This window comes from Anaeromyxobacter sp. SG66 (assembly GCF_022690805.1).
Lineage (GTDB): Bacteria > Myxococcota > Myxococcia > Myxococcales > Anaeromyxobacteraceae > Anaeromyxobacter > Anaeromyxobacter soli.
Map to the genome: position 1 here is coordinate 613 of NZ_JALCZC010000026.1, position 51658 is coordinate 52270.

Here is a 51658-nt window from a genome sequence, read left to right on the forward strand (position 1 = left end):
TCTTTATCCCCACTCCCGCCCGGCGGGGGCCGGGGGGGTGTGCGGCCGCCCGCGAGCGGCGACGGCGCCTCTCATCTGCCTCTCCCCTCCCCGCTCGCGCCCTCCTCCCGTCACCTCGCGCCGCCTCTCGAGGGTCGCTCCGCGGAGCCCGTGCGACGGATGACCGCACTGGCCGTGTGACCGGGGTCAACTCTCGGTTCGTTCCCATTCACTAGGGTCGCGCCAATCCACGTGTAGTCCGTTTCACGACGCCGATTCTTCGCGCGGCGCGTGAGGGAGAGGTCGCCGTGCCCGAAACGACCCGACGCACTCGCGCCTCGCGCCTCGCCTTGCGCCAGCCCTCAGGCCGCGCGTGCGCGCCTCGCTCGCTCGCGCCGCTCGCCGCAGCCCTCTTGCTCCTCGCCACCGCGTGCGGCGAATCCGGCGCACCTGCCACGAAGCTCGCGACCCCTCGCGCCGAGTCTGCGGCGCTCGTCGCCGGATCGGGATCTCCCGCCCACGAGCTCTACGCCTCGAAGGGCTTCGCCTGCGAGGCCTGCCACCCGTGCGGCACGCGCTCGCCGAACGGCCACGACGTCGCCTGGATGGACCAGGCGAGCCCCGAGTTCCACGCCGCCTCCGCCAACCGCGATCTCGCGAGCTGCAAGTCGTGCCACGGCGCGAACCTGGACGGCGTCGGCGGCTCGGTCACCGTGTCCTGCGCCCAGTGCCACGGCGCCTCGTGGAAGACGACCTGCACGATGTGTCACGGCGGCACCGACGGGACGACCGGCGCGCCGCCGAAGGCCACCTGGGGCAACGCCTCCGACGCGGCCCGCATCGGGACGCACACCTCGCACGTGGCGGCGGCGCACGCGCTCGCAGGCCCGGTGGGCTGCGCGATCTGCCACCCCGTCCCCACCGACGCGCTGTCCGCAGGCCACGCCGACGCGCCGACGGCGACCGTGGCGTTCACCGGCCTCGCCGTGCAGGGCGTGCTCCTCACGCCCACGTGGGACCGTGCGCAGGCGACCTGCGCGAACACGTACTGCCACGGCGCGACGCTCGCCGGCGGCGCGAACCGCACCCCCATCTGGACGGTCGCGGACGGCTCGCAGCGCGCGTGCACGGCGTGCCACGGCGCGCCGCCGCCCCCGCCGCACGTGCAGAACCCCGCCTGCGGGGAGTGCCACAGCGGCTACGGCGCCGCGGCCGTGAACGCGGCCCTCCACGTGGACGGCAAGATCGACGCGACCGTGAGCTGCAACTCCTGCCACGGGTCGGCGGCCAACGCCGCGCCGCCGCGCGGCACCCGCGGTGAGACCCTCACCTCGCAGCGCGCGGTGGGGGCGCACCAGGCGCACCTCGCGGGCGGGCCGATCGCGAATCCGATCGCCTGCGAGCAGTGCCACGTCGTGCCGACCGCGATGAACCATTCGGATGGACCCGTGCAGCTCGCCTGGGGCCCGCTCGCGTCGGCGCGGGGCGCGGTGCCTGGCTTCGACCCGGTCGCCCTCACCTGCGCGAACTACTGCCACGGCCAGACGCTCGCCGCCGGCGGCGCCCACACCGCGCCGCTCTGGACGAAGGTGGACGGCACCCAGGTCACCTGCGGCAGCTGTCACGGTGCCCCGCCGCCGGCGCCGCACACGCAGAACCCCGCCTGCGAGCTCTGCCACGTCGGCTACACCGCGACGAGCGTGAACCTCGCCACGCACCTCGACGGCAAGCTCGACGTGAAGAGCATGACCTGCAGCTCGTGCCACGGCTCGGTGCAGAACCCCGCCCCTCCGTACGGCACGCGCGGCGAGACGCTCACCACCGACCTCGCCGTGGGCGCGCACCAGCAGCACCTCGCCGGCGGCGTCGTCTCGAACCCGATCGCCTGCGCCGAGTGCCACCTCGTCCCGACCGCGATGGATCACGCGGACGGCGGCGTCGGGCTCGCGTGGGGCACGCTCGCGGCGAAGAACGGCGCGGTCCCGGCGTGGGATCGGACCACCGCGACCTGCTCCTCCACCTACTGCCACGGCCAGTTCGCGGGCGGTAACGTGCTGAACGCGCCGTCCTGGACGACGGTGAACGGGACCCAGGCGGCCTGCGGCACCTGCCACGGCGCGCCGCCTCCCGCGCCCCACCCGCAGAACGCGGCCTGCGAGAGCTGCCACCCCGGCTACACCATCGACTCCGTCGCCCTCGCGACCCACGTGAACGGCACGGTCGAGGTGACGCTCGACTGCAAGTCCTGCCACGGCTCCGCCACGAACGCGGCGCCGCCCACCGGAACGCGCGGCGAGACGCTCGAGACGCAGCGGGCGGTCGGCGCGCACCAGAAGCACCTCGCGGGCGGCCCGCTGCGCGGCCCGATGGAGTGCGCGGAGTGCCACGTCGTGCCGGCCTCGATGGATCACGCGAACGGCACGGCCGACCTCACGTTCGGTCCGCTGGCGCGCACCGAGGGCGCGGCGCCTGTCTGGGATACCCAGGCCCTGACCTGCTCGTCGACCTGGTGCCACGGCGCGCTGCTGCGCGGCGGCGGCACGAACCAGGCGCCGATCTGGACGGGCGGCGCGGCCCAGACCGCCTGCGGCACCTGCCACCTCACGCCGCCGCCCCCACCGCACCCGCGCACGCAGATCTGCGACAACTGCCACCCGGGCTACACCATCACGAGCGTCGACCTCACGAAGCACATCAACGGCGTCGTGGAGGCCGAGAACCTCACCTGCTCCTCGTGCCACGGCGACAACTCGCGCGTGCTCGTCATGCAGGCGGACCCGCTCGCCATCGCGGCGCCGCCCTACGGCTCGCGCGGTGAGACGCTCTCCACCTCGCGCTCGGTCGGCCAGCACCAGGCGCACGTGAACCGCGGCAACGGGCTCTCCATCCCGAACAAGTGCCGCTACTGCCACGCCGTCCCGACCACGTTCGATCACGCGAACGGGGTCGCGCAGGTCACGTTCGGCAGCCTCGCCACGATGGACGGCGCGACGCCCAGCTTCGACGGCCAGACCTGCTCGAACACCTACTGCCACGGCTCGACGCTCGGCCGCGGCGGCACGGACCACAGCCCGAACTGGACGAACCCGGCGCCCGTGACCTGCACGACCTGCCACGGCGCGCCGCCGCCGGCGCCGCACCCGCAGGACTCCGACTGCATCCGCTGCCACCCGGGCTACACCTCGACGAGCGTCCGCAAGGCGACGCACGTGAACGGGGTCTCGGACTTCCCGAGCGGCTGCAACAGCTGCCACGACATCCCGCCGATGACCGGTGAGCACCTCGAGCACCTGCACGAGCGCATCGCCTGCGACCGGTGTCACGCGGGCTACACGACGACGAGCGAGAACCCGGTCCTCCACCGGAACGCGCGCCAGGACGTGACGCTCTCCGGCTGGGATCCCACCCGCCGTACGTGCAGCAACATCGGCTGCCACGGGAGCGAGTACTGGGGCCGCACCGGCCAGGCCGCGCGGCAGAGCTGCAACCAGTGCCACGGCGTGCCGCCGGCCTCCGGCGAGCACTTCGAGCACAGCGAGTACGCGTGCAGCCGCTGCCACGGGACCGGCTACTCGACGACGACCACGAACACGGCGACGCACATGAACAGCGTCGCGGACGTGCCGTTCGCGTTCTACGACCGGACCACGCACACCTGCTCGAACACCGGCTGCCACGGCTACCAGCGCTGGGGCACGCCTTCCCCGGTGACGCCGAACTGCGCGAACTGCCACGGCTTCCCGCCGGCGGCGCCGCACCCGCAGGACACGGCCTGCCAGAGCTGCCACCCGAGCATGCTGCCGTCGGGCGTCCTCACGGACACCCACAACAACGGCACGCTCGACATCTCCGGCCAGGGCTGCCAGAGCTGCCACGGCTTCCCCCCGACGGCCACGCGCAAGGGCGGCACGCACCCCGCGGACTCGAACTGCTACGGCTGCCACCCGACCACGGTCAATTCGAGCAACCAGGTGGTGCCGGACGGCACGCACAACGACGGCTACGTCCAGGTGGGCGGCGGCGGCGTGGGCACCTACGGCTGCCAGACCTGCCACGGCGATCAGGCCCGGCAAGCTCCCGCGGGCGCAGACGCGAACGTGAAGTCGGCGCCGCCGTTCGGGACGCGCGGTGAGACCGAGCCGACCACCCGCGCCGTGGGCGCGCACCTCGCCCACGTGAGCCCGGCCGCCGGCACGCTCGCCGGGCCCGCCGCCTGCTCGGAGTGCCACCCGGTGCCCACCGCGATGGATCACGCGAACGGCGCCGTCCTGATCACCTTCGGCGGGCGCGCGACGCTGAACGGCGCCGCGCCGGTGTTCGATCCGGTCGCGGTCTCCTGCGCCTCCACCTACTGCCACGGCGCGACGCTCGGGGCGGGCGGCACGAGCCACGCACCCACCTGGACGGGCGGCGCGGCCGAGGCCGCCTGCGGCACCTGCCACGGCGCGCCGCCGCCGCTGCCGCACACCCAGAACACGAGCTGCGGCGGCTGCCACGAGGGCTACACCGCGACGAGCGTGAACCTCGCGCAGCACGTGAACGGCACGGTCGAGATCAGCGCCATGGCCTGCAACTCCTGCCACGGCAACGGCTCGAACGCCGCGCCGCCGCAGGGCACGGCGGGCGAGACGGCGACGACGGCGCGCGCGGTCGGCGCGCACCAGCAGCACCTCGCCGGCGGGACGATCGCGAACCCGGTCGCCTGCGCCGAGTGCCACGTGGTGCCGACGGGCATGAACCACAAGGACGGCGCCGCGCAGCTCGCCTGGGGCCCGCTCGCGTCGGCCGGCGGCGCGGTGCCGGCGTTCGACCCGACGGCGCTCACCTGCACGAACTACTGCCACGGCTCGACGCTCGCGGCGGGCGGGACCAACAAGGCCCCGCTGTGGACGAAGGTGGACGGCACTCAGGCCGCCTGCGGCACCTGCCACGGGGCGCCGCCGCCGGCGCCGCACAGCTCGAACCCGAGCTGCGGCAACTGCCACACGGGCTACACCGCGACGACCGTGAACCTCGCGACGCACGTGAACGGGACGGTGGACGTGGTCCCGCTCTCCTGCACCTCGTGCCACGGGTCGGCGCAGAACGCCGCCCCGCCGGTCGGCACGAACGGCGAGACGCTCACGACGGCCCTCGCGGTGGGCGCGCACCAGCAGCACCTCACTGGAGGCGCCTACTCGAACCCGATCGCCTGCTCCGAGTGCCACGTGGTCCCGACGGCCATGAACCACGCCGACGCCACGGTGCAGCTCGCGTTCGGCGCGCTCGCCAGGAGCGGCGGCGCGGTCCCTGCCTGGGACCCCGTCACCGCCACCTGCTCCTCGAGCTACTGCCACGGTCAGTTCGTGGGCGGGAACCTGCTCAACGCGCCGTCCTGGACCACGGTGAACGGAACCGAGGCCGCCTGCGGCACCTGCCACGGCGCGCCGCCGCCGGCGCCGCACAGCGCGAACACCGCGTGCGGGAGCTGCCACGAGGGCTACACGCAGACGAGCGTCAACCTCGCGACCCACGTGAACGGGATCGTCGAGGCGGTGGCGTCGCCGCACGCGGCCGGCTGGGCTGACAAGGCCCAGCACGGCTACCAGGCGAACCTCACCGGCCTCGCGGGCTGCAAGAGCTGCCACGGCGACCTCGGCGCGAGCAGCTCGTGCGGCACCTGCCACACGAGCGCCGGCTTCGCGACGTGGGACACGAACTGCACGTTCTGCCACGGCAGCACGACCACGGGCCGCCAGAACCCGCCGGTGGACATCCAGGGCCGGACCGTCACGACGAACGTGAGCGTGGGCGTCCACGAGGCGCACGCGACGACGACCATCTCCGCGCCGCTCGGCTGCGTGCAGTGCCACCCGGCGCGCACCGCGAGCGTCCGGACCGACACCGCCCACGTGGACGGCAACGGGATCGCCGAGGTGGTCCTCGGCACGCTCGCCAAGACCGGCGGCGCGCCGGCGACGTACACGCGGACGAGCGCGACGAGCGCGACCTGTGCCTCGACCTACTGCCACGGCCGCTTCTCCGGCGGCGTGAACTCCGGCTCGGGTGCGACGGTGGGCTGGACGGCCACGACGCAGGTCGGGTGCACCTCGTGCCACGGCAACCCGCCGAGCACGGGGCGGCACTCCACGCACCAGAGCAGGAGCGTGCCCTGCACGAACTGCCACAACGCGGTGGTGAACTCCTCGAACGGGTTCGTGGACAAGACGCTCCACGTGAACGGCGCGGACAACGTGAAGCTCGGCGGGACGTACAGCGGCCGCTCCGTGACCGGAACCTGGAACGCCTCGACGCGCTCGTGCTCCAGCCTGAGCTGCCACGGGAGCGAGACATGGTGAGGGGCGACGTGATGACGAGCCGAGTCGAGAGAGGGCTTCCGGAGCGCCGCGAGGGGATCGCCATGGACCGCACCCGTGCTTGCCGTGAGTTGAGCTCGACGCGCGCGCGCGCCTGGGCGGTGGCGATGCTCGTCGCCCTCGCCGCGTGCGGTCAGGGCAGTTCGCCCGCGGCGCCCGACCCCGCGTCGGGCTCCACGGTGCGCCCGCTCGCGGCCCACGCGTCCGCGCTCTCGTCGGGCACGAACTGCCCCGAGACGGGCGTCCACGCGCGGCACCTCAACATGTTCGCGTGCTCGACCTGTCACCCGACGGGCGCGACCTTCGGGTTCGACGTGCCTTACACGTTCCCGGGAGGCACCACGACCGCGGGCGGCACGATTGCGCTGCACACGGCGACGACCGCCACGACCTGCACCGTCGCCTGCCACTTCCCGAAGGGCGGGCCGGCGAAGTCCGTGGCCTGGGACGCGCCCGGCCCCCTCGCCTGCGTGGAATGCCACGCGACGACGTCGCTCCCCTCCGGCCACCCCTCGGTGGCGGCAAACGCCACCCGTACCGACTGCGAGCGCTGCCACACGCTCGGCAACCACCTCGGCGGCACCGTCGCGCTCGTCGCGCACGACGCGGCGTGGATCGATCAGGCGAGCCCCGGCTTCCACGCGCTCCAGGCGAACGCCGGGCTCGGTGCGTGCCAGGACTGCCACGGCGCCGACCTGTCCGGCGGCGCCGCGCGCTCGGCGTGCGCGACGTGCCACGACGTCGGGCTGCCCGCCGGCGTCGCGAGCTGGAAGGTGAACTGCGTCATGTGCCACGGCGGCACGGAGACCGCGACGGGCGCGCCGCCGAAGGCCACCTGGGCCAACGCGGCCGACACCGTCCGGGTGGGCGCCCACACCATCCACGGCGCCGGGAGCGCCATCGCGCCCGCATACGACTGCGGCGTCTGCCACGTGAAGCCTTCCGACGCGCTCGCGGGCGGCCACGTGGACGGCGGGACCGCGGAGCTGACGTTCAGCGGCGTCGCCACGGCGCGGAACGCGGCGCCGTCCTGGGATCGCGCGACCGCGACCTGCTCCGGGGTCTACTGTCACGGAGGGACGATGGGGGGCGGCACGAAGACCGCGCCCGTGTGGACCCGCGTGGGCCTCGGTGAGGCCGCCTGCGGCACCTGCCACGGGCTGCCGCCGCCGTCACCTCACCCGACGGTCGGCGCCGACCTCACGCGCTGCGCCTCCTGCCATCCGGACACCATGGACGCGGGCGGCGTCGTCATCGCGCCTTCGGCCGGCGGCAAGCACCTCGACGGTCTCGTGCAGGCGTCGGGCGGCCACCCCGCGGGATGGATGGACACCGCGAGCGCGGGCTTCCACGCGTACTCGGCGAACGCGGGGATCGCCGGGTGCCAGGGCTGCCACGGCGCGAACCTCGACGGCGTGGGCGGCTCCGCCACGACGTCCTGCGCGACCTGCCACGGCGCGGGCTGGCGCACGAACTGCCTCATGTGCCACGGCGGCGTCGCGGATACGACCGGCGCGCCGCCCTCCGGCACCTGGGGGCACGAGACCGACGCGCTTCGCGTGGGGGCTCACACGGCGCACGTGAGCGCGAACCCCATGGCGGTCGCCTACGCGTGCACGGAGTGTCACGCGAAGCCCGTCGACGCGCTGGACGCAGGTCACATGGACGGGTCGACGGTGACGGTGACCTGGGGCGCGGTGGCGCGGACCGGCGGCGCCGCGCCGAGCTGGGACCGCACGGCCGGCACCTGCGCGGCGACCTACTGTCACGGCAACTACGCCGGCACCTTCACGTACTTCTTCTTCGACGGCTACTACAGCGTGGCCTACGCCGGGAAGCGAGCGGCACCGCGCTGGAGCGACGGGCCGGCGACGTGCGGGTCGTGCCACGGCAACCCACCGCAGACGGGCTCGTGGCACCTGGGTGCCCACGGGGGCGGCAGCAACTGCGACCTGTGTCACTCGGACGCCAACGCGACCGGCACGGCCATCACGAACCCGGCCTTGCACCTGAACGGCGCCGTGGACGTGAATCCGGCGTGGGACGCGTCCTGCTTCAACTGTCATTGAGGCGAGCGTCGCGTGCCGTCCTCCGGGGCGGCACGCGGCGTCAGGCGCCTCGACGGACCCGTCGCGCCGCCGGGTGGCGGCTGTGGGCTCGCCAGCCGCGCACGTGAGCTCGCCTCTCTCCCTGCGCGCCGCGGCCCCGTCCCGCGATCGCCGGACGTTCGCGAGGCGCTGCGTTTGAGTACGATCCGGCGCGGCGGCCGCTCTCTCGTCTCGGTCCGCACGTTCGTGTACCTTGCCGCGCCATGCCCAGGGGGCTGCTCGTCATCGCGCTCGCGGCGCTCCTATCGGTCGGCGCCGCCGCGGCGCTCGACGCGCCCACGGACGCCCAGCGGGTCGCGATGCTCGGCGCCGGACCCCGGCTCGTGCCCGAGCTCGCGGAGCAGGCGCTCCCGCCGGCGCCGCAGCAGGTCGCGCTGAAGACGCGCACCTTCGGGACGGTCACCGTGGACCACCCCGCGCACCTCGCGCGCAGGGCGCACTGCGTGAGCTGCCACGGCGAGGGACCGATCCAGAAGATCGAGTTCACCCCGAAGCTCGCCCATGAGCGCTGCCGGGGCTGCCACAAGGAGCAGCAGGCGGGGCCGCTCACGTGCCGGGGCTGCCACGCCCTACCCCCCGCCGCGGAGAAGCCCCTCGTGGCGCAACCCGCAGTGGACACGCCGGCGGTCGTGGGCGCACGCGCCAGCTCCGGGACGCCGGCCGGCGCCGCGGCAGGGATGGCCGCGAGCGCTGCACCGTCGAGCTCGACGACGGCGGCCTCGCGCGGTCCGGCGACCTCGCCGGCGACGATCCGCGTCGCCGCGACGTCGCCGGGACCGACGCGTACGGCGCCGCCCGCGCGGATCGCGGAGGTCGCGAGCGCCGAAACGACGAGCCCCGTCGACGTGCCTCTCCGGCGCGTGCTCGAGGTCGGCTTCGCCGGCGGGTCGGGGTTCGGACCCGCGGTGCGCCTCCTCTCGCGCCAGGAGCGCATGGTCCTGTCGCACAGCTTCGACCGGGTCGGCGGCGGCCAGGCGAGGAGCCTCGGGCTCCTCGGGATCGGGAAGGGCTTTCCCGTTCAGGAAGGCGTCGAGGTGGTCGCCCTCGGGCTCGGCGGGATCGACGTCGTGGAGAGCTCGACGGCGACGCTGCTGCCTGCCGCGGGGGCGCGCATCGGCGTGCTCTGGTCCGTGCGGCACCGGTTCATCGAGACGATCGACTTCTCGCTCACCGGCGTGGCCGACCTGGCGCGCAGCCACGCGCTCGGCCAGGAGGTCGGGGGTGCGACCTTCTTCGCGACGATCGCGGCGGGCGTGCCGCTCGGGCCGCGATAGGCTCGCTAGTCCGGAGGCGCGCGGCGCCGCGTTCACGCAGGACGTGTTCGTCGGGTCCACGGCGCGCTCGAACGGCGCCACCTCACCAGACGTGACGGTGAAGGTGGCGCTTCCCGTCCCATTCCGACCCAGCGTCAGGTCGAGGTCCCTTCGCCACGGAGCTCGCGCCGACTGGCTCCGGCACGAGGGCGGAATCAGGGCATTCGCGTCGAGCCGGAGTCACTCCCCGCGCGCAGCGCGACGGCGGCGCAGAGGAGGCCGGCGACCAGCCAGTAGTAGTTGCAGAACGCCTGCTTGCTGAAGAGCAAGAACGCCAGCCACGCCGCGGCGCCGGTGAGCACCGCCCGCTCCAGCGACACGCGTCTCGCCACGCCGAGCGCCAGCACCGCGACCGCGGCCGGGAGCGCGATCCATGGCGAGAGGACCGGACCTCCCATCCTCACCACGGCCGCGGGCCACGAGAGCGAGTCCGCGCGGAAAGGCTGCTGGAGCTGGAACGCGACGACCCCCCGGTAGAGCGCCGGCGCGTCCCACAAGGCGAACGGCAGGATGACGAGGGCCGCGCCGGCGACCGCGATGGCGGCGCTCTTCCACCGATGCGCCGGAGGCAAGGCGAGGAGGACCGGCGCGAGCAGGATGGGCGCATACTGCTTGCTGCTCAGCGCCAGCGCCCCCGCGATCCCCGTGACGATGGGGCCGAGCGGGCCCTCTCCCGAGGCGCCGTCGCGTCGGTACGTGGCGTCGACGACGACGAGCGCCAGCAGCGCCGAGGCCAGCACGATGGGCTCGGTCCACGACTGCTCGAGGACGAAGAAGGTCCTCGGCTGCAGGAGGACGAACACCGCCGCCAGCTCGGCGACACGCGAGCCCCTGCCGAGCCGGCGAATGGCCCAGGCCGAGAACAGCACGAGCGCGAGGTGCGTCCACCGCACGTCGGCGTGGAGCAGCGTCGTGGGAACCGCCACGAGCAGCGTCAGCGGGGGATAGGGATTCCCGAGCACGTACGCCTGGTCCGGGCTCAACACCTCCGGCGAATAGAAGGGGGTGAACGGTCCATAGATGTTCGGATATGCGACGGCGTACGGGTCCACTCCCCGCAACATCGCGAACGAGCCCATCTGCTGGAAGAACCAGACGTCGATCGGCGGACCGGGCGTGGTGCGGATCACGAAGCCGGCGAGCACGGCCGCGGCGGCGGCGAGCAGCGGGAACCGCAACCGCGCCACGAGCGCCGGTGCCCCCGTCCACAGATAGGTGAGCGCCGCCACCCCCGCGACCGCGAGCACCGGCCGGAAGAAGCCGAGCGTGTCGGGAGGGACGAAGATCCCGGGCTGGCGCAGCGCGTCGAACGCGATGCTCGCCAGGACGCCGCCGCAGAGGACGCGAGCGCGCCAGTCCCGCCCCGGAGCTCCGGCTCCGGTCGCTCGGTCGCGGCGGCGCTCCATGACCAGGGCAGCGACGCTCGCGATCGCGCTCCCCGTCACGAGGAGCAGCGCGAAGGGATCGAAGTTCCCGTCCGACACGCCGAGGGCGAAGCCGAGGGAGAGCGCCGCGACCGCGACGAGGACGGAGCCGGGGGCCGTCCTCGCGGGTTCGTGCTCGGCCTCGGGCGCTCCGTCCGAAATGGCGACGGAAGCCCTCACGCGGCGCCGCCGCGGGACGCCGCAGGGGCCGGCACCACGGCGAGCTTGCGACCCGTGTCCGATAGCCGCGCGGACCGGCGCAGCCCCATCTTCGCGAGGCGGAACTCGATGGCCGTGCCGAGCACGCCGAAGCCGTACTTCACGCTCCTCCGGAAGTTGATGGAGGAGGCTTCCTCGAAGTAGCGCGCCGGGCACGAGATCTCGCCGATGTCGAACCCGAACCAGAGCGCCTGCGCCAGGAACTGGTTGTCGAACACGAAGTCGTCGGAGTTCTCCTCCAGCGGCAGCGCCTCGAGGAGCTCGCGCGAGAACGCGCGATAGCCGGTGTGGTACTCGGCGAGCTTGTAGCCGAGCAGCACGTTCTCGAAGAACGTCAGGAAGCGGTTCGCCACGTACTTCCACAGGGGCATGCCGCCGCGCAGCGCACCGACGCCCAGGATGCGGGAGCCGAGGACGCAGTCGAAGTGCCCGCTGGCCACCATCGCCGCCATCGCCGGGACCAGCGCGGGCGAATACTGGTAGTCGGGGTGGAGCATCACCACGATCTCGGCGCCGCGCGCCAGCGCCTCCGCGTAGCACGTCTTCTGGTTGCCGCCGTACCCGCGGTTCTGCGCGTGCACCACGTGGTGGAGCCCGAGCTCGCGAGCGACGGCCACGGTCTCGTCCGGGCTCGCGTCGTCGACGAGGATGACGTCGTCCACCACCGTGCGATCGAGCTCGTCGACCGTGCGCCGCAACGTCTTCGCGGCGTTGTAGGCCGGCATCACGACGCACACGCGCTTCCCGGAGATCATGCCGCTCCCGTTGGCTCGAAGGGAGCGCATGATACCGCGCACCGCGGCGGGCACGCACGCTCGCCCGCTTCCGAGGAGCGCCGCACGGACCTCCGCGGCGAGACGCCGGCGCGGCCGCGCACCTCCAGTGCCGAGCGCGGAACGGCGCGCGCTTCCCGACGGTTGACAAAGACGGGCGCGGAGGCGTTCCTAGGCGTTTCGTTTCGGACAGAGGGACAGGAATGAAGACACGACTCTCCACGGGCGTCGCGGCGGCGTGCTTCTTCGCCTCCGGCGCCGCCGCGCTGCTGTACGAGGTTGTCTGGTTCCGGCTCCTCTCCCTCACGTTCGGCCACACGGTCTTCGCGGTGACGACCGTGCTCGCCGCCTACATGGGCGGCCTCGCCCTCGGCAGCCTGCTCCTCGGGAAGCGCGCGGACGGCTCGCGGCGGCCGCTGCTCGTCTACGGGCTCGCCGAGATCGTCATCGGCCTCTACTGCCTCACCACGCCGCTCCTGTTCGCCGGGGCGGACGCCGCCTACATCGCCGCGCACCGGGTCCTGGAGCCCGGCGCGGTCGGCGCGACGCTGCTCCAGTTCTCGCTCTCCGCCCTGCTGCTCGTGCCCGCCACCGCCGTCATGGGCGCCACGCTGCCCTTCCTGAGCCGGGCGGTGGTCGAGCGGTCCGGCACGACGGGATCTCGCGTCGGCCTCCTCTACGCCGTGAACACGATGGGCGCCGTGCTCGGGGTGGTCGCCACCGGGTTCGCCCTGCTCCCCACCTTCGGCCTGCGCGCGACGGTCTGGATCGGCGTGGCGCTCAACCTGGGCGTCGGGATCGCGGCCCTGCTGCTCGAGCGCACCGGCCGCGGTCGCGCTCCTGCGGAGGCGCCGCCCGAGGCGCCCTCGCAGGCCGAGGCGCCACCGGCCGCCGGAGACGAGCCCTCTTTCCCCCGCAGGGCCGCGCGGGTCGCGCTCGCCGCCATCGGGATCTCCGGCGCGGCGTCCATGGCCTACGAGGTCGCCTGGACGCGGGCCCTCTGCCTCGCCGTAGGGAGCTCCACTTACGCCTTCACGGCCATGCTCGCCACGTTCCTGGTCGGGCTCGCCGCCGGGGCGTTCGCCGCCTCGCAGGCGCTCCGCCGGTGGCGCCTCCGGCTCACCGCGTTCGGCGTCCTCGAGTGCGCGATCGCCGCGCTGGCCGTCGCGACGCTCCCGGTGCTCGGGATGCTGCCGCAGATCGTCCTCCAGATCCTCGGGCGGCTGGGGCTCTCACACGAGAGCGCCCTGCTCGCGCAGTTCGGCGCGAGCTTCCTCGTCATGATCGTGCCCTCCGCCGCGATCGGCGCGACGTTCCCGCTCGTGCTCGCGGGCCTGACGCGCGGGATCTCGAGCGTGGGAGACGACGTCGGGCGCGTCTACGGTGCGAACACCATCGGGACCATCGTCGGCTCGGTCGGCGCCGGGTTCGTGCTCGTGCCGCAGATCGGGATCCACGGCACGGTGGTGGCCGCCGCGGCCGCGAACCTGGCGGCGGGCCTCGGGGTCCTGCTCGCCCTGGACGCGCGGCCGAGGAGATCGCTGGCCGCGCTCGCGACCGCCTCGGCGTTCGCGATCGCGGTGTTCGCCGTGCCGCGCTGGGACCGGCTCCTCATGACGAGCGGCGTGTCGATCTACGCCGCCCGCCACCTGGGCAAGGACGCAGGGGCGCAGTCGCCTCGCGAGAAGTCCGCCTCCAAGGAGCTCCTGTTCTACGCCGAGGGGTTGACCACGACCGTCTCGGTCACGCGCACCGGCGAGCACCTGTTCCTCTCGGTGGACGGCAAGACCGACGCGAGCACGAACGGACTCGACATGAGGACCCAGCTCCTGCTGGGTCACCTCCCCGCGCTGCTCGCGCCCGACGCGAGCCGCGCGCTCGTGATCGGGCTCGGCAGCGGCATCACGGCCGGCGCGCTCGCGCAGTACCCGCTCCGCGCCATCGACGTCGCGGAGCTCGAGCCGGCGGTCGTCGACGCCGCGAGGCTGTTCGCGCGCGAGAACCACGACGTGCTCGGCGATGCGCGGCTCCGGGTGATCGCCGGAGACGGGCGACACATCCTCGCCGCCGCGGCGCAGCCCTACGACCTCATCGTCTCGGAGCCCTCGAACCCGTGGATCGCCGGGGTCGCGAACCTCTTCACCCGCGAGTTCTACCGCGTCGCACGGGAGCACCTCTCGGAAGACGGCGTCATGGTGCAGTGGCTCCAGTCGTACGCGATCTTCCCGAGCGAGATCCGCATGGTGGTCCGGACGTTCCGGGAGGTGTTCCCGGACGTCACCGTGTGGCGCGGCGGCGCAGGCGACTACCTGCTCGTGGGCGGGAAGAAGCCGCTCCGGGTCGACCTGGACGCGGCGGCGCGCCGGATCGCACAATCCCCGGGCGCGCGCGCCGATCTGGCGCGGTACTGGGGCGATCCCGAGGACGTGTTGCAGCAGTTCGTGCTCTCCGAGGACGACACGCGCCGCTTCGCGGAGGGCGCGTCCCTGAACACGGACGACCTCCCGCTGCTCGAGTTCGCCGCGCCGCGCGCGATGTACGCCTCGACCGACGAGGACAACGATCGGTCGCTCCGCTCGTTCCAGCGCGCGGCCCTTCCGCCCGTGGCAGGAGCGTCGGCGGCGGCGCGGCTCGACGGCCCGGAGGGACGGCTGCGCGCTGCACGCGCGGCCTGGCTGCGCGGCGATCCCGAAGCCGCCCGGGACCACCTCCAGCAGATGCAGGCCGTCGCGGAGCCCGGCATCCTCGTCGAGCGCGCGCGCCTGCTCATCGCGCTCGGCAACCCGGATGAAGCGGCCCGGCTCCTCGACGGGGTGCGGGCGCGAGACGAGCGGATCGAGGGCTATCGCTCCACCGCGCGCTACCTCGCCGATCACGCGCTCGGCCGGCGCATCGTGCACGAGGTCGGCCCGTGGCGCCTCGAGACCACCGGTCCTGCCTGGGCGTTTCACCGACTGGGTAATCTTCTGATGACGGTCGCGGTCTCGGAGCGCGCGCCGGAGCTGCTGCCCGTCGCCCTCGAGCAGTTCGAGGCCGCGAGCGCGCTCGAGCCAGGGACCGCCTCCTTCTACGTGGGCGCAGGGAAGGTGCTGCTGGCGATGGGGAGGCGCGGCGTCGCGGAGCCCGTCCTGCGGAGGGCAGCCGAGCTGGAGCCGAAGAGCGCCGACGCCCACTACTTCCTCGGCCTCCTGTACGAGGACGAGTCGCCGCCGGACGCCGCCCGGGAGTACGAGGCGGCGGCGCGGCTCGCACCCTCCTGGCAAGCGCCACGCGAGCGGCTGATGGCCCTGCGCGCCGACGGCGGCGCGCGTGACTCCGGACGCGCCTCTCCCTGAGGTGACCCGAGCGCGCGGCGCTCGCGGCTCCGGATGCCCTGGACCGTCAGGCTCCGGGGCGAAGCGCCAGGCGCCCGGAGGTCACCCGGCCGCCGGTCACTCGTCCACCCGGATCACGCCCCGCTTCAGCGCGAAGCGCACGAGCTCGGTCCGGTTGTGCACGGAGAGCTTCTCCATGACGTGCTCGCGGTGGCTCATGGCGGTCTTCACGCTGATGCCGAGCACGTCGGCGACCTCCTTGTTGCTGCGTCCCTCGGCGACGAGCTTCAGGACCTGCTTCTCGCGGTCGGTGAGCGCCTCGTAGGGATCGGCGGCGCCGCCGGTCGTCGCCTGCCCGGCGTCCGCCATGGCGGTGCGCGCCACCTCGGGATCGAGCACGAGGCCGCCGCGGTTCACGGCGCGGATCGCGTTCGCGAGCTCGGAGCCGGCCGACTTCTTGAGGACGTAGCCCGCGACGCCGGCCTTGAGGAGCCTGCGGACGTACTCGCGATCCTCGTACTGCGACAGGATGAGGATCCGCGTGCGCCGGCCGAGCTTGTGGATCTCGAGCGCGGCCTCGATGCCGCCCAGCCCGGGCATGGCGATGTCCATGAGGATGACGTCGGGATCGAGCCGCTCCACCGCGGCGATGGCCTCCGTCCCGTTCGCGCCCTCGCCCACCACCTCGATGTCCGGGTGGAGCTGCAGGAGCGCGCGGATGCCCTCGCGCAGGATGGCGTGGTCGTCCACGATGACGACGCGGATCTTGCTCATGCGACGACTCCTCCCCGCCCTTCCTTCGCTCCCGCGGGCCGCGGCGGCTCGGCCGGTGGCAGCGGGACGCGCACCTGCACCCGCGTCCCCTTCCCCGGCGCGGAGTCTATCCGGGCCGAGCCCCCGAGGATCTCCGCTCGCTCACGAATTCCGAGGAGCCCCCACGGGCGGCGCCCCTCGCGCCGCGCCGCCGCCTCGACGTCGAAGCCGCGCCCGTCGTCCTCGATCTCGATCTGGAGCTGGTCGCCCTCGACGCCCACCTGGACGAGCACCGCGGTCGCCTGGGCGTGGCGCGCGACGTTGCTCATCGTCTCCTGGCACATGCGGAAGAGCGCCGTCTCCAGCTCGGGCGGCAGGCGGCGGTCGAGCTCGCCGAACTCGCAGCGGACCGAGATCCCGCGCGTCTCGAGGCTCCGCTCCGCGTACCAGCGGATGGCGGAGAAGAGGCCCAGGTCGTCGAGCACGGAGGGCCGCAGGTCGAGGATGAGCCGGTGCACGTCCTCGAGCGTGCGCACCGCGACCGCCTTCACCTCGTCGAGCCGGGGCGTCTTTCCCGCGCGGATGGCGTCCTGCGCGGCCTCGAGCCCCATGGCCAGCACCGCGAGGCTCTGGGTCGTCTCGTCGTGCAGCTCCCGGGCGATCCGCTTCCGCTCGTCCTCCTGCGCGGTGATCACCTTGCTCAGGAGCTGGCCACGATCCGCGTCGCGCTCGCGGACCTGCCCGAGCGCGTCGTTCAGCGCGCGGGTGCGCTCCTCCACGCGCTGCTCGAGCTGCGCGTTCACCTCGGCCACCTGCGCGAGCGTCGCGCGCAGCGCCCCGCGCATCCGCTCCAGCGCCTGGCCGAGCCGGCCGACCTCGTCCGAGCCGAGATCCGGGATGGGCCAGCCGAGCTCGCCCCGGGCGATCCGCTCCGCCTCGAAGGTGAGCACGCCCACCGGGCGCGTGACGCTCTGCGCGGCCCCCCACGCGAACGTGCCCACGAGCGCGAGCTGGAGGAAGAGCCCGAAGCCCACGATGTACCACGGCACCGCGCCCTGGGTCGGCAGCGCCTCGGCCATGGGCTGCCGCACGACGACGGCCCACGGCGCGCTCCCGAGCGGCGCGAAGGTCATGAGCTCGTCGTTGGTGGCGGGCGTGCTCCCGTCCTCGTGGCACTCCCGGCAGCTCACGGACGTGGTCCGGCGCGCCTCGAGGAGCTTTCGGACCCCGCCCGTACACCCGGCCGCCCGCCCCGCCCGCCCGCGCTCGCTCGAGGCGATCACCTGGCCATCCGCGTCGAGGAGATCCGCGAAGCCGGTCCGGCCCCGGCGGAGGTGCTCGAGCATGCGGCCGAAGTCGCGCCGGTCGGGGCGGAACGTCCCGCCCATGACGCCGACGACCTCGCCCTTCCAGCTGCGCACCGGGACGAGCTCGTGGATCACCTGCCCGCGGGGCTCGAGGACGAGCCCGGACAGCCGCGGGCGGCCGCTCGCGAGCACCTCCTCCACCAGGGCCTGGGCGGCCAGCGGGACCTCGGTGACCGCACCGATCGGCTCCTCCGCGATCACGTTCTGCTCGCGGTCGAGCAGGAAGATCGTGTCGCGGTGGCGGAAGGATTCGTGGCCGGTGCGGACGAGGCGCCGCTCGTCGGAGAGGTCCGCGTCGCCGAACCCCGCCGAGAGCGCCGAGGCGAGCCGCTGCAGCGACTCGAGGTCGGCCGTGAGCCCCTCGTCGAAGTGGGCGGCCACCGCGGTCGCCGCGGCGTTGCGGCCCGACAGGATCCGCTCGTCGAAGCCTCGCATCCAGTAGAGGCCGGCGGCGGCCAGGAGCACGATCGGGAAGAAGATCCCGATCGCCATGAGCAGGTACACCCGCGTCCGCAGCGAGATCCCGCCGACCGCGTGGCTCGTCGTGCTCATCGCCCGCTCACCCCGTGCAGGCTCCGCGCGATCCGCACGAGCTCGTCGAGATCTCCCTGCGTCCGGAGCACCACCGCGCGGCCGTTCACCGACCACGACAGCTCCTGCCACGGCACGCCCTCGACGAGCACCGACGCGAGCGTCGCGGGGTGCCCGCCCACGGCGGTGGGGCGGGCGCCGAGCACCGTGCGATCCGAGAGGAGCGCGGGCGCGATGTCCACGCCGGCGTCCGTGGCGGCGACGAGCTCGAGGCCCGTCCCCCCGTCGCGCGCGGCGAAGGCGAGACGCACCGAGCCGTGGCGCCCGCCCGCCACGTGGATCGCCGTGGGCGGCCAGGCCAGGCGCTCGGGGTAGTAGCCGGGGAGGAGGATGCGCGCGCCGAGGCGGCGCTCCGCCTCCTGGATCGACGCGGCCCGGTGCGGCCCGGTGTCGCCTGCGAGCAGGCGCGGCAGCGCGCCGAGGCCGGCGATCGCCACCGCGGTCCCCGCCAGCACGTACGCGAGCGTCACCAGCATCCGGGCGATCTCCGCGCCCGCGCCGCTCGCCCGCACCGCGCCCATGGCCGTACGCTCGGTCATATCACGAAGAACAGCAGGGCCGCGAGGGCGCCGCCCGCGAGCGCCACGCGGACGCCAGCGTACGGGAGCCGGGCGGGCGCACCGTCGAGCAGCCTCCGGCACCGGACCTCGATGTCGTGCGAGCGGACCCGCGCGAGCGGCTCGGCGAGCGCCGCGGCGAAGGGCAGCGAGCGCGGCACCCCGCTCGCGCCGGCCGTCGCGCGGTGCAGCTTGAGGAGCCCGCTCGCGAGCGCCAGCCGGTCGCCGCACGCGGCGGCGCCGCGCTCGTCCGCGAGCCACTCCGCGTCGCGCGCCAGCGCACGAGAGACCACCTGGAACGCCGGATTCCAGAACATCACCGCGCGGAGCCCCATGAGGATCCAGCTCTTGAGCGGGTCGCGACCCGCCACGTGAGCGAGCTCGTGCGCGAGCGCGGCTGCGAGCTCGTCGCGATCGAGCCGGGAGAGCGTTCCGCCCGAGACGACGAGGGCCGGACGCCGAACGCCGGTGCAGAAGAGCACCGGCAGGTCGCGGCCGAGGAAGACGAGCGGCGGCTCCCTGACGCCGAGCGCCGCCGCGGCGCGCGGGAGCTCGGCGGCGAGGACGGCCGCGCTGGCGGGATCGGGCAGCTCGCCCGCCGGCGCGCGGCGGCCGCGGCCGCGCAGGACCGGCCAGAGGTCCATGAGGAACAGCCCCGCCCCCGCGGCCGCGAAGGCGGCGAGCCACCACCAGAACAGGCCGACGCCGAGGAGCCGAACCGTCTCCCAGCTCCGCGCGTCGAAGAGCGCGAGATCCTCCCGGAACCCCTCCTCCCCGCGGGAGGGGAAGAGCGCGACGAGCGCCGGAAACAGGACCAGCGGATAGCCCAGCGCCGTGAGGCGTAGGGCCATCCGCTGGCGAGGTTCGCGCACGCCCCAGCTCCGCACCAGCGCCTCGACGAACAGCGAGGCGACGAGGGTGTGGAAGATGGCTTGCGCCAGGATGTCAGCCCACGACGCGCTTTCCACCGTGCCCCGGCGGCGCATCCCCGTGCCCGGCGTGCCCGTGTGCGTCCGGCGGCAGCCCGCCCTCGAGGCGCGCGAGCTCGAGCGGGTGCTCGTGCACGTAGCGCTCCCGGCTCACCTTGCCGGTGAAGATCGACGCGTCGAACGGGAAGACGTCCGGGTTGAGGTGCGCGTTGAAGATGTGCCAGACGGTGATGACGAAGAAGGCCATGAGGCCCTCGTTCGAGTGGGCCACCTTCGCGGCCGGGATGATCTGGCCAGGGATGAGCGTCGCGGCCTTCACCGGGAAGAAGAGCATGAACCCGGTGACGACCATGATCACGTTTCCGGCGACGAGGCCCCAGTACTCGAACTTCTCCTTGTACGTGAAGCGATCGTACTGAGGGTGCTGATCCGTCATCCCCAGGTAGTAGCGCAGCTGCTGGATCGCGTCCTCGAAGTCCCGCTTGGTCGGGACCATCGAGAAGCCGATCTTGCGCGACAGGATCGCGGCGATGCCGCTCGCGAAGTGCACGATCGTGGAGAGGGCCAGCACGACCCCGAAGAAGCGGTGGATCCAGCGCGTGTTGTCGATGCCGCCGAACAGGTCGACGAACGTGTGCGCCCACCCCGTCGTGTAGAACTTCTGCGGCAGGCCGGTGAGGCACAGCGCCGCGAAGGTCGTCATCGTGACGAAGTGCTCGATCCGCTGCTTGAGGCTGAAACGGACGATGTAGTTGCTCATCGATTCACCACGACGCGCCAGAGGTGCAGCGCGATCTGGAGCACGAGCCCGCCCACCATGAACGGGATCATCAGCTTGTAGAAGAGCTGCACCGCCCAGACGATCGGCGCCTTCTCGGGCGTCGGCTCGTAGTGCGAGAGCCACGCCTTCGGGAAGCTCTCGCTCGCCCCCTCGTGGCACTTCGCGCAGGTCTTCTGGAGGTTCGCCGCCATCACGGAGGAGTTCGGGCTGTCGGACTTCTCGATGTCGTGCACGCCGTGGCAGTCGGTGCAGACGGCGGCGAGGCGCACGCCCGGGCCCTTCTTCTTGCCCTGCTGCAGGCTCGCGGCCATGCCGTGGAAGTCGGCGAGGTAGGTGTCGACGACCTTCGTCGAGAGGCCGTACCGCTTCATGAGCTTCTCGTCGGTGTGGCAGCGGCCGCAGATCTCCGGGGTCCGCGCCGCGAGCGCGCCGTCGCGCGGGTCAGTCGTGTCGTGCGCGCGGTGACAGTCGGTGCAGACTGGCACGTCGGAGCTCGAGCCGGCCAGGCGGCCGTGGACGCTCCGCGCGTAGACGGCGGCCTCCTTGCCGTGGCAGCCCGAGCACATCTGCGAGATGCGCGCTCGAGGCTGCCCGGGGCGGGAGATGTCATGGGCGCCGTGGCAGTCGACGCACAGGGCGGCCTTGTCGTTGCCCTTCGCCATCACCGCGAAGTGCACGCCGTCGAGCGTCTTCGTGTAGTTGGCGAAGTGGCAGCCCTTGCACTGCTCGTAATACGCGCGAGTGACCTCGCGGCGCGTCTTGAACTTGAGCTCGCCGGTCGCGTGGTCGCTCGTCTTGTCGGTGTGACATTCCGTGCACCGGAGCATCTCGCCGTGCACCGACTTGGCGAACGCTTCCTGGTTCACGTAGAGCGACAGCTTCTCGCCACTCGGCAGGTCGTACGTCTGGTCCGGGTCGCTGTGGCAGCCCAGACAGTCCTCGGACTCCGCCGGGATTCCGGCCCAGGCCGGGGATGCGGCGAAAGCGACGAGGAGCGGCAGCAGAAATCTCTTCATTGGCCCCACCCTGGAGGGAGTCGTCACAATCCGTTGCACGAAACGGACGAGCGATTCCTACCAGGGAATCCGGGGGGATGTCCAACGGGTTTCAGCGCTTAAACACGCGTAAACCCAGCGACATTCGCCAAACGCTTGCCGCGACGTCTCTCACGCAAAACTCGCCGGGATCGCACGCCTCCCCCGCTTTTTGCGCAATTCTCGCAAAACGCGATAAGGCGACGGGGGAGGCTTGACTGCAATCAACGCTGCATCACCCGAGAGCGCGGCCTGAACGGGGGCGTCGCACGGAGGTGACGCCAGCCGGCGGCGGCAAGCGCCTGCGCGGTAGAGGCAATCCCGCATACCGGCAGGAGAATCACGTAAAGTGCCCCCGCGGCGAGCGCCCCGAGCGCGACGAGCGGCATGACAAGAAGCCGCACGCCCTGACCGAAGAGACGTGCGGCACCGTGTCGCGCCATTTCCGGATCGTGAACCCTACCCGGGGAGTCCGCGAAAGAGATGCGGGCCGCGGTTGATTGCCGCACCATCGCGGAGCTCACACACTGAGGAAGGCCGTCGCGAGCGCGCGCCAGCCGGACTCGCCGATGAGCCACGGCGCAGGAGCGACGAGCTCGCCTCCGTCCGCCGCGGCGAACCCGAGCTGGTCCTCGAGGAAGCGGTTCCAGCGCACGGCCTCGCGTCGCATCCAGCTCTCCGCAGCCTCGCCGCGCGGCAGCGAGGCCCACGATCCATCCGCGGGGGAGATCCGGACGAGCCACCCGCGCCCGTAGCCGTCTCGCTTGACGAGCGCGGGGTCGCGCACCACCGCCGCGTTCACGCCCGCGACGACGCCCGGCATCGGCGCGCGGACGCGCACCTCGCGGCCTCCGCCCGAGAGCGTCGCGATGGTCTCGCCGCGCGCGACCTGCGTCCCTGCGCGCGGCACGTCCACCGAGGACACCGCCGGGAGCAGGCGCTGCGCGAGGCCGTCGATGCCGAGCTCGAGGGCCCCGCCGATGCGCGGCTGGAGCCAGGTGTGGCCGGGCGCGTAGACGAGGCCCGGGCGGAACAGCACGCCAGACACGCTGCGCAGCCCGAGCCGCCGCTCGCGCCGCCTCTCGATGGCGCGCATCGCGAGCGCCAGCACCACGGCAGGGACCGCGAAGAGCGCGATCATGGCGAGGAAGACCCCGAACCGCGCCACCATCCCGCCGAGGAACACGCCGACCGCCTGCAAGACCTCGAGCACCGCGGACATGACCCCTCCTCGCTTCCTCGCGGCGCACCGCGCCGCGACCACCCCCGCCCGCCCCTTCCGCTCGCGCGACCGGGGCGGACGGGCCCCCTCGACACACTGCGCGTGTCAGGTGGTGGAGTCGGCGGACCCGAAAGCCGGCAGACCGCCTGCTTCCCGTGGCACGCGCCGCAGGCTTCTCCCTTCTCCATCGCCGCGTGCGTCACCTTCGCGCCCGGGCGCTCCCCCGACCGGCCGAGGATGCTGAACCTCCCGGCGTGGCACTCCACGCAAGCCGGCCTCTTCGCGTCGAGGTGGCTGTCGTGGCGGAAGGTCACCACCCCCGGGCTGTCCGCGCCCTGCGGCAGCTGCAGCGGCTGCGGCAGCCGCGGCAGGCCTTCGGCGAGCGCGCCGCCCGCGATGAGCGCCCCGAGCACCGCGCCGATCCTCATGAGCTTCGTGGTCGTCATGGCCGTCTCCGTCGCTAGGTGAGGAAGTGCTCGCGGGCGAGCCGCTCCCACTCGTCGCCGGCGAGCGCGTGGGCGATGCCGTGGATGGGCGTGCCGCCGTCCTGCAGCACGTGGGCGATCTCGGGGCTCATCCGCAGGGCGAGCCGCTCGCCCGCGTCCTCGAGGAAGTGGCGCGCGGGGCCGTCCGTGAGGAGCTGGCGGAGGTTCGCGGCGAGGCGCGACGCCTTCACCTTGAACAGCCAGCCCGCGCCGTACGGGTCCTCGAGGCCGTCCTTGCCGTCCCGGATCGCCGTGTTCACCGCGACCACCGTGCCGTCGATCGGGGAGAGGAGCGGGACCGTCCGGTCCGATTCGCCCATCGCGAACGCGGCCTCACCCTGCGCGACCCGCTCGCCGATCGCGGGGAGGTCGAGGCGCGCCGGGCCGACGAGCTTGTGGGCGAAGTCGTCCACGCCCACCGCGATGAGCCCGTCGTCCTCGAGCCGCGCCCAGGTGTGCCCGGGGTGCAGGTGCAGGCCCGCGGGGAGCTGGAACCACCCCGCGGTGGGCCGTGCGGCGCGCACGGCTGCGGGGCGCGCGACGGGACGCGGCGCGGTGACGGGGACCACCGCCTCCTTGGCGCGGCCGCCCTGCACGTAGCGCCAGAACGGGATGAACATGAGCAGGTAGGCGACGGCGAGGCCGTACTCGAGGAGCTTGGCCGGGTAGATGCTCAGGAAGTCATGAGCCATGGCGTCCTCCCTCAGTGATGCCCTTCCGCGAAGCGCGGGTCTTCGCGGAGGATGGGCATGCGGTTCACGATCCACCGGAACGCCAGCACGCCGATGGTCACGAGGGTGATCGAGACGATCACCTCGCTCACCGACGGCACGTAGCGGACCGGCTGGTTCCAGTTGAATGCGACGATCGAGACGTTGAGGCGGTTCAGGATGATGGAGAGGACGCCCATCACGGCGGCGACCCGGACGAGCGTCACGTTGCCGTTCCGCGAGCCGTAGGCGAAGAGGAGCGCCGGGACGAGGACGAACCCGACGATCTCCACGAGGAACCACGCCCCGTAGCCGGTGGCGAAGTAGCCCCAGGCGTGCCCGTCGATGACCCCCTGCAGCTTGAGGAAGAAGTAGGCGAACATCACGAGCGCCCCCGCCTTCCCGAGCCCCAGCGTCAGCTTGTCGATGTCGACGTGCTGCCCGGCGACCTGGGCGTGGAACGCGCGGTGCGAGAGCATCGACTCGACGATGACCATCGAGATCCCCGCGATGATCGCGGAGATGAAGAAGAAGACGAAGATGTACGGCGTGTACCAGAGCGGGTGGAGCTTCGTCGGCGCGAGCAGGAAGAGCGAGCCGAGCGCGCTCTGGTGCATCGTCGAGAACATCACGGACAGGACCGTGAGCCCGATGAGCGCGTTGCGCATGACCGAGTGGAGCTTCTTCCAGCCCAGCCACTCGAACACGGGGACCGTGAACTCGAGGAGGAGCACGGTCGTGTAGCACATGACGCACCAGGCGACCTCGAACAGCGCCGAGGCGGTGCCGTAGTTGAAGATCGCCATGACGATGTTCCACGGCCGGCCGAGGTCGGCGAGCAGCCCGATGACGGCCATCACGTAGCCGAGGAAGGCCGTGAGGATCGCCGGCCGCTCGATGGGGTGGTACGCCTTCAGCCCGAAGAGCTGGACGGTCGCGCCGATGGTGAACCCACCCGCGGCGAGCGCGATCCCGGTCATCATGTCGAACCCGATCCAGAGGCCCCAGGGGGCGGTCTGGGAAAGGGCCGTCGTGGCGCCGAGACCGGCGATGAACCGGTAGACGAGGATCGGGACGCCGACGACCAGGATGGCCGCGGCGACCGCGTTCGCGGGCGTGCAGCAGGAGCGGACGTACTCGCGCACGCTCATGCCGAGCAGGATCTTCTCGCGGACGAACGACGGGTGCGCCGCGACGGCGGCACCGGCCTGCGCGCTAGCCATGGCGGTCCTCCTTTGCGTTCTCCTGCGCGTCGCCCTCGACCGTGTCGCGGCGGCGCGAGAAGGCGTAGAGCCCCATCAGCAGCGGGGGCCACAGGGTCATCACGAACGGCGGGGCGCCCAGCGCGCCGGACACGAGGCTCGGGATGTCCTTCTCCGGGACGTCGGTGCGGAGCGCGAGCTTCTCGAGGTCGACGTCGGTGATGTACAGCCAGCTCGTCCCGCCGGCCTCGTGCTCGCCGTAGACGTGCGGCACGTACTTGCCGGGGTTCGTGTAGATGCGGGTCTTCGCGAGCTCGATGAGCTCCGCTCGGTGACCGAAGGTGAGCGCGCCGGAGGGGCACACCTCGGTGCACGCGGGCTTCAGCCCCTTCGCCTGGCGGTCCGCGCAGAACCCGCACTTCCGGACGCGCGGCTTCCAGCTGTCGTACTCGTACTTCGGCACGTCGAACGGGCAGGCGATCATGCAGTAGCGGCAGCCCATGCACTTCGACGGGTCGTAGACCACCGGCCCGGCCGGCGTCTTGTCCATGGCCCGGACCGGGCACGCGGACGCGCACCCGGGCGCGAGGCAGTGCATGCACTGCTTCTTCGCGAAGCGGACGGTCCCGTCCTCCTTCTCGGCGCGGTTCACGACGGTGAAGACCTGGGGGGCGGTGTCGCGCCGCTGCTTCATCACGTCGTCGCTCGCCGGAGGCGCCGGGAGCGCGTTCTTCTCGGCACACGCGGCCTCGCAGGCGCGGCAGCCGACGCAGAGGGTCGTGTCCACGAGCACGCCTGGCGTGTCCGTCCCCTCCGCGTGCGGCAAGGCCGCCGACGCCGAAGCGGCGCCCGCGGCCCCTGCCGTCACTGCGGCGATCTTGAAGAACCCTCTGCGTCCGATCCTCATGGTGTCTCCGGGCAGCTCGAGGCGCCTAGCGGGCGGCGACGAGGTTCAGGGTTCCGAGCACCGCGACTCCGAAAAGCGCGAACACGAAGGCGAACATCATGGCGTGCTCCTTTCGATTCCTGCGGGGGTGGTGGCCTTCCCGCTTGGTCGCTAGAGCACGCGCCGGGCCATCGCCGCGGCGGGCACGGCCGGAGCGTCGGTTCAGGATTGTTTACGCAGGGTTACTGCGGGGGCGCCGCGTCCAACCCCTCGCCGCGGCTCCCCGCTCGAGCGGCGGCGGCCGTCGAGAATCTCGACGACCCGCAGCGGGGGCCGCTCGTATGGCGGGAACCTTCGCGCGCGATCACGCGCGGTTGCGAGCGATCGCGGGCGCGCTGGCGAGTTACTCCACGGCCGTGGAGGGATTCAACGGCGCTCGTGGACGCCGAGACCTTCGCTCCCGCAGGAGACGGCCCATGCCCCGCGCGCATGCGATCCCGGGTGGAGGCGACCGGACGCACGCGACCGTTCGTCGCGCGCGCGCTGCCACGTCAGGGGAGCGGGTTCATTCGCACCGCTCGCGCGAACGGGTCGCCAGGCTCCCGTTCGCCGCTGACGCAGACAGGGGCCCCGTCGACTCGACCGCAGATCCCGTGCGCGCGACGGAACGCCTCGACCTCTTGCGGACGGACCACGTAGATCGTCGCAGGATCCAGCCGCGCCCCGGAGACGGCGCCGTAGAGCTCCCGGCAGTAGGCCCCGGCGCGATCCGGATCGAGGCGCGCAGCGTACGCCCCGTTGAACGTGAGCCCGAGCCGGTACGCGACGTGCGCGAGGCCGAGCTGCGCGTCAGGCGGCCAGACGGGCGGTCCGCACGCGTCCTCCGCCACGGGCTCCCCGCCCGCGTTGAGATAGGGCGGGTACATCGCGAGGTGCTGGTACCCGCCGCGCGCGAGCTCCCATACCTCGGAACCCGGGGGACGCCACGGCTCGGTCCCGAGCTGCAGCGGGACGGGAGGATTCACGTCCGCAGCCTGCACCGCGAAGGCGACTGCCAGTGCGCCCACGAGCGCACGTGGTCGCGTCCGCAGCGCGTTCGCGACCGCAGCGATCGCAGCCAGGACGATGAGGTAATGGAGCGGCCAGACGAACCGGCCAGAGGACCTGAACGTGCTCCCCAGCTGGGGAACGAGCGCGTACAGCCCGACCGTCAGGATGCGCTCTCCCGCGAAGGTGATCGCGTCCGAGAGCGCGAAGACGAAGAGGAGCAGCGTGACCGCCCCGATCGGCGCCGACCGCGCGAGCGCGCCGGGCGAGGGCCGCGTCCCACGCAGCGCGAGGGTGAGGCCGATCCCGACGAGCACGAGGAGGAGCGCGCCCGCGCCGAGGTAGCCGAAGCCTTCGTACTGTCCGCCCTGGACCGGGAGGCTCCCGAGCACGCGTGACCAGCCCATCGGGTTCACGAGCGTGGCGAGATCGGCGGAGAAGAACCCGAACCCTGGCGCCTCGGAGCGCACGCCACTCCCGAAGAATCCGAAGAGGAAGAGCCCGGCGGCGGCCGCGACCGCGATGCCGGAAAGGCCGCCGAGGAGCAGCGCGGGCCCGCCGAGGCGCTCCACGGCCACGAGCCGCACGACGAGCGCGGCCGCCAACGCCGCGGTCATCACCACGAAGTACGGGTGCACGCCCGCGCAGAGGAAGACGAGCAGCAGGACGGCCACGATGCGTCCACGCACCCGCCGGGCCTCGACCGGCGCGAGCGCGAGCCAGAGCGCGACGAGGACGATCCAGTGGGCGGACAGGCTCGCGTGGCCGAGGCGATTGAGCAGCGGCGGCGACAGCGCGAACAGCGCGCCCCCGAGCGCCTGCGCAGCCGGGTGCGGCGTCGCGAGCTTCACGAGCTTCGCCCCGACGAAGCCCTGCAGCGCGAAGGCCAGGAGGAGCCACGCACCGACGTACTGGAAGTCCCGCGGGAGGAATGACGCCCAGGGCCTCAGGAGGATCGCGACGAGCGGGATCGAGTCGGTGAAGCCGAGGGTCGAGCCGACCGGGAACGGGTAGAAGGGGTTGGCCCCGAGCGGCAGGGAGATGGGCGCGGACCGGAAGAACAGCCAGCCCATGTAGCTCGCGCTCCAGTCGCCCGACATCAGCCAGCCGACGTGGGAGGGGTGGGCGACCGCGAGCCCGACCTTCGAGGCGAACCAGGCGATGCCGACCGCGGCTGCCGCGAGCGCTGGGCCGTGCGCGCGGGCGAGCGAAGCGAGCGGCGGCAGCGCGCGCTGTTCGGGTGCGCACGCGTCGATCGCGGGCCCGGCGATCTTCGCCTCCGATGGACCTCTCACGGCGGCGGGGAGAATCGCCGTTGACCGCCCGGGGTGTCAAACCCACCTGATGCCGAGACGCGGGGGGGCGGCCGAGCGCCGAAGGCTCGCGAGCGGGCGCCTACCCGCCCGCGCTGGGCTCGCTTCCGGGCGCGAGCTCCGCCTCCTCGCCGTCCCTGCGGAGCCCCCACTTCTTCATCTTGTTGTAGAGGGTCACGCGGTCGATCCCGAGGATGCGGGCCGACTGGCTCACGTTCCCGTTGGTGTGCGCCAGCATCGCCGCGACGTGCCGCCGCTCGACCTCCTCGAGCGAGGCGAGCGTCCCGTGCCGGGGCGGCGCGTCGAGCTTGGCGGGGAGCCCGAGATCGGAGAGCTGGACGACGGGCCCCGAGGCGACGACGGCGCCGCGCTCGAGCACGTTCCGGAGCTCGCGCACGTTGCCCGGCCAGTCGTGCGCCATGAGGGCGCTCATCGCCTCGGGCGTGAGCCCTTCGATCCGCCGCTTCATCTCCACCGAGAGCCGCTCGACGAAGTTCTCGACGAGGAGCGGGATGTCCTCCCGCCGCTCGCGCAGCGGCGGGATGAGGATGGGGATGACGTTCAGGCGGTAGAACAGGTCCTCGCGGAACTTGCCCTCGCGGGCCGCGCGGCGCAGGTCGCGATTCGTCGCCGCCACGATCCGGACGTCCACCTCGATGGGCTCGTTGCCGCCCACGCGATGGAAGCGGCGCTCCTCGAGCACGCGCAGCAGATCGAGCTGCAGCTTCGGACCGATGTCGCCCACCTCGTCGAGGAACAGGGTGCCGCCGTGCGCCGCCTCGAACTTCCCCTTTCGCCGCGAGATGGCTCCGGTGAACGCCCCCTTCTCGTGACCGAACAGCTCCGACTCGAGCAGGCTCTCGGTCAGCGCCGCGCAGGAGACCGCCACGAACGGACCCTCCGCCCGCGGGCTCTCGGCGTGGATGGCCCGGGCGAGCACCTCCTTGCCGCTGCCGGACTCGCCGAGGACGAGGATCGTCGAGTTCGAGCGCGCCGCGGTGCGGGCGAGCTCGAACACGGACTGCATGGCCGGGCTCTTCGAGAGCAGGTCGCGGAAGCGGTACTCCTGCCGGAGCGCCTGGCGCAGCACCGCGTTCTCCCGCACGAGCGACTGCTGGGAGACGATCTTCTGCATCATGAGCGACAGCTCCTCGGGATCGAACGGCTTCACGAGGTAGTCGTAGGCGCCCATCTTCATCGCGCTCACGGCGGTGTCGACCGTGGCGTAGGCCGTCATGATCACGACGGCGACGTCCGGCTGGAGCTTCTTCGCCTCCTCGAGCACCTGGAGGCCGTCCATCCCCGGCATCTTCAGATCGACGATCATGATGGACCAGCGCTCTCTCTTGAGCGCCTCGATCGCCGAGCGGCCCTCGGGCATCGTGCCGACGGTGTAGCCGTCCTTCTCGAGCCAGCCGCCGAGCGACTCCCGGACGATCTCCTCGTCGTCCACCACCAGGATGCGGGTCCTCTCGTTCGCCATGGCTTCACGCTCCTTCGGAGACGTCGTCCAGGTGGCTGCGGCACTCGGGGCAGAGGTCGACGCCCTTCGCGTCCACCTCGCGGACCGCGGGCGAGCGCGACATGACGCAGCGCTCGTGTCCGCAGTGGACGAGGCCGAAGGCGTGCCCGACCTCGTGCACCGCCTCCTTGGCGAGCCGCAGGGCGAGCAGCGCCCGCCCGCCGGGGCCGGGCTCGACGAGCCGCTTCAGCGACACCACCGCCGCGCCGCCGCCGAGCTGGGCCTCGCCGAAGACGTAGGTGAGGATGGGGATGAACAGGTCGCCGTCGGTGATGCCGAGCACCTTCCCGGAGCCCGGCCCGGCCTCGCCGAGCCAGCTCAGGATCGGCGTCGTCCGGTGCTGCTTGCGCTTCTCGTCGTAGGCGTGGCGCGGCCGCTCCGGGGACTCCCAGAGGAAGACGGGGCGGCCGAAGGCGGCGGCGAGGTGGACGCGGACGTGCTCCATCAGCTCGCGATCGACCTCTCCCTCACCGATCCACCAGACGAAGATCGAGAGCATTCAGGTTCCCGGAGCCCGCGGAGGACGCCGCCCCTCGCCGTCCACGCGCGCTCACCCCGCCCCTCCCGCCGGCACGACCGGCGCGGCCGCGTCCTCCGCGGGGCGCGGCGGGATCCGCAGCGCGATGCGAGTCCCCTTCCCCACCTCGCTCGTGAGCTCGACCTTGCCGCCGTGCCGCTCGACGATGCCGTAGACGACGGAGAGCCCGAGCCCAGTGCCGCGCTCCTTCGTCGTGAAGAACGGGTCGAAGATCTTGGAGAGGTGCTCGGGCGCGATGCCGGGGCCGGTGTCGGCGAACGAGAGCTCCACCCACCGGCCGCCCTCCACGAGCGCGCTCTCGATCTCGAGCCGGCCGCTGCGCCCCATCGCCTCGCACGCGTTCATGATGACGTTCACGCACGCCTGGCGGAGCTGGCCGAAGTCGGCGGCGACCACCGGCACCTCGGCGAGGCGCCTCTCGAGCGTGATGCCCTGGATGTGGATCTGGTTCGCGAGCAGCTGCAGGGCCTCCTCCACGACGTCGTTCACGTTCACGTCCTTCACGGCCAGCGGCCGCTCGCGCGCGAAGTCGAGCAGGTTGCGGACGATGGCGCTGCAGCGCTCGGTCTCGCGCTCGACGAGGAGGAGGTGCTTGATGAGCGCCCGGCGCGTCGACTCGTCCGGGACGCCCGCCTCGAGCGTCCGCACGATGAGCTTCGCGAAGGTGAGGATGCCGGCCAGCGGGTTGTTGATCTCGTGCGCGATCGAGGCGGAGAGCTTGCCGAGGGACGAGAGCTTCTCGTTCCGGACGAGCTGATCCTGCGCCGAGCGCAGCGCCGCCGTCCGCTCCTGCACCTGCCGCTCGAGGCTGTGCATGAGCGCGTCGAGGTCGCCTTTCGCCTTGCGCAGGGACCGCGTCATCTCGTTGAACGACGCGCCGAGGAGGCCGAGCTCCCCGCTCCACGTGACGGGGATCTCGAGCTCGAGCTGGTCGCGGGCGACCCGGCGGGTCGCCTGGACGAGTGCCGCGACGGGGCGCATCAGGTGCTGGCCCGTGAAGAACCAGACGAACAGGCCGAGGAGCGCGGCGGCGGCGGCCGCGGCCGCGAGCGTGCGCCAGCGGAACCCGGCGGTCTCCTCGTCGAGGCGCGACAGCGACACCCCGACGTCGAGGACGCCGAGCACCTTCCGCTCGGCCGGGTGCGCGTGGCAGGCGGCGGTGGAGCAGGACGCCTCGTTGTAGATGGGGGTGATGATCCCGAGGACGCGGTGGCCGTTCGGAGTGAAGACGCGGCTCCGCTCCTTGAGGTCCACCCGGTGGAGCGGCTCGTCGGCGGCGTGGCACCCGGAGCACGCCTCCGCGTTGCGATCGACGCTGCGGCCGATCTCCACCCGCTCCGTCGAGTAGGTGATCCGCCCCTCGGCGTCCATCATGCGCACCATCTCGATGCCGGGCTGGCGCCCGATGTCCTGCATGATGAGGTAGGCGTCGCCCCGGCGGTCCTGGAGCATGGCGCGGTGTAGCGCGTTGCGGATGGTGTGGCTGAGGAGATCGGACTCCGCGACGACCTGCGACAGCAGGTGACGCTGCACCGCCACCTCGGCGAAGAAGAACGCGGCGACGACGCCCAGGGCGACGACGGCGATCATCGTGAAGAACCGGGTCGAGAGCCGCTGCTGCCAGGGAATGTCGAAGCCGAGGTCGCCGACCGAGCGCGGCGCGATCGCGCGCGCGAGCCGCTCGAGGGCGCGGGCGTCGTCGGAGGGCGGCGCAGGGCGCTCCGCGGGCCCCCGCTCGCCTGTCGGCGGCGTGCTCTCGGCCGGGTGCCCTGCGGCCCTGGACATCCTCCCCCTCCCGGAAGACCTCCGTCGCGACGCTCGCCCACCGATACGCCCGCGCCTGGGACGATAGCCTTGTCCCACATCAACACCGTTGCTTTCCGGCGCGCAATCTTTGGGGGTGGATTGCGCTGTATTGTCGCACCTTTCGAACGTGCGGGCGGAGTCGTCGAGCCGCCTTCCTCCGGCGCGCGGCGAACCCTCGCGCGGGCGGCACGAGACTCGGGAGCGGCGAACGATGCGGCTGTCCGTGCGGCCTCCGGTCGCACCCTGGGCCGCCCTCCCCAGCGCTGCGTCAATTGCCCCAGCACAACGCCGCTGACGCCCCAGCCCGCGGCGGAACCCATGGAGATCGCAGGGTTCTCCCTCGCGCCCGGATGGCACGGGGGTCGCAATGGCCTGCGGCACCCAGGGGGTTCCACGGGAGGGGGCCGGGCTGGACGCGCGTGCGAGCGCTGGTCGCGCGCGTCCAGCCCCGCTTTTTTGCTAGTTTGACCGGTCCCGTGACCCACCCTCGCGCCATCCTCCTCGTCCAGTGCCCCGACCGCCCCGGGATCGTCGCCGCGATCTCGAGCTTCCTCTTCCGCCACGGGGCGAACATCACCGACTTCGATCAGCACACCGCCGAGGAGGACGGCGGCGTCTACTTCACGCGGCTCGAGTTCCAGACGGACCGGCTGGACCTCCCGCCGGAGGATCTCGAGCGGGCGTTCGCCCTCGACGTCGCGCGCCCGTTCGCGATGGACTGGCGCCTCACCCTCTCCTCCCGGCGAAAGCGCATCGCGGTCCTCGTCTCGAAGCACGACCACGCGCTGCTCGAGCTCCTCTGGACCTGGAAGCGCGGCGAGCTCGGCGGCGAGGTCTCGCTCGTCGTCTCGAACCACCCGGATCTGCGCCCCGCCGTCGAGGCGTTCGGCGTCCCGTTCGAGCACGTGCCGAACTCGCGCGACATCCGCGCCGAGGCGGAGGCTCGGCTGGGCGCACTCGTCGACGGGCGCGCCGACCTCGTCGTCCTCGCGCGCTACATGCAGATCGTCTCGCCCGAGCTCGTCTCGCGCTGGCCGAACCGCATGATCAACATCCACCACTCGTTCCTCCCGGCGTTCGTGGGCGCGGACCCGTACCGGCAGGCGCACGAGCGCGGAGTGAAGATCGTCGGCGCCACCGCGCACTACGTCACGGCCGAGCTCGACGCCGGCCCGATCATCGAGCAGGACGTCGGGCGCGTGACGCACCGGCACTCGGTCGACGATCTGAAGCGGCTCGGCCGCGACCTCGAGCGCCGCGTCCTCGCGCGCGCCGTGCGGTGGCACTGCGAGGACCGGATCATCGTCCACGGCAACAAGACGGTCGTCTTCGACTGAGCGACGCCGCGCGCGGGCCGCCGGGTGCGCGAGCGGGCAGGCGGCAGGGACCGCGCGCGCGCACCGGGCGGGAGGGCGGGCCGGCGAGGAAGAGCCGGAGCATCTTCAGCGCGAGGAGGTCCGAATGCCCGCCCGGACGCTCAACCTGATGCTCGCGCTCTGGCTGTTCTTCTCGGCCTTCGCGTTCCCCCGCACCACGCCCTCGTTCACGAACGCGTGGGCGGTCGGGCTCCTCGCCGCCATCTTCGCGGTCCTGGGGATGACGCGGGCGAAGGCGCGCTTCGCGAACACGGCGCTGTCCGCCTGGCTCGTCGTCGCCGCGCTGGTCCTGCCGCAGCGCTCGCCGGCCGCGCGCTGGAACGACCTCGCCGTGGCGGCCGCGATGCTGCTCCTGTCGCTCGTGCCGGGCACGCTGTACCGCCGCGTCAGCGCCGGGACTTGAGCGCCGCCCGCTCGACGCCGACGCCCCGTCACGTCCCGGACGACGCGCGCGCCGCGGCGGGCGCGCCGGCCCGACGCGTCTTCACGAGCGAGAAGATCACGGCCCCGCCGAGGAGCGCCACCACCACCGCGAGCGAGACGAGCGCGTGCACGTGGACCCAGCGCGACGCGAGCATCTTCGCCCCGATGAAGACGAGCACCGCCGCGAGCCCGGCGGACAGGTACTCGAAGCGGTTCAGGAGCTGCGCGACCGCGAAGTAGAGCGAGCGGAGCCCCATGATCGCGAAGATGTTGGACGTGAAGACGATGAAGGGGTCGAGCGTCACGCCGAAGATCGCGGGGATGGAGTCGAGCGCGAACACCACGTCGGAGATCTCGATGAGCGCGAGCGCGAGGAACAGCGGCGTCGCCACGAGCCGGCCGGCCTCGCGGAGGAAGAAGGCGTGCCCCTCCATGCGGTGCGTCGACGGGATGACCTTGCGGAGGACCTGGAAGGCCCAGCTCCGCTCCGGGTGGTGGTGCTCCTCGCCCTTGTGGAAGAACAGCCGCACGCCGGTGGCGAGCAGGAACGCGCCGAACACGTAGATGAGCCAGTGGAAGCGCGCGAGGAGCGCGCTCCCGCCCACGATCATGAGCGCGCGCAGGACGAGCGCGGTGAGGATGCCCCAGAACAGCACGCGGTGCTGGTAGGCCGCGGGGATCGCGAACGTCCCGAAGATGATGACGAAGACGAAGAGGTTGTCGACGGAGAGCGACTTCTCGATGAGGTAGCCGGTCAGGAACTCGATCGCCGGCCCGGACCCGAACCGCCACCAGACGAGGCCGTCGAAGGCGAGGGCGAGGCCGATCCACACCGCGGTCCAGCGGAGCGCCTCGCGCGTCGAGACGACGTGGTCCTTGCGGTTGAAGACGCCGAGATCGAGCGCGAGCATCACCAGCACGAACACGACGAACCCCGCCCACAGGCCGGGGGTGCCTACGCTCTCGATCATCCGCTGGTCTCCCGTGCCGCCGTCGCGCGGCCCCGCCTCTTCATAGACGGCTCAGCCCCGCTCAGGATGAGAAAGTTTCACGGTGTCCGTTAGACTTTCCCTCACCATGGAGTGGCTCAACTACCATCACCTCTTCTACTTCTGGACCGTGGCCCGCGCGGGCAGCATCGCCAAGGCGAGCCAGGAGCTGCGGCTCGCGCAGCCCACCATCTCGAACCAGCTGAAGACGCTCGAGGGGAGCCTGGGCGTGAAGCTGCTCGAGCGGCAGGGGCGGCGGCTCGTCCTCACGGACGTCGGCCGCACGGTCCTCCGCTACGCGGACGACATCTTCCGGACCGGGAGCGAGCTGCAGCGCGCGGTGAAGGGCCTTCCGACCGGCCAGCGGCTCCGGCTCGTCGCCGGCGTGGTGGACGTCATCCCGAAGCGCATGGCGGCGCTCCTGCTCCAGCCGGCGGTGGACGCGCACCCGGACCTGACGCTCGTCTGCCGGGAGGGGCCGCTGCCGCAGCTCCTCGCCGCGCTCGCCCTGCACGAGCTCGACGTCGTGATCGCCGACGTGCCCGCCTCCGAGGAGGTGAAGGTGAAGGCCTTCAACCACCGCCTGGGCGACTGCGGCACGTCGTTCTTCGCGGCGGCGCGCCACGCGGGCCTCCGCAAGGGCTTCCCGCGCTCGCTGCAGGGCGCGCCCGCGCTCCTGCCGTCGCCGGGGACGGCGCTCCGCCGTGCGCTGGACGGCTGGCTCGACGGGCTCGGCGTTCGTCCCGAGCTCGCGGGCGAGTTCGACGACAGCGCGCTCATGATGGCGTTCGGCGAGCGCGGGCTCGGCGTGTTCGCGGCGCCGCGGGTGCTCGAGGAGGAGATCCGCTCCGAGCACGGCGTGCAGGTCGTCGGCCGCGCGGACGAGGTGCGCGAGACCTTCTACGCCATCACCGTCGAGCGCCGCCTGCGCCACCCCGCCGTGGTGGCGATCGCCGAGGCCGCGCGCGACGCGCTGTTCGGGGCCGCGGCGTGAGCCGGCGGCGCTACCCCAGGCTTTTCCACAGTCTCGCGCCGACATTTTGAAATGGACTGGGGATGCCGCGGGCTGCATCAATGCCGCGCTGCCCGGAGGCATTGCCATGATGAACCAGCTCAAGACCGTCCTCTTGCTCGGCGCCCTCTCCGCGATCCTCGTCGGCGTCGGCGCGAGCCTCGGCCCGAACGCGTTCTGGCTGTTCACCGCGCTCGCGGTCGCCATGAACCTCGTCAGCTACTTCTTCTCCGACCGGATCGTCCTCAGGATGCACCGCGCCCGCGAGCTGCCCGAGGCCGAGGCGCCCCGGCTGCACGGGATCGTCGCGGAGCTCGCCGGGCGCGCGGGGATCCCGAAGCCGCGGGTGTTCTTCATGGACGACCCGCACGCGAACGCGTTCGCCACGGGCCGCGACCCGAAGCACGCCGTCGTGGCGGTGACGCGCGGGATCGTGGAGATCCTCGACGAGCGCGAGCTGCGCGGCGTGCTCGCGCACGAGCTCGCGCACGTGGCGAACCGCGACATCCTCGTGGCGAGCGTCGCCGCGGGGCTCGCGACCGCCGTCTCGCACGTCGCGAACGCGCTCGCGTTCGCCGGGATGTTCGGGGGCGGGAGCCAGGACGAGGAGGGCGGCTCCCCCGCGGGCGGGCTCGCGCTCGCGCTCCTCGCGCCCATCGGCGCGACGCTCGTCCAGCTCGGCATCTCGCGCTCGCGCGAGTACCTCGCCGACGAGACCGGGGCGCGCCTCGCCGGGGATCCGCTCGCCCTCGCCGGCGCGCTGGAGAAGCTCCACCGGGCGGCGGAGCAGCTCCCGAGCGCCGCCACCCCCGCCACGGCGAGCCTATTCATCGTGAACCCGTTCGGCGCGCTGACGGGCGGGCTCTCGCGCCTGTTCTCGACCCACCCGCCCGCCGAGGAGCGCATCCGGCGCCTGCGCGCGCTCGCGCAGACCGTCCGCGGGCCCGCCTTCGAGCCGGCCGGCGCCGCTCCCCGCTCGCGCCTCGTTCGCTGAGGCGACGGCTCGAGGTCTTCGCCGTGTCCCCTGCGCCCCGCGGGCGGCCTCGCCGCCATCGCTGTGGCGCCCGGCGGCGCCCGAGGCTCGGTCGTTCGCGAGCCGGAGAGGGACCGATCGGATTAAGAAGATGACATGACCGCACCCCAGGTGACCGTCTACACGAAGCGGAACTGCCCCTACTGCGTTCGCGCCAAGGCGCTCCTCTCGAGCAAGGGCGTCGCGTACAAGGAGGTGAGCGTGGAGGGCGATGACGCGCTGCGCGCCTGGCTCGTCGAGAAGAGCGGCCAGATGACGGTGCCGCAGGTCTTCGTGGGCGCACGCTCGCTGGGCGGGTTCTCGGACCTCGACGCGCTCGACCGCGAGGGCCGTCTCGACCCGCTCCTGCGCGGAGAGTCCTGAGGGCGGGCGCGGGTCGTCGAGCCCGTTGACGGGCGGGTTCATCTCCTCCACAACAGGGGCTGCCGATGCCCCCTCCTACGCCCTCCAGCAGCGCGGTCCGTGGGGCCGCCGTCGCCGCGTCCGCCCTCGCCCTGCTCGGCGCGTGCGGCACGGTCTCGCCCTCACTCTACGTCTCGAGCCGGACGGCGCCGCCGCGCGACGTCGCTCGCAAGGTGGGCGCGCCCGCGCCGGCCGCGCCTCCCCAGCCACAGCCGCAGGCGCCGGAGCCCGTCCCCGCGCCGCGCTCGCTCGCCGACCTCGTCGACCTCGCGCTCGCGCGCGAGCCGGCGACCCGGGCCACGTGGCACGACGCGCGCGCCGCGGCCGCCCAGGCCGGCTCGCAGCGCAGCCTGTACTGGCCCTCGCTCGAGGCGACGGCCTCGCTCCTGCGCCAGCGCTCGGGCGGCGGCCCCAACCGCGCGTCCTCGACGAGCACGACCGCGGGCGCGAGCGCGAGCCTCACCTGGCTGCTCCTCGATCTCGGCGCGCGGGGCGCGCTCGTCGACGCGGCCGACCGGCTCCTCGTGGCGGCGCGGCTCGCCGAGCACGCGGCGGTGGCCGATCTCGTGCTGCAGGTGCAGCAGACGTACTTCCAGTACCTCGGCGCGCGCGCCCTCGCCGAGGCGGAGAAGACCTCCGTCCGTCAGGCGGAGACGAGCCTCGCCGCCGCGGAGGCCCGGCGCCAGGCGGGGCTCGCCACCATCGCCGACGTGCTGCAGGCGCGGACGGCGCTCTCGCAGGTGCAGCTCGTGCTGCAGCAGGCGGAGGGCCAGGCGCTCGCCCTCCGCGGCGCGCTCGCCACGCTGGCGGGTCTCTCCCCCACCGCCGAGCTCGAGGTCGGCGCGCTGCCCGCGGAGGTGGATACGGCGCGGGCGCGGCCCACGGTGGACGAGCTCCTCGCGCTGGCGGCGGCCCGCAACCCGGACGTCGCCCGGGCGCGCGCCCTGGCCGACGCGGCCGATGCCCGCGCCCGGGCGGCCTCCCGCGCCGCCTGGCCGACGCTCTCGTTCCAGGCGAGCGCCGGGCGCACCCACTACCTCGCGCCCGAGGGGCTCGACCCGACCACCTCGTGGTCCGCGGGCCTCGTCCTCCGCGTCCCGATGTTCGAGGGGCTCGGCCCCGCCTACGACGCGCTCGCCGCGCGCGCCACGGCCGACGCCGCGCGGGCGCGCGCCGACGCCGCCGGGCAGCGGGTCGCGCTCGACGTCTGGACGAGCTACCAGGGCCTCAGCAGCGCGGGGCGCCGGCTCGAGACCTCCCGCGACCTCCTCGCCTCCGCCCGCGCGTCCTCCGACGTGGCGCGTGGCCGGTACCAGGAGGGCGTCGGCTCGATCCTGGACCTCCTGAACGCCCAGTCCGCCCTCGAGACCGCCCAGGCCGAGAACGTGCGCGCGCGCTCCGACTATCTCGTCGCGCTCGCCCAGCTCACGCGCGCGAGCGGCCGCCTCGATCTCCCCGCCGCGGCGCCCGCGGCCCCCGCGCCGTCCGACCCGCAGGTCGCGCCGCCCGCGCTCGAAGGAACACCATGACCCCTCGCACCGCCTCCACCGCCGCGGCCCTCGTCCTCGCCGGCGCCCTCGCCGGCTGCTCGCGCGGCGACGCCCGCAGCGTGGCCGGGCCACGCCCCGTCCCCGTCCGCGCGGAGCGCGCGGTGGAGAAGGACGTGCCCGTCGAGGTGCGCGCCGTCGGCCGCATCGTCGCGAACCAGTCCGTCGCGGTGCGCGCGCAGGTGTCCGGGCCGATCGTGGCGGTGCACTTCACCGAGGGCCAGCAGGTGAAGAAGGGCGACCTGCTCCTCGAGCTCGACCGCCGCCCCTACGCCGCCGCGCTCGCCGGCGCGCGGGCGAGGCTCGAGCAGGATCGGGCCCGGGCGGAGAACGCGCGCGCCGACGCGAAGCGCTACGCCGAGCTCGTGGAGAAGGAGTACGTGACGCGCCAGCAGCACGACGCGGCCCGCGCGAACGCCGCCGCGCTCGACGCGACGGTGGTCGCAGACCAGGCCGCGGTGGACCGCGCCGCGCTCGACCTCTCCTACTGCACGCTCCGCGCGCCCGCCGCGGGGCGGACCGGGCGGCTGCTCGTGCACCCCGGGAACCTCGTCTCCTCCGGCGCGCAGGAGCCGCTCGTGACCATCGAGCAGGTGAAGCCGGTCTTCGCGGCGTTCTCCATCCCGGAGCGCCACCTCGCGGCGCTGCGTGGCCGCGTGACCGGCCTGCCGGTGCGCGTGCGCCCGGCCGGCGGCGACGCCGACGTCGAGGCGACGCTCGCCTTCATGGACAACGCGGTGGACGCCGCCACCGGCACGATCCTGCTCAAGGCGCGCGTCGAGAACGAGGACGAGGCGCTCTTGCCCGGCCAGGTGGTGGACGTGTTCCTCCGCATCGCAGAGCGGAGCCGCGCCATCGTGGTGCCGGCGTCCGCGGTCGCGTCCGGCCAGCAGGGCGACTACGCCTACGTCGTGAGCGCCGAGCGCAAGGCGGTGCTGCGCCCGGTCGTCGTCCAGCAGGCGGGCGACGCGGAGACGGTGATCGGCGAGGGGATCGCGGCGGGCGAGCTCGTCGTCACCGAGGGGCAGCTCAAGCTGCGGCCGGACGCGCCGGTCGAGCTCCTCGGCGAGCGGCCCGCGCCCGGGACCGGCGACGGCGGCGCGAAGGGCGCGGCGCGATGAACCTCTCCGCCCCGTTCATCCGGCGGCCCGTCATGACGACGCTCGTCATGGCGAGCTTCACGCTGTTCGGCGTGTTCGCCTACCGGAGCCTGCCCGTCTCCGACCTCCCCGTGGTGGACTTCCCCACCATCTCGGTGAACGCCTCGCTCCCCGGGGCGAGCCCCGAGACGATGGCCGCGTCCGTCGCGACGCCGCTCGAGCGCCAGTTCTCGAACATCGCCGGCATCAAGTCGATGAACTCGTCGTCGAGCCAGAGCTCGACCTCGATCACGCTCGAGTTCGACCTCGACCGGGACATCGACTCGGCGGCGCTCGACGTGCAGGCGGCGATCTCGGCGAGCCTCGGCCAGCTCCCGTCGAACATGCCGAACCCGCCCACGTTCCGGAAGGTGAACCCGGCGGACCAGCCCATCCTCTACCTCTCGCTCACCTCCCCCACCCTGCCGCTCTCGGCGGTGAACCGCTACGCGCAGGACCTCGTCGCGCAGCGGGTCGCGACCGTCCCCGGGGTGGCCGAGGTGGCGATCTTCGGCGCGCAGAAGTACGCGGTGCGGATCCAGCTCGATCCCCGCGCGCTCCAGGCTCGCGGGCTCGGCCTCGAGGAGGTCACCGCGGCCGTCCGCAACGCGAACGCGAACCTGCCCACCGGCGTGGTCGAGGGCCGGGACCGCGCCTACACCGTCGAGGCGACCGGCGGGCTCCTCACCGCCGCCGACTTCCGCCAGGTGGTGGTCGCCTTCCGGGACGGGGCGCCGGTGCGCCTCGCCGACCTCGGCGAGGTGAAGGACGGCGTCGAGAACGACCGCGTCGCGGCGTGGTTCGTCCAGGGCGGCAAGGACCAGCGGAGCGTCACCGTCGCGGTGCGCAGGCAGCCGGGCACGAACACCGTGCGGATCGCGCGGGAGGTGCAGGAGCTGCTCCCGACGATCAACCAGCAGCTCCCGGCGGCCGTCGAGCTCAAGGTCATCTACGATCGCTCCGAGTCGATCCGCCACTCGGTCGGGGACGTGCAGTTCACGCTCCTCCTCACGCTCGTCCTCGTCGTCCTCGTCATCTTCCTGTTCCTCAGGAACCTGCCCGCGACGGTCATCCCGAGCCTCGCCCTCCCCGTCTCGCTCGTCGGCACCTTCGGGATCATGGCGGCGATGGGCTACTCGCTCGACAACCTCTCGCTCATGGCGCTCACGCTCGCGGTGGGGTTCGTCGTGGACGACGCCATCGTCATGCTCGAGAACATCGTGCGCCACATGGAGCGCGGCGAGGCCGCGCGGGAGGCGGCGTTCCGCGGGTCGAAGGAGATCGCGTTCACGATCCTCTCGATGACGATCTCGCTCGCGGCGGTGTTCCTCCCGATCCTCTTCATGGGCGGGCTCGTCGGACGGCTCTTCAAGGAGTTCGCGGTCACGATCGGCGCGGCGATCCTGGTGTCCGGCTTCGTGTCGCTCACGCTGACGCCGCTCCTGTGCGCGCGCTTCCTGAAGCCGCACGCCGCCGAGCGGCACGGCCGCCTCTACCGGAGCACCGAGCGCGCGTTCGACGCGATGCTGCGCTTCTACGACCGCGGGCTCACCTGGTCGCTCGCGCACCCGCGGTCGGTCCTCGCCTTCTCCGCGGCCGTGCTCGTCCTGATGATCCCGCTCTGGCAGGCGGTCCCGAAGGGCTTCCTCCCGAGCGAGGACACGGGGCGGCTCCTCATCAACACCGAGCCCGCCGAGGGGACGAGCTGGGACGCGATGGTGCGCGCGCACCGGCAGGTGGCGGAGATCGCGACCCGCCACCCGGCCGTCGAGCACGCGAACTCGACGGTCCGCAGCGTCTCGAGCGGCTTCGTGTTCCTCAAGCTCAAGGACGGCACGCGCGCGCACGTCGACCAGGTGATCCGCGACCTCCGCGGGGAGCTCGGCGCGGTGCCGTCGCTCCGGGCGTTCCCGATGAACCCGCCCCCCATCTCGCTCGCCGGCGGCGGCGGCCGCGCCCTCTACTCGGTGACCCTCCAGGACGCCGACACCGACGCGCTCTACAGGGCGGCGCCGGCCCTCGAGGCCCGCATGCGCGCGCTCCCGGCGCTCGCCGACGTGAACTCCGACCTGCGGCTCGCGTCGCCGCGCGTGACGGTCGCGATAGACCGCGACCGCGCCGCGGCGCTCCAGATCGCGCCGCTCGCGATCGAGGACGCGCTCTACACCGCCTTCGGCTCGCGCCGGGTCTCGGTCATCAACGCGCCCGAGGACCAGTACGACGTGCTGATGGAGCTCGACCCGGGCTTCCGCCTCGATCCCGGGGCCCTCTCCCTCGTCTACGTCCGCTCCGCGTCCGGCAAGCTCGTCCCGCTCGACGCCGTCGCGCGGCTGGGCCGCGCGGTGGGCCCGCTGTCGGTGAACCACGCCGGGCAGCTCCCGGCGGTGAACCTCAGCTTCAACCTCGCCCCCGGCCGCTCCCTCGGCGAGGCGATGCAGGGGATCGAGGGCGCCGCCGCGGAGGTGCTCCCCGCGACGGTCGCCACGCGGTTCCAGGGCACGGCGCAGGCCTTCCAGGAGTCGATGCGGGGCCTCGGGCTCCTGCTCGTGATGGCGGTGCTCGTCATCTACGTGGTGCTCGGGATCCTCTACGAGAGCTTCGTGCACCCCATCACGATCCTCACCGCCCTCCCCTTCGCCGGCTTCGGCGCGCTCGTCACCCTGCTCCTGTTCCGCACCGATCTCTCCATCTACGCCTTCGTCGGCATCATCATGCTCGTCGGCCTGGTGAAGAAGAACGGCATCATGATGGTCGACTTCGCGATCGAGGCGCAGCGCACGGGGAAGTCGCCGCGCGACGCCATCCACGAGGCGTCGCTCGTGCGGTTCCGGCCGATCATGATGACCTCGATGGCCGCGCTCATGGGCACCCTGCCCATCGCGTTCGGGCTGGGCGCAGGCGCGGAGTCGCGCCAGCCGCTCGGCCTCGCCGTCGTCGGCGGCCTCGTCTTCTCGCAGTTCCTCACGCTCTACGTGACGCCGGTGTTCTACGTCTGGATGGAGCGGCTCCGGGCCGGCCTCGGCCGGCGCCGCGCCTCGACCCCGGGCGGCGTCGCGCCCGACCGCTCCGCCGCAGCCCCGCAGCCCTGACGCGCGCCCGCCCGGAGGACGCGCTCCGCGAGCCCGGATCCAGGGCGCCGCCGGGTCTGGCTCCGCGCCGCGCGCCCGCTCCCTCGCCCCCGCCGCGGGCCCTCGCGCGGGCCGCCATCGGACCCGCGCCCTACGTTGAAGTCCAAAGGGAGGGAACGATGAACAAGGACCAGATCAAGGGCAAGATCGAGGAGATCAAGGGCGACGTGAAGCAGCGCATCGGCGGCGCCACGAAGGACCGCTCGACGCAGGGCGAGGGCTGGCTGGAGGAGAAGAAGGGCCAGATCCGCCAGGGCGTCGGCGACCTCAAGGAGAAGGTCAAGCGCGAGGACGAGCGCGACCCGACCCGTGACCTCGACCGCGACGTCTGACGCGGACGAGCAAGCCCGTAGAGAAGACGGCGCCCCGGCGGCCATGAGCCGCCGGGGCGCTTTCCTGCGCGAGAGCCTTCGTCAGCGGCCCGCGCTCACCAGCCGCACTTCTGGCCCGCGTTCTGCGCGCGCAGCCACGCGCGCAGCGGCGCGAAGTACTCGAGCAGCGCGGACGCGTCGGCCTTCCTCGAGCCGGTCAGGGCGGCCATCGCCTCCGGCCACGGCTTCGACGCGCCGAGCTCCATCATCGCCTGGAGCCGCTTCCCCGCGTCCTTCGAGCCGTAGATCGAGCACTGGTGCAGGGGACCCTTCCACCCGGCCGCCTCGCAGAGCGCCTTGTGGAACTGGAACTGGTACACGTGGGCGAGGAAGTAGCGCGTGTACGGCACGTTCGCCGGGACGTGGTACTTCGCGCCCGGGTCGAAGTCGTCCTCGGTCCGCGCCACGGGGGCGTCGACGCCCTGGAACTTGCGGCGCAGCTCCCACCACGCGGCGTTGTAGCGGTCCGGCGCGACCTTCCCGCTGAACACGTCCCAGCGCCACTGGTCGATGAGGCGGCCGAACGGCAGGAACGAGACCTTCTCCAGGGCCTTCTTCATCTGGAAGTTGATGACGCCGTGGTCGTCCTTCGCGACCGCCGGGACGAGGCCCACCTGCTTCAGGTAGCCGGGCGTCACCGAGAGCGCGATCGCGTCGCCGAGCGCCTCGTGGAACCCGTCGTTGGCGCTGTCCTGGTAGAGCACCGGCAGGTGCACGTACGCGCGCTGGTAGTAGTTGTGCCCGAGCTCGTGGTGGATCGTGACGAGATCCTCCTCCGTGGGCCGGATGCACATCTTGACGCGCAGGTCGGCGTCGTAGGTCACGTCCCACGCGCTCGCGTGGCACACCACCTCGCGGTCCTTCGGCTTCACGAGCTGCGAGCGCTGCCAGAACGTGGCCGGGAGCGGGTCGAGCCCGAGCGAGCTGAAGAACGCCTCGCCGAGCTTCACCATCCGGGTCGGATCGTACCTCTGGCGCTTCAGCGCCGCGTCCACGTCGAGGCTCCCCGCGCCCTTGTACGGCTCGACGAGCGGGTAGAGGTTCGACCAGTCCTGCGCCCACATGTTCCCGAGCAGGTGCGCCGGGATGGGCTTGCCGTCGGGGACCCTCTCCTTCCCGTAGAGCTTCTGGAGCCGGGCGCGGACGAAGCAGTGCAGGTCGTCGTAGAGGGGCTTCACCTCCGCCCAGAGCCGGTCGACGTCCGCCTCGAACTCCGCGGGCGGCATGTCGTAGTCGGCGCGCCACAGGTCGCCGAGATCGCGGAAGCCGATCTCCTTCGAGCCCTCGTTGCCGAGCGCGACGAGGCGCGTGTAGAGCGGCCGCATCTCGCGGGAGATCGTGTGCCAGCCGGTCCAGGCGTCGAGCAGCTCGGGGTAGCTGTGGCTCTTCGCGAGGACCTCCTCGAGCTCCTGCAGGTCGCGGCAGCGCGGCGCCGGCTTGCCGGGCGCGGGCGTACCGCACCACTTGCCCTTGCCGTAGATGCCCTCGAGCTTGGCGGCGATCTCGGCGAGCTCCCGGCGGCGCGCCGGATCGCTGGGCGCGGGCAGCGGGGAGGCGACCTTGAGCAGGTGCAGCATCCGCGCGGTGTCCGCGTCCACGTCGAGGCCGTCGAACCGGACCGACGCCGCGATCGCGCCGGACAGGTAGGCCATCACGTCCTCGTTGAGGGCCGCGGCGTTTCGCTCGGTGTCGTCGGTGATGTAGGTGGCCTTGATCCAGTCGGCCGTCGAGGAGCGGATCCAGAGCCGCTTCAGCTCGGAGTTGACGCCGTCGACGAAGGCCCTCGCCTCGGCGGCGGTGGGCTTCCCGGGCGCCGCGGGCGCGACGACCACGGCGCGCGTGTCGGTCGCGGCAGGGGCAGCCGCCTGCGCGGGGGCGCCGGCGAGGAGACACGCTGAGAAGAGTGGGACGAGCGGGAGGAGTCTCATGGGGCGCGGATCCTACGGGCGAGCCGCCCCCCGCGCCAGCGCGCGCACGTCACCCCGGGTCAGCCGAGCCGGGGCGCGCTGCCGCGCGCCCCTTACGGACCCAGGCGGGGTGCGCGCCGCTTCAGTGTGGCTGGCCGCCGCCGCGCCGGTCGTTCGCGAACATCCCTGCGAACGAGCGAGGCTCCTCGTGCAGCTTGAACAGAGGGCACTTCTCGCAGGACCAGCTGTCCCAGTCGAGCCTCACCGCGACGTCGAGGCAAGCGTCGTAGTGCAGGCAGTAGAGATTCCGGTGACCGGCCACGGTCGTCTCGGAGCGGATGAGCTGGGTGAGCGGGGTCGGGTTCGGATTGGTTTCCACCTGGGTGCTCCTGGTCTCGTTCGGAACAGGCATGCGGCCGGTCGATTCCCGGGCCGGGGCCCGTGCGGAAAAAGTCGTTGGAAAGCGCGCAACTTGGGGGCTACCCCACGAGGACGGAAGCCCCGATCGGGACGAACCGATGCGCGAATCGATGGTGCCTCCGGTATAACGGCGCTTTCCACGCTGTGCCGCTGACGGGCTCACTCCAACCGGTATTCGCTGTAAGTGTACGCATCGGGGGTCCGCGGGCCCTGCGACGAAGCGCCACGGAGGCCCGATGGTTGACGCACAGTGCATCGGTTGCGCGATCTCGCGCGGCCTTCATCGGGTTCCCGGCGGCCTCCTGCGGCGCGAGGGAGGCTTCGTCCTGCACGCCCTCGCGGACCCGTCGCCGCTCCGAGGCTGGCTCGTCCTGACGAGCGAGCGGCACGCCCGCGCCTGGTACGACCTGCCCGAGGACGAGCTCGCCGCGCTGGGGCCGCTCGTCGCGCGCGTCATGGCCGCACAGCGCGAGGCCCTCGGCGCGGAGCACGTCTACGCCTTCGCCATCGGTGACGTGCTCCGGCACTTCCACCTGCACCTCGTTCCGCGCTTCTCGGACACGCCGGAACGGCTGCTGGGGCGCCGCTGCTTCGAGGGGCGGCCGGAGGACATGCGTCCCGAGCCAGACCTCGCGGCGGCGGCCGTCGCCGTGGCCGCCGCGCTCCCCCGCCGGCCCGCGGCGCGCTGAGCCGCTCGGCCGCCTGGCGGGCGCTAGCCCCCGCCGAGGAGGGGCGCGAGGCCGTCACGAAACGAGGGATAGGCGAGCGAGACGCCGAGCGCGGCGCGCGTGCGCTGCGAGTGGATGCGGCGGCTCGGGCCGCCGGCCGGGGCCGCCGAGACGGACGGCGCGATCCCGAGCCGGCCGCAGATCCACGCCACGACCTCGCGGCGCCGGGTGGGCTCGGCGTCGCTGCCGTGGTAGACGGCCCCGGGAGCGGCGCGCTCCAGCGCCGCGAGGACGAACGAGATCGCGTCCTCGCGGTGGCAGAAGTTCATCCACGCGTCGTCACCCGGCCCGAGCGCGAGCCGCCCCGTGCGCACCCGGTCGACGATTCCAGCCCGGCCCGGGCCGTAGAGTCCGGAGAGGCGGACCACCGCCGTCCGCAGCGCACCGGCGGACGCGCCGCGCACGAGCGCCTCCGCTTCCACGAGCACCTCCGCGCTCGCGCTCGCGGGCGCGGGCGGCGACCCCTCGTCGACGTCCGACCCGTCGCGCTGGCCGAACACGCCCGTGGAGCCGGTGTAGACGAAGGCGCGCGCGCCTCCCCGCGCGGCGGCGGCGAGGAGGGCGCGGTTCGCCTCGACGTACGCCGCCCGGTACGCCTCCACGCCGTCCGCGCCGGCGGCCTGGCAGGCGACGATCGCGTCCACCTCCGGGAGCCGCGCCGCGGCACCGCCGGCGGCGAGGTCGACCGCGAGCGGCTCCACCCCGAGCGCGCGCAGCGCCTCTGCGCGGGCAGGGTCGCGGCGGATCCCGGTCACGCGATCGCCTCGCTCGACGAGGCGGCGCGCGAGCGCCGTCCCGAGCCAGCCGCAGCCTGCGACGAGGACGTGCATGCGTCACCTCGCGGAGAGGGTTCGCGCCGATTATGACCGGAGGGCGGCGCGCGTGCAGCCGCTCCTCTCGTGGCGCGCGGGGAGGCGCATGGATCGACCGGCCCTCGTCGTCCTCGCCGGCCTGCAGGGGGCGGGCAAGTCGAGCTTCTTCCGCGCCCGCTTCTCGGCGACCCACGCTCACGTGTCGAAGGACCTCTTCCAGAACGCCCGCGACAAGCGCCGCAGGCAGCGCGAGCTCGTGCACGCCGCGGCGGCGGCGGGGGTGCCCGTCGTCGTGGACGACACGAACCCGCGCCGCGAGGATCGCGCCGCCCTGGTTGAGCTCGCGCGCGCGCTCGGCCTGCGGCCGGTGCTGTACTGGTTCCCGCCGGACGTGCGCGCCTCGCTCGCGCGGAACGCGGGGCGCAGCGGGAAGGCGCAGGTGCCGAAGGTCGCGATCTTCGCCACCGCCAGGCGGCTCGAGGCGCCGGAGCCGGCGGAGGGGTTCGCGGCGGCGTACGAGGTGCGCGCCGCGCCGGAGGGCGCGTTCGTCGTCACCGCGCGGCCTGAGCTCGCAAGCCTGCCGTGACCCGTTCGGGTCTCGGCGGCCTGACGAAGGGCTATAGTGCGCGGATGCAGAACCGGAGAAGCGCTTCGGGCGTGGACGGGAACGACCCGCGCCGGTCATTTGCGAAGAGCGTCGCTGAACCCGCGGGGATGACGAAGCGGCGCCGGCGCGCAGTGTTCGCGGGGATCGCCGTCGTGCTGGGCGTTGCCGTCGCATTTCGATTGTACGGCCTGGGCCGCCTGCCCGGCATCAATGGCGACGAGGCGTGGTACGGCGTACAGCTGGCGCGGTTGCTGGACGGCGCTCCCTTCGAGTGGCGAACTCCACACGGAAACATCCCCGGGCCGCTGCACTCGGGTCTTCTCCTGCTCCTCCTGCTCTTTTCGCCGCGATCGCTCACCGTGCTCAGGCTGCCGAGCGTCATCTCGTCGCTCGCGCAGATCGGCCTCACGTACGCGATCGCGAAGAAGCACTTCGACCGGCCGACGGGAGTGATTGCGCTGCTCCTCACCGCGTCGCTTCCAATCAACATCGCTTATGCGCGGTTCGGATGGGACCCGAGTCACTCCGGTCTGGCCGCGATCGTTGCAGCTCATTTCGCGCTGTCGGGGAACGTATGGGCGAGCGCACTCGCGTTCGTGTTCGCGCTCCTCGTTCACCCGACGAATGTGTTCGTCGCACCGTTCCTAGTTGCCGTTCTCTTCGGAGTGGAGCACGCACGCATCGGCTGGCGCGGGGCCCTCGTTCGCACTGGACTTCACGCTGCGCTCCTGGGCGCCGGTCTCGCCGTCCTGGGGCTCGCGGCGGCGCCCGGAGACGCGCGCGCGATCACGGGCGACGCGCTGACGCGTGCAGTGGATCCATCGGCATGGGTGGCCTCAGCGGTTCTCTACTCGAGGCTGTTATCGGGCGACAGCGTCTACCAGTATGTCGTTGGCTCCGGCTTTGGTGCGGCCACGACGCTCACCGATCTCCTGGTGGGGACCATCCTCCTTGCTCTCTTGGTGATGGGCGGCCTTGCGCTCCGTGCGCGGCCATTCGGTCGTGAAGCCGGGGTCGTGGTGGGCTGGCTGGGGTCGGTCGCGAGTTTCTTCATCCTCGTCGGCTCGGACGCAATGCGCCCGCACCTCGAGCGATACGCCGTCTGCCTGCTCGTTCCCACGACTCTCGCGATGACCGTGTTGCTGCGGCATGCTCTCGGACGCGCGAACGGCGCCGTCCCTGCCATCGCCGCAGGGATCATGGCGACGCTCGCGCTCGCGGGATTCGGGACGCGCTATCTGCACCAGCTTCAGACGCGGGGGTCGAGCTCACACGAGACGTTCTGGACGGGTCCAGTCGAGCCGAAGGAAGAGGCCTTTCGTCGCATCGCCGCCGACGCGGAACACAATGGCGGCGCGTGCATCGTGGCGGACAGCTGGTGGGTCTACTGGCCGCTCGCGTTCCTCGCGCAGGGCACGAACCTGCTGGTCACCGAGCCGAACGCATTGCCCGCGACGGCGCCACCCGGCGGGGTGTATTTGGTCGGATTCCCCGACGGCCCTTTCGAACGCGCAGCATCGCGAACCCCGGCGCTTCTGCCGCGCTGGGACATCCACGGCGCGGAAGGCAGAACCGTCTTGCGCGTCTGGTGGATGCCTGCGCAATTGCAGTGAACCGAATCGCGTCGGCCGAGCGCGGAACTTCGGTCATGCCGTGCTCCTCTCGCGCGTCCACGCCCCCCGTGCACGTTCCGCTCGTCAGCCGCTCTTCAGGGCCGCCGCGACGATCGCCCTCGCCTCCTCGAGGATGCGCGCGAGGTGCGCCTCGTCCCGGAAGCTCTCCGCGTAGATCTTGTAGACGTCCTCGGTGCCGGACGGGCGCGCCGCGAACCAGCCGTTCTCGGCGACCACCTTGAGCCCGCCGATCTCCGCCCCGTTCCCGGGCGCGCGCGTGAGCCGCGCCACGATGGGCTCGCCGGCGAGCGTCCGCGCCTTCACCGACTCCGGGGCGAGCTTCTTCAGGATCGCCTTCTCCGCGGGGGTCGCGGCGGCGTCCACGCGCGCGTAGACCGGCGCGCCGAGATCCGCCGCGAGGGCCTGGTAGAGCTCTCCGGGGTCCCTGCCGGTGCGGGCGCTCATCTCCACCGCGAGGAGGTCCATCACGATCCCGTCCTTGTCCGTCGTCCAGGTCGTGCCGTCGCGGCGGAGGAACGACGCCCCCGCGCTCTCCTCGCCGCCGAAGCCGATGGAGCCGTCGAGGAGCCCCGGCACGAACCACTTGAACCCGACGGGCACCTCCACGAGGCGCCGCCGGAGCCGCGCCGCGACGCGGTCGATGAGCGCGGACGAGACGAGGGTCTTCCCGATCCCGGCGGCGGGGCTCCAGGCCGGGCGGTTCCGGAAGAGGTAGTCGATCGCGACCGCGAGGTAGTGGTTCGGGTTCATGAGCCCGGACGCGGGCGTGACGATGCCGTGCCGGTCGGAGTCGGCGTCGTTCCCGAAGGCGAGGTCGAACCGGTCCTTCATGGCGACCAGGTTCGCCATCGCGAACGGCGACGAGCAGTCCATCCGGATCTTGCCGTCGTGGTCGAGCGGCATGAAGCCGAAGGTCGGATCCACCACCGGGTTCACCACCGTGAGGTCGAGGCCGTACTCCGCCGCGATCACGCTCCAGTAGTGCGCGTTCGAGCCGCCCAGCGGGTCGACGCCGACGTGCAGGGGCAGGCCGCGGGCGCCGTCGAGGTCGAGCGCCGCGCGGAGCTCCTCGACGTAGGGCCGCACGTAGTCGCGCACGTGCACGCTCGCGGCGCGGCGCGCGGCCTCGTAGCCGAGCCGCTTCACCCCGGCGTTCCCGGCCTCGAGGAGCGCGTTCGCGCGCGCCTCGATGGCCGCGGTGACCGCCGTGTCGGCCGGCCCGCCGTCGGGTGGGTTGTACTTGATGCCGCCGTCCTCGGGCGGGTTGTGGGAGGGGGTGATCACGATCCCGTCGGCGAGCCCCTCCGTCCGCCCGCGGTTGTGGCCGAGGATCGCGTGCGAGATGACCGGCGTCGGGACGGGAGCGCCGCCCTCGGAGATCACCACCTCCACGCCGTTCGCGGCGAGCACCTCCAGCGCCGTGCGCTCCGCGGGCTCGGAGAGCGCGTGCGTGTCGCGCCCGAGGAAGAGCGGCCCGGTCACGCCCGCGCGGGCGCGGTGCTCGCACACGGCCTGCGCCACGGCGAGGATGTGGGCCTCGTTGAAGCTCCTGCGCAGGGACGAGCCGCGGTGGCCGGAGGTTCCGAAGGCGACGCGCTCGGCGGGATTGGCGGGGTCGGGCCGCTCCGAGACGTAGCGGCGCAGGAGGTCCGCGACGTCGACGAGCAGGTCCTTCGGGGCGGGCTTGCCGGCGAGGGGATGGGGCATGGCGGAAATCTCGCACTCCCGCCGGTCTTGTCACCGTCACGGACGGGCCCGACAATGGACCGATGCGCCTCCCGGCGGCGGTCGCCGCCCTGCTCCTCTCGCTCTCGTCGCCGCCCGCGCGCGCGCCGGGGCCGCCGCCTGCGCCGCCCGCTCCCCGCGCCGGCGACGCGGCGCAGGGGGGCTTCCGGGTGCTC

Annotated in this window: 38 protein-coding genes; 16 read left to right on the plus strand and 22 right to left on the minus strand. The window is 72.8% G+C overall.

The window, feature by feature from the left end:
• Positions 1-287: 287 nt before the first annotated feature.
• From MNZ39_RS09825 to MNZ39_RS09835, 3 genes are all read left to right on the plus strand, one after another.
• Positions 288-6317, plus strand: a complete 6030-nt coding sequence (locus tag MNZ39_RS09825; protein ID WP_242337868.1) for a CxxxxCH/CxxCH domain-containing protein — start codon at positions 288-290, stop codon at positions 6315-6317.
• A 62-nt stretch (positions 6318-6379) separates the two neighbouring features.
• A complete protein-coding gene (locus tag MNZ39_RS09830) occupies positions 6380-8404 on the plus strand; it encodes a CxxxxCH/CxxCH domain-containing protein (protein WP_242337870.1) in 2025 nt (674 codons plus the stop codon).
• A gap of 242 nt (positions 8405-8646) precedes the next feature.
• On the plus strand, positions 8647-9717 hold the full coding sequence (locus tag MNZ39_RS09835; RefSeq protein ID WP_242337872.1) for a cytochrome c3 family protein: 1071 nt from the start codon (positions 8647-8649) through the stop codon (positions 9715-9717).
• 194 nt (positions 9718-9911) lie between these two features.
• Here the strand turns inward: MNZ39_RS09835 and MNZ39_RS09840 are convergent, their stop codons facing one another.
• Together MNZ39_RS09840 and MNZ39_RS09845 are read right to left on the minus strand one after the other, a co-directional pair.
• Complete coding sequence (locus MNZ39_RS09840) at positions 9912-11360, minus strand: hypothetical protein (RefSeq protein ID WP_242337874.1); 1449 nt, start codon at positions 11358-11360, stop codon at positions 9912-9914.
• Positions 11357-12154 carry a glycosyltransferase family 2 protein gene (locus tag MNZ39_RS09845; RefSeq protein WP_242337876.1) on the minus strand — a complete coding sequence of 266 codons (798 nt, stop codon included), beginning with the start codon at positions 12152-12154 and terminating at the stop codon, positions 11357-11359. The genes MNZ39_RS09840 and MNZ39_RS09845 overlap by 4 nt, the downstream gene beginning before the upstream one ends.
• A gap of 221 nt (positions 12155-12375) precedes the next feature.
• Between MNZ39_RS09845 and MNZ39_RS09850 the strand changes: the two genes are divergently transcribed.
• Positions 12376-15507, plus strand: a complete 3132-nt coding sequence (locus MNZ39_RS09850) for a fused MFS/spermidine synthase (RefSeq protein WP_242337878.1) — start codon at positions 12376-12378, stop codon at positions 15505-15507.
• A gap of 96 nt (positions 15508-15603) precedes the next feature.
• On the opposite strand, the gene MNZ39_RS09855 is transcribed toward MNZ39_RS09850, so the two are convergent.
• The 15 genes from MNZ39_RS09855 to MNZ39_RS09925 all read right to left on the minus strand — a co-directional run bounded on the left by MNZ39_RS09855 (position 15604) and on the right by MNZ39_RS09925 (position 32208).
• The gene (locus MNZ39_RS09855; protein ID WP_242337880.1) at positions 15604-16260 is read right to left on the minus strand and encodes a response regulator transcription factor; all 657 of its coding nucleotides are present in this window, start codon (positions 16258-16260) and stop codon (positions 15604-15606) included.
• Positions 16257-18158: an ATP-binding protein gene (locus tag MNZ39_RS09860; RefSeq protein ID WP_242337882.1), complete on the minus strand. Its 1902-nt coding sequence runs from the start codon at positions 18156-18158 to the stop codon at positions 16257-16259. The genes MNZ39_RS09855 and MNZ39_RS09860 overlap by 4 nt, the downstream gene beginning before the upstream one ends.
• A complete protein-coding gene (locus MNZ39_RS09865) occupies positions 18155-18736 on the minus strand; it encodes a hypothetical protein (protein ID WP_242337884.1) in 582 nt (193 codons plus the stop codon). The genes MNZ39_RS09860 and MNZ39_RS09865 overlap by 4 nt, the downstream gene beginning before the upstream one ends.
• Positions 18733-19722: a M56 family metallopeptidase gene (locus MNZ39_RS09870; RefSeq protein WP_242337886.1), complete on the minus strand. Its 990-nt coding sequence runs from the start codon at positions 19720-19722 to the stop codon at positions 18733-18735. The genes MNZ39_RS09865 and MNZ39_RS09870 overlap by 4 nt, the downstream gene beginning before the upstream one ends.
• Positions 19700-20443 (minus strand): formate dehydrogenase subunit gamma, encoded by a 744-nt coding sequence (locus MNZ39_RS09875; RefSeq protein ID WP_242337888.1) that lies wholly within the window; start codon positions 20441-20443, stop codon positions 19700-19702. Before MNZ39_RS09875 ends, MNZ39_RS09870 begins: the two co-directional genes overlap by 23 nt.
• The gene (locus MNZ39_RS09880; RefSeq protein WP_242337890.1) at positions 20440-21480 is read right to left on the minus strand and encodes a cytochrome c3 family protein; all 1041 of its coding nucleotides are present in this window, start codon (positions 21478-21480) and stop codon (positions 20440-20442) included. The genes MNZ39_RS09875 and MNZ39_RS09880 overlap by 4 nt, the downstream gene beginning before the upstream one ends.
• 538 nt (positions 21481-22018) lie before the next feature.
• Positions 22019-22720, minus strand: a complete 702-nt coding sequence (locus MNZ39_RS09885; RefSeq protein ID WP_242337892.1) for a glycine cleavage system protein H — start codon at positions 22718-22720, stop codon at positions 22019-22021.
• The gene (locus tag MNZ39_RS09890; RefSeq protein ID WP_308197189.1) at positions 22636-23166 is read right to left on the minus strand and encodes a c(7)-type cytochrome triheme domain-containing protein; all 531 of its coding nucleotides are present in this window, start codon (positions 23164-23166) and stop codon (positions 22636-22638) included. The genes MNZ39_RS09885 and MNZ39_RS09890 overlap by 85 nt, the downstream gene beginning before the upstream one ends.
• 14 nt (positions 23167-23180) lie before the next feature.
• Positions 23181-23897, minus strand: coding sequence for a glycine cleavage system protein H (locus tag MNZ39_RS09895; protein ID WP_242337893.1), 717 nt, complete (start codon positions 23895-23897; stop codon positions 23181-23183).
• 11 nt (positions 23898-23908) lie between these two features.
• Entirely contained in the window at positions 23909-25138 is a 1230-nt protein-coding gene (gene nrfD / locus MNZ39_RS09900; RefSeq protein ID WP_242337895.1) for an NrfD/PsrC family molybdoenzyme membrane anchor subunit, read from the minus strand.
• Positions 25131-26024, minus strand: coding sequence for a 4Fe-4S dicluster domain-containing protein (locus tag MNZ39_RS09905; protein WP_242337897.1), 894 nt, complete (start codon positions 26022-26024; stop codon positions 25131-25133). The genes nrfD and MNZ39_RS09905 overlap by 8 nt, the downstream gene beginning before the upstream one ends.
• 530 nt (positions 26025-26554) lie before the next feature.
• Positions 26555-28345 (minus strand): DUF6311 domain-containing protein, encoded by a 1791-nt coding sequence (locus MNZ39_RS09910; RefSeq protein WP_242337899.1) that lies wholly within the window; start codon positions 28343-28345, stop codon positions 26555-26557.
• A gap of 100 nt (positions 28346-28445) precedes the next feature.
• Entirely contained in the window at positions 28446-29846 is a 1401-nt protein-coding gene (locus tag MNZ39_RS09915; RefSeq protein ID WP_242337901.1) for a sigma-54 dependent transcriptional regulator, read from the minus strand.
• A gap of 4 nt (positions 29847-29850) precedes the next feature.
• Entirely contained in the window at positions 29851-30384 is a 534-nt protein-coding gene (locus tag MNZ39_RS09920; RefSeq protein ID WP_242337903.1) for an archaemetzincin family Zn-dependent metalloprotease, read from the minus strand.
• A 51-nt stretch (positions 30385-30435) separates the two neighbouring features.
• Positions 30436-32208: a sensor histidine kinase gene (locus tag MNZ39_RS09925; protein WP_242337905.1), complete on the minus strand. Its 1773-nt coding sequence runs from the start codon at positions 32206-32208 to the stop codon at positions 30436-30438.
• 497 nt (positions 32209-32705) lie between these two features.
• Between MNZ39_RS09925 and purU the strand changes: the two genes are divergently transcribed.
• Both purU and MNZ39_RS09935 read left to right on the plus strand, forming a co-directional pair.
• The gene (purU, locus tag MNZ39_RS09930) at positions 32706-33566 is read left to right on the plus strand and encodes a formyltetrahydrofolate deformylase (RefSeq protein WP_242337907.1); all 861 of its coding nucleotides are present in this window, start codon (positions 32706-32708) and stop codon (positions 33564-33566) included.
• A gap of 124 nt (positions 33567-33690) precedes the next feature.
• On the plus strand, positions 33691-34008 hold the full coding sequence (locus MNZ39_RS09935) for a hypothetical protein (protein WP_242337909.1): 318 nt from the start codon (positions 33691-33693) through the stop codon (positions 34006-34008).
• A gap of 28 nt (positions 34009-34036) precedes the next feature.
• Here MNZ39_RS09935 and MNZ39_RS09940 read toward each other — a convergent pair whose 3' ends face one another.
• The gene (locus MNZ39_RS09940) at positions 34037-34999 is read right to left on the minus strand and encodes a TerC family protein (RefSeq protein ID WP_242337911.1); all 963 of its coding nucleotides are present in this window, start codon (positions 34997-34999) and stop codon (positions 34037-34039) included.
• Between the two features lie 106 nt (positions 35000-35105).
• Here MNZ39_RS09940 and nhaR point away from each other — a divergent pair, with 106 nt between their 5' ends.
• The 7 genes from nhaR to MNZ39_RS09975 all read left to right on the plus strand — a co-directional run bounded on the left by nhaR (position 35106) and on the right by MNZ39_RS09975 (position 43610).
• On the plus strand, positions 35106-36011 hold the full coding sequence (nhaR, locus tag MNZ39_RS09945) for a transcriptional activator NhaR (protein WP_242337941.1): 906 nt from the start codon (positions 35106-35108) through the stop codon (positions 36009-36011).
• 106 nt (positions 36012-36117) lie between these two features.
• Positions 36118-37023, plus strand: a complete 906-nt coding sequence (locus tag MNZ39_RS09950; protein WP_242337913.1) for a zinc metalloprotease HtpX — start codon at positions 36118-36120, stop codon at positions 37021-37023.
• A 135-nt stretch (positions 37024-37158) separates the two neighbouring features.
• Positions 37159-37425: a glutaredoxin 3 gene (gene grxC, locus MNZ39_RS09955; RefSeq protein ID WP_242337915.1), complete on the plus strand. Its 267-nt coding sequence runs from the start codon at positions 37159-37161 to the stop codon at positions 37423-37425.
• A gap of 65 nt (positions 37426-37490) precedes the next feature.
• Positions 37491-38993, plus strand: coding sequence for a TolC family protein (locus MNZ39_RS09960; RefSeq protein ID WP_242337917.1), 1503 nt, complete (start codon positions 37491-37493; stop codon positions 38991-38993).
• Positions 38990-40132 carry an efflux RND transporter periplasmic adaptor subunit gene (locus MNZ39_RS09965; RefSeq protein ID WP_242337919.1) on the plus strand — a complete coding sequence of 381 codons (1143 nt, stop codon included), beginning with the start codon at positions 38990-38992 and terminating at the stop codon, positions 40130-40132. Before MNZ39_RS09960 ends, MNZ39_RS09965 begins: the two co-directional genes overlap by 4 nt.
• Positions 40129-43239, plus strand: a complete 3111-nt coding sequence (locus MNZ39_RS09970; protein WP_242337921.1) for an efflux RND transporter permease subunit — start codon at positions 40129-40131, stop codon at positions 43237-43239. The genes MNZ39_RS09965 and MNZ39_RS09970 overlap by 4 nt, the downstream gene beginning before the upstream one ends.
• A 158-nt stretch (positions 43240-43397) precedes the next feature.
• Positions 43398-43610 (plus strand): CsbD family protein, encoded by a 213-nt coding sequence (locus MNZ39_RS09975; protein WP_242337923.1) that lies wholly within the window; start codon positions 43398-43400, stop codon positions 43608-43610.
• A 95-nt stretch (positions 43611-43705) separates the two neighbouring features.
• On the opposite strand, the gene MNZ39_RS09980 is transcribed toward MNZ39_RS09975, so the two are convergent.
• On the minus strand, positions 43706-45577 hold the full coding sequence (locus MNZ39_RS09980; RefSeq protein ID WP_242337925.1) for a M2 family metallopeptidase: 1872 nt from the start codon (positions 45575-45577) through the stop codon (positions 43706-43708).
• Between the two features lie 121 nt (positions 45578-45698).
• Complete coding sequence (locus tag MNZ39_RS09985; RefSeq protein ID WP_242337927.1) at positions 45699-45935, minus strand: hypothetical protein; 237 nt, start codon at positions 45933-45935, stop codon at positions 45699-45701.
• A 277-nt stretch (positions 45936-46212) separates the two neighbouring features.
• Between MNZ39_RS09985 and MNZ39_RS09990 the strand changes: the two genes are divergently transcribed.
• Positions 46213-46665, plus strand: coding sequence for an HIT family protein (locus MNZ39_RS09990; RefSeq protein WP_242337929.1), 453 nt, complete (start codon positions 46213-46215; stop codon positions 46663-46665).
• Between the two features lie 23 nt (positions 46666-46688).
• On the opposite strand, the gene MNZ39_RS09995 is transcribed toward MNZ39_RS09990, so the two are convergent.
• A complete protein-coding gene (locus tag MNZ39_RS09995; protein ID WP_242337931.1) occupies positions 46689-47534 on the minus strand; it encodes an NAD-dependent epimerase/dehydratase family protein in 846 nt (281 codons plus the stop codon).
• Between MNZ39_RS09995 and MNZ39_RS10000 the strand changes: the two genes are divergently transcribed.
• Both MNZ39_RS10000 and MNZ39_RS10005 read left to right on the plus strand, forming a co-directional pair.
• The gene (locus tag MNZ39_RS10000; protein WP_242337933.1) at positions 47533-48102 is read left to right on the plus strand and encodes an AAA family ATPase; all 570 of its coding nucleotides are present in this window, start codon (positions 47533-47535) and stop codon (positions 48100-48102) included. The genes MNZ39_RS09995 and MNZ39_RS10000 overlap by 2 nt on opposite strands.
• Before the next feature lie 44 nt (positions 48103-48146).
• Positions 48147-49736: a glycosyltransferase family 39 protein gene (locus MNZ39_RS10005; RefSeq protein ID WP_242337935.1), complete on the plus strand. Its 1590-nt coding sequence runs from the start codon at positions 48147-48149 to the stop codon at positions 49734-49736.
• Positions 49737-49820: 84 nt separating this feature from the next.
• Here MNZ39_RS10005 and pgm read toward each other — a convergent pair whose 3' ends face one another.
• A complete protein-coding gene (gene pgm, locus MNZ39_RS10010; protein ID WP_242337937.1) occupies positions 49821-51464 on the minus strand; it encodes a phosphoglucomutase (alpha-D-glucose-1,6-bisphosphate-dependent) in 1644 nt (547 codons plus the stop codon).
• Positions 51465-51658: the final 194 nt, after the last annotated feature.

Coding starts and splice junctions, on each gene's coding strand:
- MNZ39_RS09830 (WP_242337870.1), top strand. CDS start 6,380: ATGGACCGCACCCGTGCTTGCCGTGAGTTGAGCTCGACGCGCGCGCGC.
- MNZ39_RS09835 (WP_242337872.1), top strand. CDS start 8,647: ATGCCCAGGGGGCTGCTCGTCATCGCGCTCGCGGCGCTCCTATCGGTC.
- MNZ39_RS09845 (WP_242337876.1), bottom strand. CDS start 12,154: ATGATCTCCGGGAAGCGCGTGTGCGTCGTGATGCCGGCCTACAACGCC.
- MNZ39_RS09850 (WP_242337878.1), top strand. CDS start 12,376: ATGAAGACACGACTCTCCACGGGCGTCGCGGCGGCGTGCTTCTTCGCC.
- MNZ39_RS09855 (WP_242337880.1), bottom strand. CDS start 16,260: ATGAGCAAGATCCGCGTCGTCATCGTGGACGACCACGCCATCCTGCGC.
- MNZ39_RS09860 (WP_242337882.1), bottom strand. CDS start 18,158: ATGAGCACGACGAGCCACGCGGTCGGCGGGATCTCGCTGCGGACGCGG.
- MNZ39_RS09865 (WP_242337884.1), bottom strand. CDS start 18,736: ATGACCGAGCGTACGGCCATGGGCGCGGTGCGGGCGAGCGGCGCGGGC.
- MNZ39_RS09875 (WP_242337888.1), bottom strand. CDS start 20,443: ATGAGCAACTACATCGTCCGTTTCAGCCTCAAGCAGCGGATCGAGCAC.
- MNZ39_RS09880 (WP_242337890.1), bottom strand. CDS start 21,480: ATGAAGAGATTTCTGCTGCCGCTCCTCGTCGCTTTCGCCGCATCCCCG.
- MNZ39_RS09885 (WP_242337892.1), bottom strand. CDS start 22,720: ATGTCCGCGGTGCTCGAGGTCTTGCAGGCGGTCGGCGTGTTCCTCGGC.
- MNZ39_RS09890 (WP_308197189.1), bottom strand. CDS start 23,166: ATGACGACCACGAAGCTCATGAGGATCGGCGCGGTGCTCGGGGCGCTC.
- MNZ39_RS09895 (WP_242337893.1), bottom strand. CDS start 23,897: ATGGCTCATGACTTCCTGAGCATCTACCCGGCCAAGCTCCTCGAGTAC.
- nrfD (WP_242337895.1), bottom strand. CDS start 25,138: ATGGCTAGCGCGCAGGCCGGTGCCGCCGTCGCGGCGCACCCGTCGTTC.
- MNZ39_RS09905 (WP_242337897.1), bottom strand. CDS start 26,024: ATGAGGATCGGACGCAGAGGGTTCTTCAAGATCGCCGCAGTGACGGCA.
- MNZ39_RS09915 (WP_242337901.1), bottom strand. CDS start 29,846: ATGGCGAACGAGAGGACCCGCATCCTGGTGGTGGACGACGAGGAGATC.
- MNZ39_RS09920 (WP_242337903.1), bottom strand. CDS start 30,384: ATGCTCTCGATCTTCGTCTGGTGGATCGGTGAGGGAGAGGTCGATCGC.
- MNZ39_RS09925 (WP_242337905.1), bottom strand. CDS start 32,208: ATGTCCAGGGCCGCAGGGCACCCGGCCGAGAGCACGCCGCCGACAGGC.
- MNZ39_RS09935 (WP_242337909.1), top strand. CDS start 33,691: ATGCCCGCCCGGACGCTCAACCTGATGCTCGCGCTCTGGCTGTTCTTC.
- MNZ39_RS09940 (WP_242337911.1), bottom strand. CDS start 34,999: ATGATCGAGAGCGTAGGCACCCCCGGCCTGTGGGCGGGGTTCGTCGTG.
- nhaR (WP_242337941.1), top strand. CDS start 35,106: ATGGAGTGGCTCAACTACCATCACCTCTTCTACTTCTGGACCGTGGCC.
- MNZ39_RS09950 (WP_242337913.1), top strand. CDS start 36,118: ATGATGAACCAGCTCAAGACCGTCCTCTTGCTCGGCGCCCTCTCCGCG.
- grxC (WP_242337915.1), top strand. CDS start 37,159: ATGACCGCACCCCAGGTGACCGTCTACACGAAGCGGAACTGCCCCTAC.
- MNZ39_RS09960 (WP_242337917.1), top strand. CDS start 37,491: ATGCCCCCTCCTACGCCCTCCAGCAGCGCGGTCCGTGGGGCCGCCGTC.
- MNZ39_RS09965 (WP_242337919.1), top strand. CDS start 38,990: ATGACCCCTCGCACCGCCTCCACCGCCGCGGCCCTCGTCCTCGCCGGC.
- MNZ39_RS09970 (WP_242337921.1), top strand. CDS start 40,129: ATGAACCTCTCCGCCCCGTTCATCCGGCGGCCCGTCATGACGACGCTC.
- MNZ39_RS09975 (WP_242337923.1), top strand. CDS start 43,398: ATGAACAAGGACCAGATCAAGGGCAAGATCGAGGAGATCAAGGGCGAC.
- MNZ39_RS09980 (WP_242337925.1), bottom strand. CDS start 45,577: ATGAGACTCCTCCCGCTCGTCCCACTCTTCTCAGCGTGTCTCCTCGCC.
- MNZ39_RS09990 (WP_242337929.1), top strand. CDS start 46,213: ATGGTTGACGCACAGTGCATCGGTTGCGCGATCTCGCGCGGCCTTCAT.
- MNZ39_RS10000 (WP_242337933.1), top strand. CDS start 47,533: ATGCGTCACCTCGCGGAGAGGGTTCGCGCCGATTATGACCGGAGGGCG.
- MNZ39_RS09995 (WP_242337931.1), bottom strand. CDS start 47,534: ATGCACGTCCTCGTCGCAGGCTGCGGCTGGCTCGGGACGGCGCTCGCG.
- MNZ39_RS10005 (WP_242337935.1), top strand. CDS start 48,147: ATGCAGAACCGGAGAAGCGCTTCGGGCGTGGACGGGAACGACCCGCGC.
- pgm (WP_242337937.1), bottom strand. CDS start 51,464: ATGCCCCATCCCCTCGCCGGCAAGCCCGCCCCGAAGGACCTGCTCGTC.